Genomic DNA, 56,070 nt, shown 5'->3' with positions numbered 1-56,070 from the left:
GGTGACCCGTAGGGGATTCGAACCCCTGTTACCTCCGTGAAAGGGAGGTGTCTTAACCCCTTGACCAACGGGCCATGTCGTTCATCTTCGTCCGTCACCTCATCGGCGACAAGTAAGAGTATATCAAACGAAAACGATGTTGACAAGCCCTTTTTTTAAACCTATTATTTCCACCTTTATAACTACATCATGTACCCATTTTCTCTATTTTATTTATATAAAATAGATACTAAAGACCGTACTACTTCAACTGCGACAACAACACGTTAGTTAGTATAACCCCATAAATACCATTCATTCCAGCCAGAAACCCTAATCCATAATATAACTAAGGAATAAAGTCGCTGTACCGAAATATACCGTCAATGAGAAGATATCATTAAGGGTTGTTATCAACGGACCAGATGCTACCGCCGGATCGGCATTACATTTAAACAACAGGATCGGGATAATCGTGCCCGCCATCGTTCCAATAATAATCGTCAAAAACAACGAGCTCCCCACAACAAACCCTAACGCTATACTGGACTGCCAAAATCCGGCGACAAGCGCAACGCTTATTCCGCATACTGTCCCAATCAGCAGCCCAACCATCAATTCCCTCCACAAAAGACGGGTGATGATCCCTCTGTCCAAATTTTCCTCGGATGCCAGACCGCGTATGACAACAGCCAAGGACTGTGTACCTGTATTCCCTGTCATGCCGGCTATCATCGGCATAAAGAAAGTAAGGGCGACAGCTTTGCTGAGCGTATCTTCAAAACCGCTAATAATACTGCCGGACACAAGTCCAAGAAAGAGCAGCATAATCAGCCAAGGCAGACGACGACGTGCAGCTGTGAGCGGATTGGTACGAAAATCAATCGTCTTGTCTGTCGCAGATAATTTATTAATATCCTCGTGCGCTTCTTCGCGCAGAACGTCGATTACATCATCAATGGTGACCACGCCGAGCAGCTTACTGCTGTCATCTACAACAGGCATTGATAAGTAGTCGTACTGTTCAAATAAACGGGCTACGTCTTCCTGATCCGTATCAGCTGTTACCGAGATGACGTCTTCCTGCATCAGATCTTCAATACGATCCTCTTCTTGAGCAAGCACCAGTTCCCGGTAAGTTAAACGCCCCAGAAGTTCTTTAGCCTCGCTGACCACATAAAAATAATGCACATGCTTTGTCAGCTCTGCAAAGGACTTCACTTTCTCGACCGCTTCCCTAACGGTATACCGGTTATAGAACCATACGTAACGATTCGTCATCAGACCACCAGCCGTCTCCTGTCCGTATGTCATCAATTCACGTACGGTATCGCTCTCGGATTGCTCCATCAGCGACAGCATGTACTCCTTGGCTTCATATGGCACCTCTGCCATCATATCCGCCAAGTCGTCATTATCCATCCGGTTAAGCGCCTCAGCTGCACGTGCACGGCCAACGAGCTGCAAAACCTCCATTTGCAGCCTCGGCTCGAGTTCACGCATCATGTCAACGAGGGGTTCAAGCTCAATGATATCAATTAAGAGCGATCTATGCCTTAACTCCAGTTCACGATAAGCAACTGACAGATCATACGGCTGCCATTTCTTGAACTGCTCCTGCATATTGGCACGGTTGCTCACATGGTCACTATGTAGTATTTGTTCCGCTGTTTCTGCTAAATCTCTGCCTGCCACATACAACGATGCCCGCTTTTCTACCTTTGGTCCCTGTTTCATCTATCCATCCCCTTAGAGACATCTATCTGTATATCATGTCCCATCCTTTCCATTAACACCATTCTGAGCATGGTAAACAAAAATTACATGTATTTAAAGATCTGTTCAAGGATTTATCCAAGGATATAACCCTCTTACAATCGTTCAACACAAGTACATTAGGATACCATGTTGGTTACCATGCTTTTCATTTAAGTTTTATTATGAATGTATCGAGAATGGCAGTGAAGATGCGAGAACATCCTAAACCATGAAATAACGAGGATAAAAGGAAGGGACACGTGCAGTACAGAAAGAAGTAAATCAATAAAGTCAAAACAAAAAAATCCCTCTCGGGATTCTCTTCATAAGCATTAAATTAACTGGCGGAGAAAGGGGGATTCGAACCCCCGCGGCTGTTACACCCTAACGCTTTAGCAAAGCGCCCCCTTCGGCCTCTTGGGTATCTCTCCATGTGGCTCCCCGAACAGGACTCGAACCTGTGACAACTCGATTAACAGTCGAGTGCTCTACCAACTGAGCTATCAGGGAATAACAATTTTAAATTTATCATAAAGAACGATAGGTGTCAATACTACTTCTCTGCATTTAAACCGGCAATATCCGATTCAACAAATTCTGTGCAGCAGGAGAGCCTGTCTTTATACGTCATCTTGACCCTCCTGTCACACCCTATAGCATCAAGCTAACTTGGCATCGTACCATTGTGACAACTTAACAATCAAGACTCCCATCCGTTCCTCGTCAGGCACAAGTACACGTGACACACCCTCATCCTGCAGTGCAGCAGCAGTGACTTTGCCTACTGCCGCCGCTAAGGTGCGCTCGGCGAATATCCGGCGCAGTTCAGCTGCAAGTCCGTGTTTATTCGCATATTGAAACAGAAAACGCGCTTGCGGCGCACTAGTCATCGCAACGGCATCAATCTTGCCGTCAAGCAATTCCTGCAACAATAACTCCAACTCTTGCTCCGCAGGAGGCGTATGGCGATATGGCATCAATTCCGTCCAACTTGCACCAGCTTCCTTCAGAAAGCTGACCAGCGTTGGAGCAGGATCGCCATGAAGCTGCAGCGAAACATGCATCCCACTCCAAGCGTCAATGCCTTGACTCTGCATACCACGCACAAGCCCAAGTGTGGAGCCGTCGTCATCACGCACATCTGGTGTGATCCCTAACTTGCGCAGCGCATTAATTGTTTTGTAGCCACGTGCTGCATGCTTCATACCTGCAAACCGCTGCAGCAACAACTCTCGCTTACCTACATCTGCAGCTGCTTCTATTAACATGTTAAGCCCCATACCAGTCGTCCAGACAGCCCAATCCAATGGTTGATTCTGATCCAAGAGCTTGTCTACCTCATTGTCGAGATGATCGAACCCTGCAAGCAGTGTTCCTTGTGTGGCACGAATAAGCGGTGTTCCGCCCTGCTTCCGCACAAGTGTGGACATTTCTTCTGCCTTGCGCGGACCTGTCAGCGCTACTACTTTGCCTTCCAACTTCGCCATCGATAATCCCTCCTGTAATATAGATGCGAGCTTGTTATTCAGCTATAGCTTTAAGCGTAAGCTTGCCCCGGCATTTGCCGCATACGTACTTCTTTACATCCACCTTGCGTTTGCGCATATAACGCTGGCCACATGCCTGACACAACAGGAAGTATCGATAAGGTTCCGTACGCTTCTTCCGAATGTCTGGCAAAGCCTTGCAGTACCTAGATCCGCCTACTTCAGCAAGCAAACGTTTAAAATCAGCGTCTCTATGCTGATAGCCTCTTCCCTCCAAATGCAGATGATAATGGCACAATTCATGCTTGATGATACGTTCCACTTCTTCTGCACCATTAGTCTCCCATTGCTTCGGATTAATTTCAATATCATGAGACTTTAAAAGATAGCGGCCTCCTGTCGAAGATAAGCGTGTATTCCACCGTGCGTGATGGCGGAACGGTCTTCCGAAGTCACGTGCAGATATTTGCTCGATCCAGCGCTGCAGCCCGTCATTGGACCAGTTGTTCGTCATTGTGTCCGCCTTTCATCCATTTAACTGCCAACCTGTGCTAAAAGATGATCCTACTTGAATTTGTACTTGAACTCCTTTACACTGTCAAGAGTATCCCATATGAACTTTGCAAATTATACCGATAGAAGTGACATGAAGGAGAGGACTACCCGATGTCGAAGATGCGTTATATCATCTTTCAACAGGACACACAACTGGAGTTCGTCGCAATGCCAGCGGATTACGCCTATCAACTAAGCGCGTTGAATCTCCGCTTAAATAAAGAGATTGGCAAGCTGACCGCGAGCAACGTGCCCAGCCTTCCCTTTGCAGTAGCGGAATGTGATCAACTTGAGCTGCTCCGTGAGCAGGACACGCTGACAAGCGGGATCGAATATATGACACGTCTGGAACAAGCCTTTGCTGCCATCCAGGAAACGGAGTATCCATTGATCTCGCTCCTAACCGAGATTCGCGCACTACTTGCGCAGTTGGAACAATGGTATGAGGAAGAAGAAGAGTTGTCATAATTACGAATGATATGAATAGACCGGAAGACCTCTGTATCTAATGCAGTTGGTCTCCGGTCTTTATTTCTTTCCTGCGGACCTGCACTTAATTCCACCCCTGCCCATAAGATAGCGGTACAACGAGAATCCGCATCTCCCCAAAGGAGGTATACTAATGCCGCAATGGTTGAGCAACCAATTGATGCGCGCCTTCCAGAAGAAGGACCGCCGACAAATCAAGCTGCTGAATGAGTGCTGGTTTTTTTACCGTACGAATCCGCAAGCTCGCTATTAAATGGAAGCAGCGACGTCTGCAGCGAGCAAATCATGCCTCTTCCACCCAACCGCCCGAGCCTCCAGATGGTAGCAACGACTCACATCAGCAACCTTAATCTGCGGGCTAGCGCCCATAAGTCCCGCGCATCACATACGATGGCGGGATTTTTCAAATAGTCACAATCTTTAATGATACTCACACCCTCTTCAAAACACGAATTAATTCATGTCCAAGCTAGAATTAAGTATCTTATTCAACCTTCCGGATGCTTTGTAATAAGCTTTCACTGCTTGCTTCCAGCCTCATCGGATAATTAACCGTTAGGTCCGGAGCTGCCGCTTGAACCTTACTGTATACAGCTTGCGAAGCATATAGCCTGCAGTTTTCGGAACTGGATTGAGCTATAAACTGCCTCAGCGAATCAGGATGATCAATCCCTAATGGGATCGTAACAATATGATCAATGCCTGCCTCTTCTGCTTTTGCAGCCATCCACTGCCCACCTTTTAAGCCAAGACATACAAAGCCGACTTTCGTACCTGCCTGAAGCTTGGATAGATCAAGCAGCGCGTTAAATTCGACTGCCGCACCCAGCACGATTAATTCGTGCTTGTCTCCAATGAGTGCTTGTACTTCCTGCTCATGGTTTAAAGTGGTCACAACATATTGCGCGCGGCTTAAGCTTTCTTCTAGCAATGAGGGGGAGTACTTTATATCCTCCAAATAGAGCGTTGATGTACGGGCTCCTGTAATACGGACAATTTCTTGTTCATAAAAGTCATAATCATGCTCTTTACATTCGATAAATAACACTTCAGGCACTTGGCGAACAGGAAGCTGAAACAGCTGCGTATAAGCAAGTCCCGCTACGGCTAACTCCCGTATATCCAACTGGCGTTCGCACGCTTCATTAGACATGCTGTTCAACAGCTCATACATAACGACTCGGTTTTGCTTAAGCTTTCTTACCTGCTCATTATGCTGTACTTCAGTGCCCTTACCTTTCTGGATCGAAACAATGCCTTCATCCTTAAGCTGTATATACACCGCATTAATCGTGTTCCGATTAAGTCCAAGCTGCTCAGCCAATTGAACCGCAGGCGGCAAGAGCTCGCCAGACTGAATTTGCCCAATTCCGATCAGCCACTTCAGCTGTTCTTTCACTTGCGTGTTAATACTATAGGTTAACGTTGGGTCCACCTGTATAAATAATTGATGCTCGTCCAAAGACAACTCCCCCCGCTATTATTAATCTGTTCATCATCAACTCACAAATACATAGATAAGTAGGATTTTATGATTTTAGCATATCGGAAATGCACATATCACGCAAGCAACCATTCCCCGCTCCTTTCCGTACTCCTATAAGGACATGGAAGCGTTACACTAAGTTTAACTATACTATATTGATGATAGACTTTTAGTTTCATAACACCCTTGACTTTCCCCTGCACGGGAAACTGTATACTCCCATTATGTTATAGATTGGAGGCAATATTTTGTTTAAAATCAGTGAGTTTTCCAGACTAAGCAAGGTCTCTTTAAAAACACTGCGTTATTATGACCAGATTGGCATCCTAAAACCGAGAAAGGTGGATCACGATACGGGCTACCGTTACTATTCCGCAGATCAGCTTCTTGAGCTCAACCGTATCTTAATCTATAAAGAATTGGGTTTCACATTGCCACAAATTACACAGTTGCTCCACGAGGATATTACATTGGAGAATATTCAAGGGATGTTTAAGCTGAAAAGAAGCGAGATCCAGCAAATCATCGATGCGGAACAAGCCAAACTCCTCAGGATTGAGGAGCGTATGCAGCTTATAGAAAAAGAGGGACAGGTTGAAACAGGGCAAGAAATTAGAGTCAAAACAGAAGATGCCAAACAGTTTCTTTTTCAGAAAGCACGCGGGAGAGAAGAGGACATTCCAGACCTATTTCGTACATTTAATCAGTTATTAACAAAGGAAATTCGCCAATTGACTCAAGGTCCGCAGGTTGTTTTGTGGAAAGAAATAGACGGAAATGAGGAAGAGTTTGAGTTTGAAGTCGGTTATTTTTTAACCTGTGAGCTGCTATTAATTCCAGACCTATTTCAGCTGCGGACTCTTCCACCTGAGCCGATGATGGCCACTATGGCTTTTCGTTCAAATTCTAGCTTTGCTTGTACAGCCTGTGTTCATTTAGCTAAATGGATTGAGAAAAATAACTATCAGATCAAGGAAAACGAATCTGGAAGGGAAATATATTTACCATTATCTCCAGAACAAGATGCACAATTCATAGAAATACAAATTCCAATTATAAATAGATAACTAGAGAAGGAGTGGAGTGAAGTGAAAAATAAAGGGATCATCTATGTCCTGGCACTGGCTGTTTTTCTAATCGGAACTATTGAATACATTATTACAGGAATCATTGAAATGATCGCTTTGGACTTGGGAGTATCTACTTCCGAAGCCGGGTTACTGGTAACTGTGTTTGCTCTTGCAGCGGCCATAATCGCTCCGATTTTGATTGCATTAACGATAAATGCAGATCGCAAGAAGCTACTGATGGCCACCCTTATTGTGTTTATTGCCAGCAACGGACTTATGTTTGTAGATCTTGCTTACGAAACAGTACTATGGGTACGAATTATTCAAGGGGCTAGTGGAGGAATCACAACCGTAGTAGCCATGGCAGTAGCGACACGACTCGTTGAAAAAGAAAAAAGGGGCAATGCCATCGGTATCATTTTGATGGGGCTTAGCAGTTCGCTAGTGCTCGGTGTTCCCATCGGCACATTTTTTAGTGAGATGTTTGGATGGAGATTTCTATTTATTTTAATCGGTTTATTAAGTGTTCTTCCATTACTTATTATCTATAAAAAGGTTCCGGCAATCAAAGAAGAAGAAAAGGTTACCCTCAGAATGCAGCTCTCCATTTTAAGGAATCCAAAAATTCTGACTGCCTTGGTTATTACTTTATTTTATATCGGCGGCTATTCTACACTGTTCACTTATATAACGCCTTTCTTGCAAGCCACATCCTCTCTTTCCATAACCGAAATTAGCGGTGTTCTATTCCTGGCGGGAATTTGCAGCTTTGTCGGATCAAAAGTGGGCGGACAATTGGCAGATGCAAAGGGATCGAAATTTACAATTTGTCTCGGGCTCCTGTTACAAGGGACGACTCTTCTTTTATTCGCTCTAGCAGGTGTCCATTTCTTTGTATTAATTTTAGTGTTAATGATTTTTATGTTAGCAACGTGGAGTATTTCCCCTGCCCAGCAATTATATCTGGTTACGCTAGCGCCTCGAAATCCGGACATTGCCCTTAGCATAAATACTTCGTTCATCCAATTTGGTTTTGCACTGGGATCAGGATTAGGCGGGCTTGTCATCAGTCGTACATCTGTCCTGTATTTGAATTGGCTGGGTTTTGCTGCTGTAAGCATAGCTTTACTTCTTGCCATCTTGCTATTTAAAAAAATCAGCATTAGGACTGGAACCCCTATTGCTACTAAATAAATATGAAATGGACTGTACTAGGGTGAAACTAAATTTATATTCCGTCTTTTTTAAGTGGGGCAATCATATATTCCTCATCCCTTAGCGTGAGCTTAAAAAATAAGAAATCATTTGACATGAATAAAAATCACATTTATATTTTAATAAATAACTAGTAACCTATGTATTTATTATTTTATGTTTTTCAAAGGAGTGATTGTTCATGTCTCAGTCCCAAATTCAATCTCAACCCGCTGCACCTCCGATTCCTGCGCCTCTTCCAGCTTCAACGGAAGCAGGCAGCTATTGGACTAAAATGTCTACTGCTGCACGGTCACCACTTAAAGTATCCCTGCGCTCGTCGGCTATTGGGTTTGCCGGCGGGCTCATCTCGATCTTGTTACTCGCTTCTCTAAGCAGTTGGACCTCAACACTGTGGATAATGGCTCCCTTCGGTGCCAGTGCTGTCCTGGCCTTTGGACTTTGGGATGCGCCTTTATCGCAGCCCCGCAACATTATCGGCGGGCATTTGATCTCCACTTGTATCGGCTTATGTGTGTATCATTTATTTGGGTCAAGTCCGATGACGCTTGCACTTGGTGTTGGCGTTGCTATCGGTGCCATGATGCTCACCAAGACGACTCATCCCCCAGCAGGTGCCGATCCGATTGTCGTTATCACAGCTGGCTGCAGTTGGTCATATCTAGTCAGCCCCGTGCTGATCGGCTCACTCCTTATCGTCCTGCTCGCCCTGCTAATCAATAATCTGGAACCCGGAAGACGCTACCCGACGTTCTGGTATTAACCTTTGAGCAAGAGGCTACAGCTTCTTTCGTTGCTTCAGCCTCTTGATGCTGGCTAGCACAACTTCGTCGATCTGTTCTGTATTAAGCGGTTCATCTTTCTGTTCATCTTTCTTTTGCTCTTCCTCCGCTTTCTCTTGATTAGCCTTGATAAGGGAAGCAAGTGCAATAATACTGCCAAAGGCTCCTAGGTAACCTGCAATTAAGGCAAGATCGTCGGATGTCAGCTCATATTTATTATTGGTGATGTTCTCCGCCATATCGGAGAGTTGGGATTGCGCCAGAAGTGGATTACTGACGGATATCCCTCTGTTACTCTTCCTGCAGCGTTTCGCCATAGTCCCATCCCTCCCCTTTATAGGAGTCCATATCTGCCTAACTGTAGCATATGAACATTTAGGTGGCAGTGTCAGGGCGAGCGCCTATCTCAATAGCAAAAAGCCTACCTGTCTTCAAGACAGGTAGGCTTAACTTTACACAAATTGTACTTTGTACAGCTTATTTTGAGTTCCTTTTATTGCTCCGGTGCCCGCATCGTTAATCCGACTCTACCCTTTTTAAGATCCACACTAAGTACCCATACCGTTACGTTATCTCCCACAGATACAACATCCAACGGATGTTTAACGAAGCGGCCACTTAGTTGTGAAATATGAACCAGTCCGTCATTTTTAATCCCAATGTCTACAAACGCACCAAAGTCGATCACATTACGAACCGTTCCTTGCAACTCCATGCCCGGTTTTAAGTCTTCGATCTGCAGCACATCCGTACGGAAGATTGGCGGCGCAAGTTCTTCGCGCGGATCACGCCCTGGACGGAGCAAGCTGTCCACAATGTCCTTTAATGTCGGAATGCCTACGCCAAGCTGATCAGCAAGAACCGCAGCATCTGCTTGAGCAAGCTTATCCGTCAATTCTTTTGTTCCGATTGCACTGTCCATTACGCCAAGCTGCTTAAAGAGTTGCGCAACTACCTTATACGATTCCGGATGAATCGGTGTGCTGTCGAGCGTATTCATCCCATCCGTAATCCGCATAAAACCGATACACTGCTCGTACGCTTTTGGCCCTAAGCGAGGGACTTTCTGCAAAAGTCGGCGTTCTGTAAACTTGCCGTTTTCCTCTCGATACTTGACAATATTTTTGGCCAAAGTTGTATTTATTCCTGAAACGTAAGATAGCAGCGATGGTGACGCGGTATTCACATCCACACCAACATGGTTTACGGCCGATTCCACAACCGCGCCCAAGCTTTCTTCAAGCCGCTTAGGTGCCACATCATGTTGGTATTGTCCTACGCCGATCGCTTTTGGATCAATCTTAACAAGCTCAGCCAGCGGATCTTGCATCCGGCGTGCGATCGAAGCCGCACTTCGCTCTGCAACATCCAGATCCGGGAATTCCTCTTGTGCTAGCTTGGAAGCCGAGTATACACTCGCTCCGGCCTCATTAACAATGACATACTGCAGCAGCTCGCCTTTCTCCGCTTTACGTTTGCTGATCCAATCGGCCACAAATTGCTCTGTCTCACGCGATGCGGTGCCATTCCCAATAACGACTAACTCCACATCGTAACGATCAGCCAGTTCTGTAAAGGTACGTTCCGCTTCCTTTACCTTGTGATGCGGCGCCGTCGGATAAGTGACCGCCACCTGCAGCAGCTTGCCCGTATCATCAACCACTGCCAGCTTACAGCCCGTACGAAAAGCCGGATCGACACCAAGCACTGTCTTCCCCTTAACCGGAGGCTGTAAAAGCAGGCTGCGCAAATTGCTCGCAAATACTTGAATCGCCTGTTCTTCTGCTTTCTCCGTCAGTTCATTGCGCACATCGCGTTCTATAGACGGCGCAATTAGGCGCTTGTAAGCATCCTCTGCCGTCGTGATTAGCAAATTACGAACGATAGATGCCCCACGAATCGTCTTGCGTTCCATATAAGCCGCTATTTTCTCAGTTGGCACATCGAGGCCGACTTTTAATATGTCCTCTCGTTCGCCGCGATTAATGGCCAGAATGCGGTGTGATGGCAAGCGTTTCACAGGCTCCTGATAGGCATAATACATTTCGTATACGGTCTCTTGCTCTTTATCCTTCGCTTCCGTACGCAAAATGCCTTGATCAAACGTATATTGGCGGACCCATTTACGTATATCAGGGTCGTCTCCGATCATTTCTGCAATAATATCAAGCGCTCCCTGAAGTGCTTGTTCATGACTTTCGACACCTTTGTCAGCATCAACATAGTTTGCTGCCTCTGCCTCTACACTACCAGTCTTCGGTTCAGTCAGTATCCAGCTCGCAAGCGGCTCCAGACCGCGCTCCTTAGCAACGCTTGCCCGTGTCTTCCGCTTCTGGCGATAAGGACGATACAAGTCCTCTACTTCTTGCAGCTTGATTGACTTCACGATAGATTGCTGCAGCTCATCCGTAAGCTTATCCTGCTCGTCGATCAGACGCAGCACTTCCCGCTTACGTTCCTCTAATCCACGCAAATACCCAAGTCGTTCTTCGATAGCACGAAGCTGGTTTTCGTCAAGCTCACCTGTCATTTCTTTGCGGTAACGAGCAATAAATGGAATTGTATTTCCTTCGTCCAACAGCTCGATGGTACGTTGAACTTGTCCCTTCCCAAGAGACAATTCAGCCATGAGCTGCTTAAGCAAACGTTCTGGTTCGCTTGCTTTCATCTGTTCAATCGACGCATCCAACGCCTTGTATTCTTTCGTTTCATCACGTACGGTCATGTATAAACTTCCTTTCCATACCTGTTCGTGTAACCCTTTACAAGCTTATCCCTTATTGTCGCAAAAATTAACTATAAAATCCACTCTTTATGTATTGTCAGCTTCTCCAGAACTTTAACACTTGCAAATGGCTCGATGTCCATACTGCAGCTACACATTTCTTCTACCTCTCTGCTTTGATTTAGGCAGTGAACAGGTACGGATATTAAAGAATAAAAAAAACCACGATAGGAAACACATCTGAAAACTTTATTAAGGGTTAGTCTTCTGTAGTATATTGGCACTCATTGTCTGTCCATCTCTGACCAGATCTCAAACCACATCAGTTATACTTTGTGTCGGATGCATATGCAGCGTCAACAATGCAGAGTAGAGCAATACTCCTATATGGATGATCACGTACGCACTTCTACCTATAGATACAAAGAGAAGGGATCGGCTCGACGCGCCAATCCCTTCTCTAACTAATGTACCTACTAGAAATCAATTAAGCCGATGCTAATCTGCAGCGCATCGTCCACCTTACGCATCGTCTCTTCGTCAAGATGCGTAATCTTGTCTGTCAGACGCTGCTTGTCAATCGTACGGATCTGTTCCAGCAAAATGACCGAATCCCGATCAAAGCCATGAGTAGCCGCATCAATCTCCACATGGGTCGGAAGCTTCGCCTTCTGTATCTGTGCAGTAATTGCGGCTACAATAACAGTCGGGCTGAAGCGGTTGCCAATATCATTCTGAATGACAAGGACGGGACGTACCCCTCCTTGCTCCGAACCAACGACGGGTGACAAATCGGCAAAAAAAACGTCGCCGCGCTTTACGATCAATGTCTACACCCCGCTAACTAAACGGCCAAGCGTGCCATCTGCATCTTCTTCCGCATAGAACGCCTCGGATGCCATCGTCAAATTAATCTTGGCCATTTCCATATAGCCTCGCTGCATTGATTCACGAATATGACGCTTCTTGCGTTCATTCAAATACAATTTCATCGCTTGTCGAATAAATTCACTACGATTAGAATTCTCCATAGCAACAATGCCGTCCACTTCCTGCAACAATTGGTCGGGCAAGCTGATCATAATCCTTTTGGTGTTCTGAATGTTGGCCACCTGTCCTCGCACCCCCAAAACCTTTCCTACCTAGTAACCATTATGTCAATCCATAGAAAATTTATACAAAAGCATATATATGCCTCATGCAGATCAAGTATGTTGATCTAGGAGCAAATTCCATGCAATACGAAATATTTCGCAACCCTACTCTGTATTCGAGCCCAACTGCCGAAATTCCTTCCCGTTAGCATGATCAATTTCATGTAAATTTAGGAACCTGCTAACATGATGAGCAGTCTGACGCATCCGATGATGAGTGCCATAGAGGGTTCACAACAAGATCTGGCGCATTTGCACTCACATACACACGTGGAATACGATGTGCTAACATACAGGCTACCTCATAATGAATCGTATTCAACTTATCAGCAACTTCATCTATTAAAATATGCTGACTTCCTTGCGCCCCGATCAGGACCACTTCTTCACCGGTCTGTATCTTCGCCGCATCTTCACCAAGTGCTGAAAGCGACAACATACATTGATCCATACAAATGGTGCCAACGACAGGTACTCTTTTGCCGCGTATGAGCACTTCCGCCTTGCCTGTCAATAAGCGAGAATAACCATCGGCATAGCCAACAGGAATAGTTGCAATCCATTCGCCTGCTTGCGCATGGTAGCGCGCCCCATAGCTTATAGCTTCACCTGCTTCAACCTTCTTGACATGTATAACCCGGGTCTTTAATGCAAGTACTGGCTGAAGATCGATAATCTGATGGTTGACCTCGGCAGAAGGGTACAAGCCATATAAACTAACCCCGATACGCACCATGTTATGTGCATATTGCGGTGTATCAATGGCTCCTGCACTATTGCTTGCATGTATGACAGGGGGCAGCAGTCCTGCTTGCGCCAACGCTTCTAAGACCGCTTGAAAACGTTGATGCTGCATCGTTGTGTATGATTTATCCGTTTCGTCGGCACAAGCAAAGTGGGTAAATACCCCCTCCACTTCTACGCCATCAATCGCCGACAAACGTGTCATAAACGCCACCGCATCTTCCGGTGTACGTAATCCGAGTCTACCCATGCCGGAGTCAATCTTAACATGGACTTTCAATCGCCGTCCACCAAATGACGCACTTAATGCAGGACTAACATTTTCCAGTTCTTCAAGAACCTCCTGCGAGAACACATTTAATGTTATGTTATGGCAAAACGCCGTCGGAATCCCTTCCGGCGGCGTGTAGCCTAGTATGAGGATCGGCATCACAACGCCAGAATGCCGCAGTTGAATGGCTTCATCAAAAAACGCTGTATTCAAATAATCTGCGCCAGCCTGCTCGGCCACTCGCGCAACTTCAATTGCACCGTGACCGTAGGCGTTGGCCTTCACACATAAGCTTAACTTCACCTCGTGCGGATGTGCCTCTCGAAACGCTTTAATGTTATGACGCAGTGCATCTACGCTAATTTCTGCCCGCGTCGGACGATAGTACGTTTCCATATCAGTCACCTTCTTCACTCTCATCTCACTCCGTATCAATCCGTTAACAAACTTATGTTAATGCCCAACAGGGTGACTGTCAACGAACAACACAGAAATAAGAAATGGAAGTTAAAGAGATGAATGCATTACATTTTTTATTTTCCAGGCTGATCTACCAAGGATTGCGCGACTTTTACCATCTCATTCTGTGGAAGGTCACTGGACGTCAAGCGGTACTTCACGCCCTCAAACATCCAGGTGAGCGACTTCTGCTCATCACCAGTCAACTGTCCTAGCGTAAAGCCAAGATCAATACCGTGACCCCATATGACACCTACTTCTACATCCTTGGGACGAGATTCCATCAAGGTATACGTATACGTGCCTGAATAACGGATCAGCACGGCATGGTTGTCACTATTTGGTACTTCCAGACTCTCTTTAATCGCAACCCCGTCAGGTGCATAGGAAGGTGTGATAATACCAAAAGGACCCATGGCTAAGTTCGGCTCTCCTTCCGGACCGGAGCCGGTTTCCTTCTTCGGTTCAACTGCTACCGACTTATCGCCGTCCTTCGTGCCTTCGCCTGCCGCTACCGGCTTATCGCCATCCTTCGTGCCTTCGCCTGCCGCTACCGGCTTATCGCCGTCCTTCGTGCCTTCGCCTGCCGCTACTGGCTTATCGCCGTCCTTCGTGCCCTCGCCTACTGCTACTGGCTTCTCGCCGTCCTTCGTGCCTTCGCCTGCTGCTACCGGCTTATCGCCGTCCTTCGTGCCCTCGCCTGCTGCTACCGGCTGCTGAGCACCTTCTTTAGCTGCATCTGTAATGACCGGCAGCGGATCAATATTAGCGCTGGCTGTCATGTTAGCCTGCATATCAAAAGCTTCCTTGTCAAATTTCTTGTCGAAGTTGAATTGATCAAATTGCATTTCAACAACAACACGCGCCTCAGCATCCGTAACCTGAACCTGTTTAGGCTTATAATCACCTTTGTTCAGCCATATCTTCTGCTTCACCAGCGAATCGGTCTGATAGTTGGCCGCCACCTCAAACACATAACTTTCACCTTCCGTAGCAAATTGACGTGTATTATCTGCCAAAATGCTATGGATCAACGTCTGATACAAGTAAACCTGTCCTTGGTTATCCGGCCAATCGCTTTGGAAACGGAAGCTCTTCTTCAAACTCGGTGTAAGAACAAATACGCCTTCATCATTACGAAGCACAATTTGCTTAATATCCTTCTTCGGGTTCGTCAGCTCAATTCGATAATAAGTAGGATCTTGATACTTCACCTCTACTTTGTACTGAAGCGGCTGTTGCCCGGAGTGGAGCGTCATTGTACCTATGCCTTCATAACTTTGCAACTTGCTCATCTTCTGGTCCAATTCTTTGACCACGGCGGACGCGTCCTTCTGACCGCATCCGGCCAATAGAAGCGTAACACTCATCACGATGGCCAATACCCATGTGATCCGACGCATGAGATCATCCCCTCTGACATGTAAATTCGACGCCTGCAGCGGCATAATTACCGGCTTGGCTTCATCACTGATAACATGTCTATGTGGGTACTTGGCCAATTATGCAGACTAGCCTGACAAGCGTGACAAGTTTAGCAAAGGGTTCCCTTTTTTAAAACGATAGAAGGAATACATACAACAATTTATAAACTCCCCCACTTCTTTAGCCATTTTAATATCAACCACTTAGCTCATCCCCCCTCTTATCGTATCGTCTTCACTGGGTATGCAGATGCGCTATTGGCAGCCTCCTCGTATTTCCAAGAGGTTTTGGCACCTCGTTCAATACCACTTAGCAACTTTGTACGAGTGTTGATACTTGTTGAAAGCTGACTGTAGGAACAATTATTTTTGGCGAGCATCTCGTCCGCACGAACACAGCGCAGACCTTTGGCGCGAATGTCCTCCAACAAATAGGGAAGCCCAGTCAGCATTTGGCCCGGAGCCCCTTCATCTGCTCCCAAAGTACTCCCGCAATCGTGCAGCAGTATAATAGAGCCTGGCTGTACTTGCTCAGCTATGTAACGTTTCCATCGTGTTACATCCGCTTGCAGCTTCCAATCTCGCCCCATTACGGACCAGAGTACAACCTGGTACGACTTGCGAAGCAAGAACAAATCACCTAGGTTAAGCAGTCCCCAAGGCGGGCGATAGAACGCAGGGCGCTCACCAGTGATCTGCTCCACGATGGCAGCAGAACGTTCAATATGCTGGCGCCTCACACAAAAAGGAGTCATGATCCAATTCGATTTGTGCGAGTAATTATGAATGCCAATCTGATGTCCTTCCATGTGCATACGCTTAATTAGCTCCGGGTACAATTCCGCTCGACTGCCCAATACAAAAAATGTTGCCTTAACTCCATGCTCCTTTAGCATATCAAGCAATCTAGGAGTGTAGTAAGGGTCGGGACCGTCGTCAAATGTCAACGCGACATTCCTCTGATGCTTGCCCTGAATAGCTGCGCCAATACCGCATATTCTCGTTATCACAAATGGAACCAGCATATAAATACACAGTAACGTTAAACACACGAGTAATATAAACGTCAGCATGGAACACCTACTTTACCATGCTTCTCCAATAAAGACTGCTTGGTCATCATTAGCATCATCGGCACAAGCTTTTCTGTATTTTGCGAGACACGCTGCTTTCCTTCTGGATGAAGCATTCTCAGCAGACAGCGAAGATAATAAGTAGAAATAAACGTAAACAGCTTGGAAGGCAGTGGGTGAAGTTCAAACCCTAATCCGCGAATAATTCCGCGATGCAGCAATGTAATTCCCGTTAGTGCCGATACATTCGCAAGCTCCGGTCTGTTTTCCATCGCATCGCTGATCTGTTGAATCGCTGTACGCAGCATTCTTGCTGTTCTTATGGCTGCTCGGTCAGAGCCAATAGAGCGTGACATTTCCAGTACTTGTTTGTTATCTAAATGAATTTCACCGACCCAATCTCCAGATCGTATCCATTCACCATTGCTGCACTGAATGTTAGTCCCATGATATTTTTTCACCACAAGCTTACATATGCCATATCTGGTAACAGATACACTCCTCATCCGAGTGATTTGGTCAAACATGGATTCCCACAACATCCATCCCCATTGTGATCCATTTCTGATAGCTCTCCTGATGACACTCAATACATTCACCGCTTTCTATATGTGCCTAACTTCCTAACGTTCAAATGAACGGTTTGAGAACATAAACTTGCTCCAGATCTCGTTCCTGCCCAGCCCACTGTAATTACGAGGATACAGACAAGAAGTAGTCTAACGATTCTTATCTAACGTCTATTTGACGATTGCATGCGCATAAACCCTTACAGGTACTTATTTTCTATTTGCAATCAAGCCCAACCCGCTCACTACACTGAGAACAATGGCAACTCCAAGCGCCACCAGCGTTCCCTTGGCACCCGAAATAGAATAAATTACTCCGTCAATCAACATAGCAGCAACACTTATAATAAATGTCCATCTCAGCACCTGTTTTGATTTAACCACTCGTACCATCTCTCTTTCGTTTAACTGTTTCTTCCTCTGTTCTACTTTAAGGAACAATCTTTTCTTTTTTGTTTCTTATTTCTTACAAAACCCTTACGTTTACAATTAAGGCCTGCTTCTTCTGATAAACAGGGTTCAAACCAAAATAAGCCGTCATCTCTTCCAATCAGAAGAGACAACGGCTTATTTCACTAAGAGGCTGGATCAGATTTCTGTCGATACAACAATCGTGACACGACGATCCCAGCAGCGCCAAGACCGATAAATAATACAGCCCTGACCGCCACGGATACGCCAGGCATATCCACAAATATAATTTTAACTAACGTTAAAAATAAAAATAGCAGACCTGCTAGCCTTACTCTGCGTTTGTTAAATGTTACACCTATAATAATGACTGTAATTGCATACACGATCCACACGCCAGATAAAACAAGGTGGCGCAAATCATAGGTATAAGTCATCATTACCGTTTCTGTTAGCTGTGTAATAAAATATAGAATCAAAAGCGCTTCCGCCCACATCAACCCTTGTACAAATGGCAGTAGACCACGCGGTTCCTGACGCTTCCTTATGAATTGATACAGTAAAGGTATAATCGTCAGCAATACGATCCAAGACAACGACTCTGGCGACAACACGGCCATAATCGGATCTTGCATCAATCCAACTGCACCAAACAGCAAGATCATAGCGCCCATGATCTGCTGGAACCTGCTGCGCACGTAAACACCCATTACAAATGCAATCGCACCTTCTGCTATTACGGCAGCTGCCGCATAGTCGGCCTGCACGATATGCAGCAGCCACAGCAGCCAGCCTAGTGTAGCAATCGCTATATAAGCAACTGCGGAGCGCTTAGGGCTGTGCACCCAGATGGCCGTAAACGTATACAAGATGGACCACGCAGCAAGTATAGCCGGGTACACCATACTCGAGTTATGCGCATAAATCACAAAGAGCCACATGGCCATAAGCACAAACCCGGCAAATAGCGTTCTGCTTTGCACAAATCGCTGGCGATAAGTCAGCCATAAAGAAACTAGGAAAAATACAGCGTGCTGCACCACGACAGCCAGCATAAACACATAACGGCTATCGTCAAAGTAGCCTGATACATAAGCGAAAAAAAGGGGTACATGCAGCATGCCAACCGCTAATGATGCAGCTATACGAAATTGGAAGGCAACTGATATAAGCAATAAAATTATGGATAATATAGTCTCGTACCCTGCGAATCCCCATGGATTTGGTGAAGCCGAAACCACAAGAAAAGGAACCAGATACCCTGACAGCATCATCGTAATGATCAAAGTCTGAGAGCGATAACGTGTGGCAGTCCATACCCCAATACCAATGGATAACACATACAAAAGGAAAGCAGCAGTCGATGGGATAAGGCCGTACAGCATATGTGCGGCAAATAGCGACAACACCAGAATCACGTTCGCACCACCCAACAGCACCTGCCCAAGTCCAACACGCCCACTCCGCATTTGTCCCAGACCCAAGATATACATCGCCACAGCTGCTACAATACCTAACGCGCAGCGAATCGGCTCTGTAATAATCCCGGCGGAAACTGCAGCCATGAACCCCCACAGCACACCTAGCAGCAACACCACAATAAATATTCTGGGCAGCCATACTCTGGCAAGCAGATGTTCCCAATCTGTGTCCCGCTTCGGCTTCTCTATTGGCTTATGTGGGAGCGATGTGGTTTGTCCTGCTGTTTTAGAATCTGACATCGTCAAAAGTAAGCCAACATTTTCAACGTGGTCAGGCTGTTTTGACTGCATATCTGGTACAGCACCACGAAGCAGCTCCAATTCTTGTTCCAGGTGCCTGACCTTGGATTCCAGACGCTCGATTCTTTTTTCTACATCCATATGAATCCCCCTTTATAAAGGAATTGCTTGACGTACAGCCCTTCGGCGATATGCTGCTGTGCTGTATGGGTGTATTATAACAAAATTTTTAAAATGAAAGAGCAGTCTGCTCCTACATATTAGGAACAAACTGCTCAGCACACGTTACATCTATCCATCTTTTTTCATCATTAGAGTATATGATGGCCCTATTACTTAGACGAATTCTCGTCTGCCGTTACAATAACAATTTCAGCATTTGTTATGCCCGGCAGCGATTTTGTCATTATTGGAGAATGATAAGCTACAATTTTCATGCCCGCTTTTAATTGAATGTCTCCGCCAAGTACAGGGATGACTGTCGTCTCTTTGGAGATGTTCAAGATAACATCGTTATCCGTCGATTGATCAGAACCAACATTTACATATACTTGTCCTTCACCAGCACGATCTGTAGCTATGATTGTACCTTCCACTTTCTTCGTTTCTGCCGTTTTAACCACGATGGACTCTGCATGTGTTTGCGCCGGATAGATGGCAGCAAGCACCTCGCCATAACGGGCTTCCACACGAACGTCAGCCTTCAATGCTTCTTTAGTTAATGGCTTTCCGTCTTCGCTCACAATACGAGTATTCTCATCTATGCTTAGGATGACATAGTTCACGCCGCCCTTTTCCAGAGGCTTGCCGATTACGGTCAGCTTGCCATCCGTAACATTCGTAATGATACCGGCTGTTCCCGGAGCATCTGCCTGAACATCTGTTGTATCAACCATGACGTAATTTGTTGTCGATTGAGGCGGCAAACTCATTGCAACCGCTGGACCGTAAAAGGCCTTAACGGTCATGCCCGGTTGAATATCACCAGCCTTGATCGCTTTACCATCCTGATCCAAGAGCTGCGCTTTATCTGCAAAGTGTAGAACGATCGTTTCCATATTCATATTGTAGAGATCTGCCCCTTTAACGACGATCCCATTCTCGCGCACTTCTGTTACTTTGCCCAAGATAGCCGCAAAGCTATGATCTTGAACGACCAGTGTCAAAGCGGTTCCACGTGTACTGTCCGTACCGTTTGCTGTATAAAATGCCTTTACGACCTTTTTCTCATCGATAATCGTTTTTAGAGGTACTGTTTTTCCTTTGGAATCGATAATCTTCGTATTTTTGGTGAGGGATAATACCATTTCACTTTGATCTGTGGCAGCAAGGCCACGACCTGTTACTGTAATAAATTTACCTGTATGATCATTCACAAAATCGGTGATGAATCCCATTGTACCTGGAACTGCTTTCTGTTGTTGGACTGTGGAATCACTCTTAACAGGTACTCCGTTCTGCGCACTTGCCGCTAACGGCATGGCTGCTATCGCCAGTATAGTTGCGGTTGTCAACACTTTGTACATTTTGTTCATTTGTCATTCCTCCATTGGTGTGTCTAAGGTTAGAGCTTTCGCAATTTAATGTTGTTGATCTTGCTGAGCATCCTGTTGTTCAAATCCCTAGACGGTACGTTTCTGAAAAATGTTTCACAAGTAAATCATGAAGTATTTCCCAAACAACCACGCAAGATGGAATAATCACATGCCAGCTCAAGAAAAATGTAGATTCTATTCCGATCTTGAATATGTTCACTTCTACCATTTTGACCGTGCCATTAAGGATGGATATGCCATGCCTGCATAACCCCTTAAGAAATCCCACCTAACATCCTAATTTTCACGCATTGTTCCTGTATGTCTGTGCACGGATAATAAAGATATATTTGAACTAAGGGGGAACTACACAATGGCAAAGCCACTTCAGTTTCTGCTCCTCACGCTTGCCTTAATCTTAACGCTAGGCTTGACGGCTTGCGGCGGTAGTACTACGAATTCATCTCCGACAGACAGCAAAGGAACAACTTCGGGTGGAGCAACCACTGATCAGCCCAAGCAGAGCACACAAGAACAAGTGACGATTACGTTCCAGAACATCTATCCTGATCCGAACACGCCCTCCTACAAAATGATGATGAAAATTGTAAGCGATTTCGAAACAGCAAACCCAAACATCAAAATTGAACTTGATTCTTTAAATACGGATCAGCAGAAACTGAAATTAAAAACACAAGCTGCATCCAAAGAAGTTCCTGACATTACGATCGTAAACCCCAACGAACAAATGAAGCCCTTCGTGGATGCCGGACTGCTGGCTCCACTTAATGACATACTGGATCAGAACGGCCTTAAGGATACGTTTCTAACTGGTATTCTGGACTATTACACCTTTGATCAAAACGTATATGCGCTGCCGGACGGAAACAATACCGCAGTCGTGTATTACAACAAGGACATGTTCGCTCAAGCAGGTGTTGAGGTGCCAACAACGTTTGAAGCTATGATTGACGTCGTAAAAAAATTAAAAGCGGCAGGCATTCAACCGATGGTTATCGGGGAAAAAGATTCGTGGACCGGCTCCTTTTTGTTCATGAACATCCTGCTGCGCACGAATGGAGGCCCCGGCTTCCTACAAGATGTTCTGGACAAAAAACGTACGTTTAACGATCCGGCCTTTGAAGAAGCTGTTAATAAGTTTCAGGATCTTGTACAGGCAGGCGCTTTTCAAGATGGCGCGACTTCTTTTGATTACAATGCAGGCGAGAACTTGTTTAAATCCGGGAAGGCCGCCATGTACTTTATGGGTACTTGGGCAACTGGTGGGATCGATGATTCGTCTGTTGCGGGCAAGATTGGCGCCTTTAAGTTCCCTACTGTTGGTGGGAAAGGGAACGTCGATGAATACATGCTCGCCCCTGGAAGCGCCTTTGCCATTTCTGCAAATAGCAAACATTTAAAAGAATCAAAAGCATTTTTGAATTATTTCATGGTGAACTATCCCAAAGTTAATTTTGATCTGAAAAATGCAGTTGGCCTTGCCCAAAAAGTTGATGGCGACTTTAAAGCAGCTGGTTATTCGGATCTGGCAATGGATTTGCTTAAGCTGACGGAAAATGTGAAAGGCGGTGACCTCGCCTTTGATAATATGATTAATCCAGGCACAGCCCAGGTCCACTTGACGAGTATCCAGAACTTATTTGTACAGAAGAAGGATGCAAAGGAAGTCGCTGCCGAGCATCAAGCAGCTTTTGCAGCGAACAGCCAATAAGGACGAAGGACCACACAATGTGAGAGGGAGCATACCGTTCCCTTTCACATTTTTTATCGCTGTTCCTGTTTTTCAATCAGCCTTTTTAACACTTAACCACCTATTCAATTTTACTAGACACTTATGTTCAAGGAGGCTTCAACTATGAATGTGTTAAAAGTTCCGGCCAGGACCATCGCTGTCTTCGTACTCCCTTGTCTCCTGCTCTACACAGCGCTTGTGTTTGTCCCGATTCTTGTCTCTGTTTATACCGGAACACTTGACTGGAATGGCATTAACGAGGCTGCATTTGTGGGCCTCGATAACTTTAAGGCGCTGTTTACTAGCGATACGGTCTTCTGGCCGTCCGTCAAGCGCACATTGCTGTTTGCCGTCTTCTCTATGGCTGAGATCCCCGTTGCATTATGTATTGCCATCTTGTTATGCCGTTACTTAAAGCGCCCTAACTTTCTCGTCTCCAGCTACTTCCTGCCTGTTATTTTATCTGTCGTTATTATCGGTCAACTGTGGAAAACGATATATGATCCCGCTTCAATGGGCGGGATGCTGAATCAGATTCTAATCACGTTTGGTCTGGAGACGTGGACCAAGTCCTGGCTCACCGATCCTGAGGTTGCGATGATTGCACTGTACTTTGTTGCACTGTGGCAGTATCTAGGCTACCATGTGCTGATCCAATTTACGGGTGTCACCAGTATCCCGAGCGAAATCTATGAAGCGGCACAAATTGATGGTGCCGAAGGATTGACAGCTGATCGCCATATTACGTTTCCATTAATGATTCCAGTATTTAAAATCTCCATCATATTGGCCTTTATTGGCTCCCTGCAGGCATTTGACATGATTATGGTCATGACCGGGGGAGGACCTGCACACGCGACAGATGTCATCTCTACGCATATGTACAACATGTCTTTCTTATCGATGAAATATGGATATGGCAGCGCGATCGCCGTATTCCTCGTGCTGTTGTGCCTCATCTCAACTATGCTCATTAATGCGTTGTTCCGCACATTGGAAAAACGACATTCTTAACTCGTCAGGAGAGAGATGTATGAACAATCAATTGCGAATGGAAGCGGTCAAACCGCTTACGATCAAGAACAAGTCACGCTGGTCCTGGAAAAAGGGACTTGTCATGACGCTGCTGTCCGTCTTGTTTGTCACGCAAGTATATCCACTGCTCTGGCTGCTCCTTTATTCGTTAAAGACCAACGAAGAAATTTTGTCGGGCAGCTTCTTCTCGCTGCCCGCTGTTGTCCAATGGCATAACTATGCGGATGCCATGCAGGGCGGGAAATACTTTAAATACTTGTGGAACAGCGTCATGGTTACTTCCGTCACGATGGCTGCTGTCATCGTACTAAGTGCCATGGTCGCATATGCCATCTCACGCTTCCGCTGGCGTTACGGGCAGGCCGTGATGACTGTGTTCCTTGTCGGTATGATGATCCCGCTCCAGTCTACCCTGCTGCCGCTGATGGTCATTTTCAAACATATCGGCATTCTGAATACACATCTATCGCTCATTCTGCCTTACATTGCTTTCTCTACGCCAATTGCTGTCTTTATATTAAGCGGCTTTATGAAATCGATCCCGCATGAATTGGAGGAATCCGCAGTCATGGATGGAGCTAGCGTCTATCGCACTTTCCGTACTATTATTCTTCCGATCTCACTGCCGCCAGTTATGACCGTATGTATATTAACGTTTATTTCAATCTGGAATGAATACATTTTGGCGGCCACCTTTATCTCATCCGAGCGGTTAAAGACGCTGCCGTTTGGCATTTACAGCTTCGTTAGTCAATACTCCGTCAACTATGGCGCGATCGGTGCTTTTCTAGTATTGGGTGCACTGCCCGTGATCCTCATTTACTTTTTATTGTCGGAGCGAATTACAAAAGGAATGGTAGCAGGAGCCGTTAAAGGATGAGACGCCGCGTACGTCGAATACAAGTGTGGAAAGGTGTCCATTTGTTATCCTGAAAGGGGTTCATCGTTATGGCACGCGGCTTCCGCACCATTCACGGCCGATTGTTTATCTTATTATTTATTAGCATGATGAGTCTGCTGCTCATCGTGTCGGTGCTCTATTACAAGCGTGCAACCGACTTGTTCCATACAAAGATCAGCAGTATCGCAGAGAAAAGTGTATCCCAGACCGTCAACTATTATGACCTGCTTCTGAAAGGCTACGACAGCTTAACCAAATCGATTACCGGAAACCTGGATATTCAGCGTCTCATAGCCGATACCCGTGTCACGGATTCGGCGCTGCGCATGATTAATACCCGTACCATTACCAATCTACTCGGAGCAATCTACTATTCCCGCAAAGACATCATCGGCATTCATGTAATGTCGTATACCGGCTCTTTCTACAGCTATGAAAATTACATTAATGCAATTGATCAAAGTTATGCGTCAAGCCCATGGTACCGCCAGCTCAAGCAGTCTAACGGAGAATTGATCTGGTTGGGCGTATACGACCAATCTATTATTGACCGGATGGAGACCAGATCGGTATTTGCTTTTGGACGTCAAATGTACGACCTAACCCAACATAAGCCAATAGGCATTGTATTAATCGAGATGGACTCGGCCCCCATTATGTCCGCGCTGGATAATTTAAGACTAAGCGCGAATAGCGACGTCACGATTTTAGCTAGAGACGGTGTCGTTGTAGCCTCCACCAAAGGCAGCTCTACATCCAAATCAGATCCAACTGCAATGGATCGGGGGCTGGCTCCGTCTAATTCTTATGCCAAGCTGGCCAACTTGCTGCTTTCACGTGATGTACTTGTGAATCAACAAATGGACTACATGCTCGTCGCCGCCAAGCCTACAATGGCCGATTGGATCGTGTATAGCGAAACACCTGAGAAGGATCTGAATGTTGAGCTGGATCAGACGAAAAATTATTTATTGCTTGTTATTTCAATTTTGATCGTGGTGGCAATGGCTCTGGCTATTTTTGTTTCGCGCACGATATCCTCCCCCTTAAAACGCCTCATCCATGAGATGCGTCGTGTAGAAAGAGGACATTTCAAAGGTGAACTGCAAGTACAGTCCTATGAAGAAATTAATATTTTAGTATCTTCCTTTAATCAAATGGTCAATCAGATGGATGAGCTGATTGAGCGGGTGAAAGTCTCTTCTATCAGCGAGAAGAACGCGCAGCTTCAAGCGCTCCAGTCCCAAGTGAACCCACATTTTCTATATAACACACTGGATATGATCTACTGGATGCTGGACGAGAAAGAAAATGATAGGTTGGGCAGTGTCGTGCTATCCCTTTCCCATCTGTTCCGTTACAGCAGCAACTGGGAGGATTCTTCCCAAGTTACCTTGCGCGAGGAACTGGAGCAAATGCGTCATTATTTAACGATAATCGCATCTCGCTTAGAGGGAAGGCTGAGTCTGCGCATCCATATAGATGAGCAGTATTTAGATGCTCCACTGCCTAAGATGACGCTCCAGCCCATTATTGAAAATGCGGTCAAATATGGGCTGGAGCCTTTACCAGTGGAAGGCAAATTGAACGTGTACTGTCAAGCTTCAGACCAGGCGCTGTATATTATCATTCAAGATAACGGAATTGGTATCGTGGCAAATCGTCTAACCGAGCTGCAAGAAGCTCTTCGTCAAGTCACGCTCCAAGCGGTGAAGCCTGACACGGAGCCGGCAGCAGCAATTGCAATGGAACGCAAAGGCCGAAAAGGGGTTGGACTGCTTAACGTTCATCGCAGACTCGTCCTTATGTATGGGGAGAACTTCGGTATCCAACTAGATAGCACGGAAGAGAAAGGCACCACAATCAGGCTCTCGATGCCGCTTCCATCCGGTTCCGCGGAACACGTATTACCTTCGACAAAAAGGCCTTGATTCATGCTTGGGAGACATCATCTTGTAAGGAGAGCCGCCTATGAACATTTTGATTGTGGACGATGAAAAGGTCATTCGAGAGGGAATGGTTCGGACCATCCAACAGCACGCTCCCTCCTTTCGCTTATTCATCGCAGCTTCACCTGAAGAAGCTGTTCAGGTGCTTCGCTCGCACTCGATTGACTTGGTGATGACGGATATCTTGATGCCGGGTATGACTGGCTTGGAGCTCATGAAGCTGTTTTTTGAACGGACTCCCCGTATGAAGTGGGTAGTGATTTCTGCCCACTCAGAATTCGCATACGCGCAGGAGGCCATTCGGCTAGGGGCCAAAGATTACTTGCTCAAGCCGATTGGCAAAGAGCGAATAATCGCGGTTATAGACAGACTCCATGGCGAATGGCAAAATGAAACAGCTTTGTCTTTAGATGCTGCCGAGTTAAAATCGAGCTTAAAGTATTTACGCGAGGCCATCTTTCAACGTTGGGCCTCAGGTCTTGATATCGGCTGCTTTGATATGCGCCCCCTTATACAGCGCCATGCTGCATTCCATCTTCTGATGGTGAACCTAAATAGTGATCGTAGTACACATGTAGAACATTTTATGGTTGAGAACGTTTTATCGGAATTAATCGATCAGCATGGACACGGCTTTGTTGTCAGCTTTGATAAACAGAACTTGCTGGGACTTGTTACGTTACACTCAGCATGTGATATGCTGAATCTGACGGAATCCATCAAGGCTCAGCTGAAACGGATCGTAAAGGTCCCGTATCAAGTGCTACCTTCTGCTCAGATGTCTGACTTTGGATTAATACCTGAGCAATTAAGGAAGCTAAGATTGACTGCTTCCGCGCAAGTCTATGAGCCAAAGGAATGGGGCGGTGAACGTGCAATCGAGCTTGCGGTACAGTACATGAAAGCTCATTTTCACGAAGACTTATCCTTGGAACGGATGGCTGCCTACGTTTACCTGAACCCAGTCTATTTCAGTCAGCTATTCAAACAGAAGGCTGGGCAAGGCTTTAAAGACTACTTGATCAGTCTTCGTATGGATCAAGCCAAGCTGCTGTTGTCCAGCACAGGACTAAGACTCGCAGATATCGCAGCTCGCATCGGGTATCAGGATATACGGCATTTCGCTCAGCTTTTCCGCAGAAAGTTCGAGATGACACCGACGGAATACCGACAGCAGCGTGAGCAGCCACAAATCAATATTCATAATACAATAACGGATCAATAGGTGAATTTGTATTTTCAAACGCACTAAACGCACTAAACGCACTAAACCCACTAAACCTTAATAAGATAAGATACTAGACAAACCAAGTAACAACCCTTCTGCAAGATTAAGAACTTAAGATATGAGGCATAACAACTATGAAAATTGATCGCTTGCTATCGATTGTAATTGTCCTATTAAATCGTCGTTCCGTACAAGCTAAAGACTTGGCTGAACTATTTGAGGTATCGGTACGCACGATATACCGCGATATTGATTCACTGAACATGGCTGGCATCCCGATTGTGACACAGCAGGGGTCAAACGGCGGTATTCGTATTGCAGAAGGCTACAGGCTTGATCGCAGCCTTCTAAGTAACGATGAGCTAGCTTCCATCGTTACTGCCTTACAAAGCTTGGCTTCCGCCCATCAGACAGACAGCACTCATCTGCTGGTCGAGAAGATTCATAGCATCATCCCGCCTGCGCAGGCAGAGACGTTTCAGTTCAAGACCAGTCAATATCGAATTGATCTTACGCCATGGGGCAACCAACATAAATTCGAGGAGAAACTCGCGCTGCTTAAGCAGTCAATCGAGACGTTAACACAGGTAACGTTTACGTATTGTGATGCGGCAGGAACTGTCACGGAGCGAACCGTCGAGCCTCATACCCTAGTCATGAAAGGTCAGAAGTGGTATTTGTATGCATACTGCACACAAAGGCAAGCATTCCGCTTCTTTAAACTATACCGTATCAAAGAGTTGAATACGGCAAGGCAATCGTTTAAGCGCCGTCCCGTCGATCTAGAAGCACAGCCTTGGGATGAAGAATGGCACAAAGCTGACAACCTCATTCGACTTGAACTTGCTTTTACACCGCAAGCCAGGTATATGGCTGAAGAACGGTTCGGTGTCGACGAACTGTATACAGCTGATGATGGTTCTTTGCGAGTGGAACTACATTACCCTGAAGACGAGTGGTTGTATGGCTTCCTGCTGTCCTTTGGCACAAACGTAACCGTCATTAAACCGATTCATGTAAGGGAACGCATACGTGCTATGGCTCAACATATTCAGCAATTATATGATGGAGACAAATAAAAATACGGCTGTAAGTAACCTGACAACCAGTTGTCAGGTTACTTACGTTATACTCGCTTTATGAAACACAGCTGCTTCTTGTTTGCTGGCTCATTATTTGATAAATAACATTCGATAAACCAAAGGAGACAAGGACGATGACCCTTTATTGCCAAAGCTGCGGAATGCCTATGGAAGATGAAAAATTGTACGGTACGACTTCACAAAGGGAACCTGATCCTCAATATTGCCATTATTGCTATCAGGATGGCGCGTTTACACAACCCGATTTCAAGATTGCGGATATGATTAACTTCTGCCTGCCGATCTTAGTTGGCGAAGGAATGCCAGAACAGGAAGCAAAGAAATTACTGGAACACTCGCTGCCGTCACTCAAACGCTGGCAGGCGCAAGAAGGCGGGCGTCCAATCCCAGAATTAACTCCTGATAGATTCGAAACACTGGATCGCTTCTTTATTAGCGGCACTAGCGCACGCACAACTAACCTCAAAGAAATGTCAGGTACTGGCGTCATTGCGGGGTTATGGTCGGACTTTTGGGCGCAGCAGCAAAGCCCGCCAACTCAACCAATCTACTCTTTATATACTCATTACGAAAGTGATGCATCAGGTGAGTATGATTATGTACTCGGTATGGAATGTGTAGATGAGGAGAAGCAGACCAACAGTGCTATGGCAGAAGCGGATCAAGCAAATGTATTTGAGGTGCCAGCAGCACGTTATGCTGTATTTGTAACTCGGACCGGGCCGCTTGTTGAAGTTGTTGTCGAAGCTTGGCAAGCGATATGGAACTGGTCGCAGCAGCCAGGCAATGTTCGTACCTATACAGGCGACTTCGAATTGTATAACGAACGCAGCATGAACCCAGAAGCAGCGCAAGTAGAAATCTTTATTGCCGTGAAGTAAACGGACCGGATTGGGGCTTTTTTGCCGGATATATCCTTGGTATTGTACCAGCAAAGTATTAGCAAAGAGGCCCTTAGTCTTGGCTGCGCCTCGTTCATTCCGCTGCTCAGTTTGGAGTATCGATCGCAAAAAAATAGCCTCTAATCTGCTCCAGATTAGAGACTCAAACGCGTTGCATATATATCGTAATAGAACAGAACAGAAATCCGTAACCGATAGGAGATTGGAACCTAATTAGGTTCGGTTGGGGTATGAGCTTCGTGAATAGTCTGATGAAATTGTTTAATCATCGATTTGAACAAAAACTGCTCTTGATTGCTCAAACCCACTTGATTTTCCTGCACCACATATTGTTGAATGCTGCGCTTCATGATTTCATGACGACGTTCCGCTTCTGCTAATAACACCGAATCACTCCTTCTTAGTAAAGATTTCCTAATAGGACTATTCAAGTATATCGAACATCGCCGCTTTAAGAAAATGCAGTGTAAAAGCATAACAGGGGATCTCCTGCGCTGAGCTTAGTTGAGAGCAGCAGAGCTATCCTCATTTAAAATAATGCTCCCATATCCTCCGCCATCCACCCTAATATAATTGGTAAAACGTTTCCATAATCCTCTTTAACCAATTGGCTTTGTTCCATTGCTTGACCTTTAGTGTATTCATAATCTGCTAGAAGTCCTGCTATCTTACGAGGAGCTCATTGCTTTATATCTGCTGCGCAGCATCCATGCTCGTTCCTTACGGCGCATATACTTCGGTAAGGCGCGATAGATGCTAATCGCCTCGTTCCAAGACCTCTTGGCCTCATCCTTGCGGCCCATCTCTTCATACAGCAGTCCCATGCGATAATAGGCTTCGCACGAAGAAGAATGCAGTATATGCAGCTCTTGAAGAGCCTCAAGCGCCTTGTCCTTATCGGTACGGGCATACAAAGCAGCAAGCCGCAGATAAGGCTGTCCGTATTTTACACGCGGATTTATATCCAACGCTTGCAAAATTGCTTGAATTCCTTTCTCTTCGTCATCGGTATGGACATAACTTGTTCCTAAGTCGTCCCAATATTCCGCCGAATGCTCCATTCGATCTTGGATCGGCTCCAATACTTCCCGCGCTTCTCGGTAACGCTTACGCTCAAGCAGCAGCCTCCCCAACTCGTGCTTTAAGGATACATTGTGTGGGTTTGCACTCAGCTCCTGCTTCAATTTCCCGATTCGTTGCATACGCTTTATTGGCCGGATGAAACTTGGGGATAAACCTACATACCTGCGCTCTAGCATGTACGCAATAATAAGTAAGGCAATAATCGCGATAAAAGGATTGCCAAATAGCCAATACAATAATCCAAAGCCTAGTAATTTACTCATCTATTTTATCCACACCCTCTATTAAACTACGAATATTATACCATATCTTGGATATAATTATAGGTGATTTTATTCTGATTTAACGAGAATGCTGCTGATAAAAAGCCTCCACTATTGCTGCTGATGACGTTTAGGCAATGCCAATCCAACTGCTAACTGTCGGTAGATATCCACAATTTCTTCCAGCTTCATTCTGACGAGTCCACTTGAAGATGGCGCAACAAATGCCGCAGTCCCCTCTACTATCGGCTCAGACTGATAACCCCAGACAGCATCCTTACCGCTGAACGCATGATATACTCCTTTGCCTACAAAACAGACCACCTGCGGTCGATACAAGGTTATTTTCCGCAAGAGATTGATCCGACCCGCGGCATATTCCTCAGTCGAGATCTCGGCAGCCGTACGTGTAGGCCGAGATACAATATTGGTAAATCCGTAGCCAAGTGCTATCAGATCCTGATCCTCGTCTGCATGGTAAAGGCGGTCCGTCAATCCGGAACGGTATAAAATAGTCCAGAAGCGATTGCGCGGATTTGCGTAATGATGACCTGTCTCACCAGAGCGAAGACTAGGATTAAAGCCAACGAACAATACCTTAAGACCTTGCTGAATATGATCCGGAATTGCAGCAAGCACATCTGTTCACTCCTTTCCCTTACAAGCACATTTTCTTAAATATAGCTTCCATAATATAAATCAGTTATGAATCAGTTTCTGCATATGAACAAGACCTGATCCTTATGGAAGTAAATTGGCCTGTCACGCGTCTAACGGTCCTTCTACGACAAAGCACCCTGCTAATGGCAAGGTGCTTTATTACGCTTAAGCCCATCTTATTTACTAGGAATAAACTGCTGCACCCATTGACCAAAGCCTCGTGGATTACGTGTCTGGATAAGCACCGATCCTTCTCCACGGAAACGACAGACTAGTACCTCACCGCTCGTGACAGATGATACCCATCCCTTCGATGACTTCTCCAGCTTATAATCAATATAACTTGGCCACGCAACCAGATGACCATTATCTACAACAACCTCTTCTCCAGGTCCGAGCTGAATCGGGTGAATGGCGCCATACGAGGATAGAAACACAGTACCGCGACCACTAATTTCAATGATAAAAAAACCTTCGCCTGACAACAAGCCTTTACCAAGGCGCTGCATTTTGGTAGAGACTTCAATACCGCTCGTTGCAGCAAGAAATCCATCTTTCTGCACAAAAAGCGAATAGCTTCCATCCAACTCAACCGCCGTAATTCCGCCAACAGAAGCTGGCGCAAGCGTGGCCTGACCATGCCCTTGCTGAGATGTCAACTCTTGAAAGAAAAACTTCTCCCCGCTCAGCATCCGGCCGAGCCCTTTCATAATACCGCCCTCCATCGACCCGCGCAGCTGAATATTCGGGCTCATAGACACCATTGCACCTGATTCAGCCTTAATTGACTCGCCATGCTCTAATTCAATCTGCAAGAGGGGGAATGCTCCTTCGTACAATATTTCATAACGCAAATGAATCACCCTTTCATTATGAGAAGTGGAAGTATGAAATGGCATATTGGATCTGCATCCGCATGCACATCTCGCATCTATAACTTGTAATACGCGTTAAAACGACAGACGTTGTATGTATATACCTAATTGCACCCGTTTCATACAAGCTGATAAAATGAATGCAGTCGATAGGCGCATACGCTTTATCATACTCGTCAGATTAACATTTCAACTTCAAAGGAGCGATATGAAATGTACCAATATATAGACCAACAATATACAGAAGTGGATTTTAGCAATAAAGACCTGCGGGATGGCGAATTACGGGGCTGTACCTTTACCAATTGCCGATTCCGCGGGGCTCATATGGAAGAAGTATGGACTACAAGCTGTCAATTTATGAACTGCGACTTTACGGGTGCCGTTTTAAACGCCTCTATACATACACGCTCCGCCTTTACGAATTGTATATTTAGCGGCACGAACCTATTTGTAGCCAAGTTTGAGGAATGTAAAATGACAGGATCAGACTTTGCCAACGCCCAGTTAGACGGTATTACTATTCAAGGCGGCGATTGGTCTTACACCAATTTGCGGCATGCTAATCTGGTCAAGCAGCAGCTACGACACGTGAAGTTGGCTGAGGCAGACTTGTATGAATGCAATTTGGAAAAAGCAGATCTAAGAGATGCCGACCTGACTCGCGTACGGCTTGGCAAAACTAAGCTTAAAGGCGCGGACCTAAGGGGAGCGATCGTAGACGGTATCGACTTTAAGTCAATAGACATAAAGGACGTACGCCTTGATGTCACACAAGCTGTAGTAATGGCTCGATCATACGGTGCCAAAATAGATTAATTGATGATCATATCAAATAAAAGCCGCCTCTCCTCGCCTTACAGATAACCGAAAAACGTGTTATCGTATGACGAGTAAGAAGCGGCTTTCTTACATGAAGTCATTATTTGATTCGTTAACAAACGGTCTGCTTACTTTACGAGAACCCATACGTCTGAAGCGCCAGGTGTTTCGCCTTTTGTCCACCATTTAGCTTGATAGACCTTGCCTTGGTAGGCTACCTTAGCCTGTCCATCATATGCAGTCGTTTTGTTCCATTCTAATGTCACATTGCTAACCACTTTCCATACATCTGAAGCCCCTGGCTCATCCCCTTGCGTCCACCATTTCGCTTCGTATTCCAAACCGTTATGGGTGACACGGTCGCGGCCAAGATATACTTTACTGCGATCCCAAGTGGTGAATTGCCCTTTTGCTTTTGTGCTTGCTTCAATGGCTGCACTTGCCGCTGAACGGTTTGCTGCTGCATCTACAGCTACTACTGTGTAAGTGTACTTCGTATCCGGCGTTAAACCGTTATCTACAAAGGAAGGCTGTACCGTGGAACCAACCAACTGGCCGTTACGGTACACTTCATATTTTGCAACACCGACATTATCGGAGGATGCATTCCAAGCTAATGTAATACTTGTCTCTGTCTGAGCAGTAGACTTGACATTGCCCGGAACTGTAGGTGCTTCTTTATCAACTACAGCTGCTTTTGTGCTTACAACAAATGGTGTACTTGCTCCAGAACGATTACCCGCTTCGTCTGCAGCCACAACTGTGTACGTATACGATGTTGCTGGTGTCAGTCCGCTATCCATAAAGGATGGTTCTGCAACTGTGCCGACCAGCTTGCCGTCACGGTATACCTCATACTTGGCCACACCTACGTTATCAGTGGATGCCGTCCAAACAAGATGAATCCCTGTCTCCATCTGATGAGGAGCCTTTACGTTTGTTGGAACAGATGGCGCTTCTTTATCAACCACTGGTGATTTTGTGCTAACAGACAACGGTTTGCTGGCTGCCGAGCGATTGTTTGCTCCATCCACAGCAATTACCGTGTATGCATAAGCTGTAGTTGGCGTTAAACCTTTATCGCTATAGGATGGTGCTGTTGTGGTGCCAAGCAGCTTCCCGTCACGGTACAATTCGTACCATTTGATACCTGCGGAAGCCGATGATACATTCCATTTAATCTCTATGCTAGTTGTCGTCTGCGACGGAGAAACAACGTTACTTGGAACTGTAGGAAGTTGAACTTCGGAACCATCGTTCACAAGGTTAACGTCCATTACTTGATAGAATGCATTGGGTGTATCTGCAATCTCCCATACGCCAAGAATTAAATGATAACCGCTGCGATCCTTTGGAACATTAACTTCATGGGAAACTTTTGTTTGCGGTTTTTTGCCGCCATCATCAAAGTATGCAATTTGTTCGAGATCCGCACGCTTCAATGGTTTGTTAGGGTCCCAATCTTTTTTCGTAATGTAATATTTCCATTCTTTTGTGCTGTGCGGAGCTGTCAGGTGCCAAGAGATGGTGTTCTTACCACCATTCATTGTCACTTTTGACCAGCGGTTAGCTGATTGTTCATACAGTTCCGTGAAGATACCGCCGCCAGTTATTTGGCCATCTTTAGGTCCGCCTTCTGGAAAGTTCCCTAATGCTTCTACACTTTGCGGTTCATATTGGACCGCTCCGCAAGATTTATTTTCACCCTGCTTGCACAACAATGCGCGGCTAGCAGGGCCCTCGATATACCCATGTGCTGATGCAGTATCTGCAAAAGCAAAAGTTGTTGCTGTACCAACTGCCACCAACCCCATCGTTACTAAAAGCGTTGAAACATTTGTTTTCCACAATCTTTTTGTCAACATCAGATCAATCTCCTTATTCATTCGTAGTATATCGCCCGTTGAAACTTACTTTTGGATAAGCTGACTGTACTTGATGAGAGTGCTAAGAGTTGAATAATTGCATATGTCTCCCCTCATATGCGTAATTATTCATATTACACTCTTGTCCATATCTTACTAAATGCCGACATTCCTCGAAAGGTTCATCATACCTAGTAGAAATCTTATCGTTTCACATGAATGTATATACGAATGTATCCGTTTTCCAATAGATCACTCATGACTGTAGTCTTAATTTAATCGGGACAATGTTCTACTTTCTTTTCATACATTCGACTACTTTAAACAAGAAATGGATAATATGAGGCAGCAAGACTATAACAAAAAGTGGTAGTTATATTCTATAAAATTAAAGCGGTATAATTCTTACAGACTATAAAACGTGAGGCCACTATACCTAAAGCACTACTAAATTTCCATGCAAAAAAATGAATTTTTGTACAAAATAGCTCTCCAAACACCTTGAATTTCTTCCCCAAGAGCTTTACAGTGTTCATGCAAGCCAAAAATTTGGCTAAATTTTAAATAACGAAGGAGGAATTAATAATGATCGAATTTTTAAGGAGGAACCTGTGGGCTTCAGCTTTTCTGTTTGTTATCCGGTTATACTTAGGCTATACCTGGATTTCGGCTGGGCTCGGCAAAGTATCAGGCGGATCATTTGATGCAAGTGGATTTCTGAACGGCGCCTTGGCCAAAGCAACCGGTGAACGACCGATTGTCCAAGACTGGTGGGCATCTTTTCTGAAGCATGTTGCGTTACCGAATGTAGAATTATTCAGCATCATGGTACAATGGGGGGAAATACTTGTTGGCGCAGGTCTCCTGCTAGGCGTCTTAACAAAGACTGCGGCTTTCTTCGGAATTGTCATGAATATGTCGTTCCTCTTAAGCGGAACAATTAGCGGCAGTCCGATTATGATTATATTGTCCATGTTTGTTCTTGTTGCATATACCAACGCAGGACGGATAGGTTTAGATTATTATGTATTCAGCAAGCTTAGATCTAGATCTAACACTAACAGCGACAGATCCCCTCACAGCAGCGCGGCTCCCTCTGCATGACTTAACTTCACAGCCTGTCCCAGCAAGAAAGGTCCCCAGACGCAAGCCGAAGACCTTCCAACATGATATTGTATAAGGCAGTCTGATAAACGGTACTACTTTATTAAAGCGCATGTATGGCCCGTTCGATTCGTTCCAGCGCTTCCTTTACGACACTGCGTGACGATGCCATATTTAATCGCTTGAATCCGCTTCCTTCCACTCCAAAAGTATAACCTTCACTTAACCACACCTTGGCCTGTGCAAGTGACCAAGATTCAAGAACGTCGTTATTCATACCGAGCGCCCGAAAATCGAGCCATTTTAAGTACGTGCCTTCTAGCGCAACAGTCTTCACAACTGGCATTCTTGCAGCTATAAAAGAATCAATCAGAGCATTGTTCTGCTCCAAGTAATGTATAACTGCTTGCAGCCACTGCTCACCATGTGTGTAACCGGCGATTGTTGCCTTGATAGCGCCTACATCCAGACTCGTGCAGCCTACACGGTTAATTGCGACGTTATACGCCTTGCGAAGCTCTTCATTCTGGATGATGATATTTCCCATCTTAAAGCTCGCAAGGCTAAACGTCTTGCTTGGCGCAGTTGCCGTAATCGTGATCTCGGATACGCCCGCAGATAGAGAAGCGATCGGGATATACTGAGCCGTGCCGTAGACAAAGTCGTGGTGGATATCATCCGAGAAAATGATCACATCGTTCTCCAGACAAATATCCGCGAGCCGCTGAAGTTCATCTCGCGACCATACTCTGCCTACCGGATTATGTGGATTGCAAAGAAAGAATAATTTAAGAGCAGGATCTTGAGCTTTCAAGGCAAAGTCTTCGAAGTCAATCTCATATCGCCCATTGATCAGCTTTAACGGGTTGGTAACCAGTTCAGCACCGTTTAGTTGGATCATTCTCGCGAATTGTGGGTAAACCGGAGGCTGAATCATGACCTTTTCACCAGGCTTAACAACGGATTGAACCGCAAAAGCCATTGCTGGGATCACCCCAGGGGTGGTCAGAATCCAGTCACGCTTCACTTCCCAAGCATGACGGCGCTGCATCCAGCTTATAACCGCCTCATAATATGATTCCGAACATAACGTGTAGCCATAATTCGGAATGTTCATGCGCTGCATCAGTGCATCCTGTATTTCCTTGGCAGCAGGGAAATCCATATCAGCAATCCATAGTGGAATACAGTCTTGCTGCAATGAATGCTGCGGCGTGGCTTTAATTGCATCCATACTCATTCTGTCCATGATTCCATCAAAGTTGTACATATCATTCTCCTTGTCTGACTTCCAGCTGTATTGAGCTCCTAGTCTTTATATTAACGTAAACGGAATCATATTAAAAATAATGAAAGCGCCGCATTTCATCCGGTCAAGACAAATGAACAAGCAGCTATTCAGAGGAGTGCGTATCCTATAGTACTTTCTGAAAAGGAGATGTGAGCAAATGAAACGTAATTCTTGCGGTTGTGGTCCTAGCAAACCAAATATGGGTGGCGTCTCTCCGTATGGCATGAGCCCTAACATGATTAGTCCTGCAAGTGCAGGTCCAGGAATGGGCCCTAATATGAATCCTGGTATGGTCAGCCCCGCTTCCACAGGCCCTCTCAATCCGATCGTAGCCCCAGAACAAACGATATTCAAAAACTTCTACCATACAGCAACTCAACCTATCGTTCACCCCGTTAATATTGTCAATCAACATCATACTATTCCAGTACCTCAGCACTTCTGCTCCTACAATGTAAAAGACGTGAACTGTGGCGTGCGCAACAAACGCAGAGGACGTCGTTAATCCCCATTTGTTCATTAGAGCCCAATTGTAGATGAGAAGCGCCTGCTCAACATGAGCAGGCGCTTTCTAAACATTAATTACATAATTCCAACGTGACGCTAACTCTCTTCAGCAATCCCAATCATTGTGCGAATAAAGAAGTGCATTCACGTCGATTCTATATTCACATCCGTGTCACAAGTTCGCCGCACCGTGCTTCACGGATCCGCTTTGCTGAACTCATTTTTATTTTTGAAGGGGGATTCATACATGTCCATTCCAAAAAACCGTCGAGAAAATGCGAATAAAATTCGCAAGCAAACTCCACATGCACATGGCAAAATCAAATCATTCCGTGAGCTGGCTGAGGAATAGACTGTTTATTCGACTGACGTGAGCTAAAGTTAAGTTTACGTCAGTCTCCCTTCATTGAATCTCCCCCTACAGGAGATTGTATAATAGATTCAGGAGGTGCTGCAGCATGACTATTTCCATGCCAAAAAAGGAACCAGCAATGTTGTTGTCCAAGGTTCCTGATTCTGAGTTGTATTATACAATCGGCGAAGCCGCAAAAATGATTGGATCAACTGTAAAAACGGTTCGCCATTATGATGAAGTCGGACTTCTAAAGCCCACCAAATATACCGAAGGCGGCCATCGACTTTACACAACAGCCGATATATGGCGCTTGGAACTCATTGTAATGCTGCGTTATTTGGATTTTGGAATTGAAGATATCCGGCATATGATGTCTGATGATACTCAAGTAGCAGAAGCTCTTGACTGGCAAATAGAAGCGCTAGCAATCAAAATGAGCACACTTCAAAATATGATTACGATCTTAAAAGAAGCAAAACAGCATCATTCTTCAAAGGATTCGCTTAATTATATTCATCAATTAATGGACACTATAACAACAAGCACTAAACAAAAAAATCAATACATAGCCGATAAAATAAAAGAGACGAAGTTATTTGCCGACACCCCACCTGAATGGGAAGATTCAGTGCTCTTTCTCTTTAACAAATACATTGTAAAAGACCACAAAAAAACAGCCCGACAAACTTTTGCGTGGAATGAACTTAAGAAATTAATAAACGATCTACAGTTTATAATGGAATTTAAAGAAAGCACTTTTCCTTTTATACAAAGCAACCCTAAATTTGATGTTGAAGTGTGGAAAAGCAATTTGGAAATGAGATTGTTACGACTTCAGGCTGCTATTGAACAGCACGCAGCTCCAAATAGTCCGGTCGTACAAGCAATTGTAATGGAAGCTGCGATGATGATGCAGTCATCCGAAGAGCAGCTTCTCGACAAGCGAGCCTATTTACGTCAATATGCCCAACTCGCTTTGAGACCACGACCAGAATTAATGAAACGATTTGATCGCCTTTGCATGATCATTAATCCCGAATGGCGCACATTGCTTCAAGCAGATAAATTATTACTGCAAGGCATCCAATGGATGGTTGATCATTTAGAGGACGACGATAAGTAGCAGAATTCTGGCACACCAGCGGCTAAATAATAAGCTGACACTGAAGTACCCCGTGTCAGCCTCTTTTATAATTCAAATGCACTCTTTATGCAGGACAGCTCATTGTTTTCATCAAGAAGATAAATACCGCAGCCTATCGTCCCGCCAGTCTTCCATAATCCTGCTGCAGCAACTGCTTCACAGGCTTTTCTCGGAGACGGTCCATCTGATATAGTCCCATCGTCTGCACCCACTGGCTGTGATTCACATACCAGTTGTATATCGACCAATAATCGATACCGGCAACAAAGCCTTCTGGCCGCGGCAATCCAGCAGCAGTTACGGTCGCTCGCTCTAATAGTGCACGCAGCGTCTCGTGGTACATCTGCACCTGTTTATGAGCATCACTATTGTCTTCTTGGCTCCAATACCCGTACTCTGTATTCAGGATCGGTTTGTCCGGCCATAACTTGTGGGCCTCCTCCAAAAACTGTTGTGTGCCCTCATATGCCGTCCCCCCGTGGAATATACCAAAATACATCGTCCATGCCGCCACATCAAGCGGTTCCATAGACTCGTCATGCGCTCCAGGCTGATCGGCTGCGGCGCTCTGCGTAATTAACCGATCATCCGCATAATTGGAGCGAACATCATGAACAAGCCGCTCGTTGTATATTTTACGCAGCTTTACTTCCTTGCTTTCATTTTGTGTGCTCCACAAGAGCACTGACGGACGATTAAACTGTGAATAAATCATTTCGCGCCACATTTGATCAGCGAGCCGTTTCTGCTCCTGCGCCTCGTAATGAATCGTCTCAAATTGCCAGAGCGGTATCTCGCTCATCGCAGCCAAGCCAAGCCGATCTGTCAGCAAATACGTATAAATATGATTCGGGTAATGAGCGGTCCGAACCATATTCGCATGTAATTGCTGTATCTGTTGCAGATCTGTCTTGATGCGTTCCCACGCAGCTGTCCTGCCATAGCGCGGCCACTCTTCATGACGTGCAATACCACGCAAAAACACAGCATGCCCATTCAGCTGAATCTGTGTACCAGATGTCCGAATCGTCCGAATACCAAATTGAGTGGCGAGTTGATCACGCTGCTCCAACTGCTCTCTGCACAAGCTGAGCTCAGCAACGTACAAATGTGGATGCTCCATATCCCACAGCTTAGGCTCGTGGACATGCAAATGCCAAGTTACGACAATACTTTGCCATGGCTCTAGTTTGACACTTCGTGGCTCCCAATCGTCCACTGCCACAACAGATGCTCGAATATCGTCTGCATAAGGAGAAGCCAGCAGCTTGTCTGTTTCAGTTGTTGCCTCGTAAAGTTTACCTTCAAGCGTGGCCTGCGCACCAACAGCGGAACGATTCTCAATGACTGCCTTCACGAACAAACGTCCTTGCTCATTCTGTGGCACAACATCCAAGCGTGCTATATGGATGGTTGGTGCCGCCTCCAAATACAAATCCTGAATGACACCTGTATAGTTAAAGAAGTCGGTATCTGCCCTCGCAGGAATCATATCTATGCGGCTTCCCCAAGGCGGGTTGTCTATTCGGATTGTGATCATGTTAGTGCCTTCACGCAGCATAGATGTCACATCTAACGCAAACGGCGTAAACCCGCCCTCATGATAGCCTGCCCACTGGCCATTGATCCAAATATCACATACATAGCTGATGCCTAAACTTTTTAGCGTAACCGCCATCTCCAACCAATGGATAGGAACATGGAATGTCCGGCGGTACCACACGCCATCCTCATACCGTTCCGCTCCAGCAGAACTCTCTTCGCCTGACATCCGGTTCTCAGGCCCAGGAAGCTCGATAGCAGTCCACTCGGAATCATCATATTGAAGTTCCGTACGCCCCTTCGCATCTGCTTCTACCTCGCTTATCCACTTCATACTGCGTGGTGTCAGCGATTGGTCATGATCGGCAGCAAAACGTTGTTTGCGCCATACACCATGTAAAGATAACGTTTGTCGTTTTTGCGGTTCAAAGGTGGGGACTGGTATGCCGCTTTGAAATGCAATAGCATGTTCCTTTACTTGCTCGATCTGAAAAGTTGGTAGCAAAAAACCATCTGTCATTTGCTGCGGTAATCTATTACACATACATCTCCCTCCATCATACGGCTTCAGCTTGTGGTTGGTTCTGAATATAGGAGGGGCACCGCTGATTTGCCGTGCCCCACGCTTATAATTATTTAATAGATACAGCCTTGTACCACTCGTTTACTTCCTTCGTCACTTGCTCGCCACCATTATGCTTCCACTTCTCCACGAATGTATCGAAGTCATCAATCGACAGTTTGCCATAAATAATTTTGTTAAATGTTTCGAACTCTGATTGACGCAGCAGATTCCATTTGCTCTGCATTGTAGGCGTTGGAGCACCGTTAAAATAATTTTTGCGTCGAATCTCTTTTTGATCCATAACAATCTTGGCGCCATACCAATTCTCCGGCTTGCGCTTCTGTGCGAGCAGCTTCTCGTATGGTGTCTCTGGCTTCTTGCCCTCGGCCAGCTTTACAAGCGTACTCATGTACAAGTTCGGAATGACCGCTTGATTGTTGTTAAAGCCCGTGATAAACATAAATTCGTTGTTGTAATCCGGAATACTCGCCGGATCACTCGTTGGCTTGCCATCTACTTCATCCCAGTCATACCCCTTGGCAAAACCAAATTCGAACTCCCCGCCAACTGGTGGATTCGCATAGTTCTCTAACAAGTAATTATAGTAAATAAAAATAGCTTCCGGGTGCTTTGCATGTTTGCTAATCAGCACATTGCCGTTTGCGCCTGTGCTGCTCTTCCACTTGGTGCCGATCTTGCCATCAGGCCCTGCCGGAATCGGATAAGCCTTGTATTGCGCATGGGGTACATTTTTGGTCAAATCCGGGGCTGGCCAATCGGGAATCCACTGTGCTCCGGGCAATATCCCTGCGTTGCCTTTCGTCCAAATCTCAGCAGATTTCCCTTCATCCCATAAGGCCGCATCAGGATGAATGTATCCTTTCTCCATCCACTCATGCAGCTTCTCTAAAGCCTGCTTAGTACCCGGATGGATCGAGCCGTACTGCAGCTGATTATTCTCGCCCATGTTCCACTGCTCGGGCACTTCGCCATAGGCAGCAAACACCCACTCCAAGGATCCCATCCAGCCATTGTACCCGCTCTTCATTGCACCGGTCAGCGGAAATACTTTATCAGGAGCAAGCCCATCCGGGTTATGGTTCTTGAACTGATCCATCATGTGTTCCAAATCGGCAATCGTATTAGGTGCAGACAGCTTTAACTTTTTCATCCAATCCTCACGCAGCCAAAGCACCGTGTTGTCATTATCCAGATTCTCCAGGATCGGCAGCGCGTACTTTTTACCGTCTTTGATGTACGGATACCAAATTTCAGGATGCTGTTTGGCATGCTCTTTCAGAATGGGCGAAGCATATTTCTCAAACAGATCATCAATCGCCATAAACTCTTCCGAATCGATCAACTGGCCTATGACGACAGGGTCATCATAATAAGGAACAAAGTCAGGAATTTCTTCTCCTGATGATAACGCTAATTGCAGTTTTTGTTTGTACTGGTCCGTATTGGCCGGCTCCCAGATGTTGTTGATCTTAATACCCAGACGCTGTTCAGCCCATCGGCTGTGTACATTGTTATCCTTGGTGTCACCCTTTGTATATTTACGCTGGCGTCCTACACTTGTAACCTCAACAGGAGTGACATACTTGCCATCTTTAATCGTAATGTCTGCCATCGCAGCTTGTTCTGCGCTTGGCGTGGCTGTATTGTTATTGGAGTCAGAACAGCCCGCGAGCATGCTTATGATCAGTATGCTGATTAGCACCATCTTAAGCCCTTGCCCCTTGTTGACCATGTGTGTATCTCCCCCTTGTGTTGTAGATAGGTTCATCTTATCAACCGAATGTAGGCGTTTCCATAAGGGTTTGTTGTGTTTGATAAGAGTTTGTTAGTGTTATTCGCAGCTATGCTGATGCCGCTCTCGATATTCTTGTGGTGTCATGCCATAATATTTTTTATACACTTTAATGAAGTAAGCAGGGTCTGAATAGCCGATCTCTTCGCAAATTTCATAGATGCGCTTTGTTGTCTCCATAAGCAGCCTGCTGGCCTTGTCCATACGAACATTCATCATATATTCACTTAGACTTTGGCCCGTTTCCAGCTTATATATTTTCGATAAATGAGTGGGGTGCATATGAACTTCATCTGCAATAGCCCGCAGGGAAGCGTCCTTATGTAGATTACGCTCAATAAACAGGTGTACTTTGCGAATCGTACTCTGTCGGCTGCTGTGTACCTCTTCTTTCTGTACCTGCTGAATGAGCCGTAACATGTCATATGACCATCGCTCCAGCGCCTGGATTGAACGGAAAGGTGCTCCGCTGCTAAAGGAGGCCATTAGCTCAGGACTCAAGTCTGTCAAGTATTGGCCGTTGCGATGAATAAGCTGCATATAGGCCGTGCTAATTTCCATTCCGGCAATAAGTACATGTTCATAGGATTGCTGCCACTGCTCGGATAACTCCGCAAATATTTGGCTTAAACGCTGCTCTGCCAGTTCCCATTGGGACATTTCCAGCAATTGCAGCAGCGTCGGCGCAGTATGGAGCGCGCGCATGGACTTAGCCGCAGGATGCAAAGCGGCGGATTCGAGCAGAATTAGCTCCTGTCGTTCGCCCACCTGTCGCCTGAAATCGATAAGCGCTTGCTCATAAGCAGGCCTTACTCCAGCTGGGAACGTATGCGCTCTAGTCAGCAGCAGCGATACTGGTTCCTTGGCGATCGACTTCAGCTTCTGCTGCAGTCCAAGCATCATGTGTTCCAGAAGTCGGGTGACCTCAGCAGACACTAGCACGCTGTCACTCGGCTGGAGCAGCAGCACAATATAACCATGCTCTTCGCGGCAGCCCCATACTTCAAAATCCGGTGACAACCATTCATCTGCTATATTAAGCACCGCAAATTCCGCCCAACTGCGATCCGTTGTCGTATTTTGCGACGCTGTCTGATATTCATTTTCAAGCCGAATCAGCATCATCCACACTTCTCTCTGCTCAACAAAGGGAATTTGGTAGCGGTCTGCTTGATCCTTCCAACGGCTCGTGTGTCCTTTACCGACAAGCCATTCCCGCAGCAAATGGCTTCGTATAAGCGGCAAGTTCTCTTGCAGGCTGTGCTGAAGTTTCTGATACACACCTTTGTCCGCATCCCTCCGCTCCAACTGCTGAACAGCCTTATTGACCACACGAAATAATTCCTCGTCCTTTACTGGCTTAAGCAAATAATCAAATGCCTCCAAGCGCATCGCCTGCTTCGCATATTCGAACTCTGAATAGCCGGACAAGAGCAAACACACGGTGTTAGGCTTACGCTTCTTGATCTCTTCTATTAATTCCAGCCCGGACAGTTCAGGCATTGATATATCCGTAATGACGAGATCGATCGGATAAGTATCCATAAGCTCCAACGCTTCGAACGGGGAATACGCTTTATGTACCACATCAATCTGGAGTTCATTCCAAGGCTTGTGATCAGCTAGATTGTCCACCCAATGAGCTTCATCGTCTACGATCAGTAAGTTTCTCATCGTTCACTCTCTCCTTCTTCCGCGCTGCCTCGGTTATGCGGATGCCTATATTGTTCGTTCTGGTCTAGGACCATCCATTCCAGACGAACGATAAGTCCTTGCAGTTCGGCTTGTCTGATCGTTATGTCGGCCCCTTCCGCATAACGGTACAAAAGTCGCTGTCTTACATTCCACAGTCCATAGCCTATCTGCGGATTGTCAGCGGCTGTGACTGCGTGCAGCAGGGCTGCAAGCTGCTCATGCGATAAGCCCTTGCCGTTGTCTTCAACCTCAACCCACACTAGTTGGCCGGACCGCCCTCCGCGGATAAGGATACGTGCTGGCCGGATTAAGCTGCTAATGCCGTGTACGATTGCATTTTCCACGACAGGCTGTATGATCAGCCGCGGTACAATCAAGCTGTGCAGCGATTCAGCGATATCGATCTCAACCTGTAAACGCGAGAAGCGCATTCGCTGAATGTCTAAATAGCTGCTGACTACGGCCACTTCATCTTTCAGCATCACTTCCGTAATATCTGTACGTGTCATGTAACGATAATAATCGCTTAAGTTGTGTGCCATCGTAATGGCAGCTTGATCCTGCTTCATCTCAATCATATTAATAATAAAGCCAAGGCAGTTGTATAAAAAATGAGGATTGATCTGAGCTTGAAGCTGCTTTAAATAAGCATCCTTCGCCCTCAACTGCTCCATCAAAATGTTCTCTATCAATTCTCTCATGTCTCTGCTCATCTCATTAAACCGATCAAACACAAAGTTAAACTCGTCGTTGCGATCGGTCTGAATCTGAACGGCGTATTGTCCGGATTGAATGCTTTTAAGCCCGCGCATCAGTGTCTTCAGCGGGGCAAGCACATGACGATACACGGTATAAGACATCGAGATGGTTAACAGAAATAGCACAACAAGCACCCCGTAAAACAGACCATTTACCACAGATAACGGCTTCATTGCATCATCAAGCAGCGTGCTGTCGACCATATACCAATTAAGACTGTCAGATTCAACTCCAGTGACCAAATACTGCTGTCCGTTAGCTTTGAATACATACTGAAAAGTATGCTCTAATTCCCTTCCCTGGAGATTGTTAACGATAAGTTCGTTAATGGAGCTGCCTTCACGACTTCCTTCAATCCACTCATCCCGACTGTGATACAAAATCGTATTACCACGATTGTGTTCCATCGCCCGATCCAACGTCTCGCGTATGTTAGATTCCGGGAAGGAGGCGCCTACAATGGTTGTCGCATGCAGGCTGGCTGCCCGCTCGCGGATAATACCATCCAACGTGAAGCGGTAGAAGCGTCGGTCTGCGGAGGGCTCATTCCGTCGCAATACCCACCGGGCAGTTAATTCATGATGGAATAAGCTTTCCTGAAATATTTTACTATCAAGTGCAATCATTTCTTGATTCAGCACAGAGTATATCCCGTAAGAGCTTTTCCACTGGGCAAATGTGTTCTCTTTGTATGCAAGCTTGTCTTGGATGGACCTTCGATTCTCAATCCGGTCATAATTTAAAGCTTCCATTGATATAGATGCAAATCGCTTCACAGTGGAATCGGTCAACAATGTTAACTGAAAGTCTGTCATTTGACGTACCTTACTGTCCAATTCCTCTGTCAGCAGCATCAGCTTCTGCAAGCTGGAGCGACGTATCTCGTCTTGTAATATCGTCGTTGTACGCTGGTGAGCGATTCCGTAGACAACTACAATAATGAAGAAGACAAGTGCCAGCCCCAAGTTCAGCTTCTTGAACAGGTTACCACGAAATTTCATCTGTCCCCTCTTTTCCGAGCAAGTGCCTAATGAATCCCTACCTGCCTAACAAAGCCATATAGGCACTCTCTATGCTGACTAGTAAGATGAAGTATATCTGAAACCGCATTCATTCGAAAAGGGGGCAATTTCTATGAACCAGACCGTTCCGAGCTCACAGCCTTCCGGGCCTGCCAATATCAAGCGAATCAAACCCTTCGTCAGTCCGCTCCGGAAACATACCTGGATGCTGCATCTTATGGTGCTTCCGGCGGTCATTTTCACCTTTATATTTGCTTATCTCCCGATGTCAGGCATCTTGATGGCGTTCCAACACTACAAGCCCAAGCGCGGCCTTTTTGGCTCTGAATGGGTGGGGCTGGAGCATTTTCGGTATATGCTGCAAAATGATTATTTCCTCCAGATCGTAGGCAACACATTATTTTTTGCCGTTATTAAAATTGTGTTGAACCTGATCGTTCCTTTTGTATTTGCGCTGCTGTTGAATGAGGTTCGAAAATCGATCATCAAACGATCTATCCAGACGTTAGTCTACTTGCCTCATTTTCTATCCTGGGTTGTTCTGGCTGGCATACTCATGGATATGCTTTCACAGACCGGGATCGTAAATCAGTTTTTGACCTGGCTGCTTGGCATAAAGCCGATCTTCTTCCTTGGAGAGGGCAATTGGTTCCGGGGGGTAGTCATCGTCAGCGATGTGTGGAAGGAATTCGGCTTTAGCACGATCGTATTTTCGGCCGCTTTGGCAGGCGTCAATCCATCCCTGTATGAAGCGGCTGAGGTGGACGGCGCCAACCGTTGGCAGCAAACAATTCACATTACGATTCCGGCGTTGATGCCAATCTTGATCGTAGTTGGCACCTTGGCGCTCGGCGGCGTGCTGAACGCCAATTTCGACCAAATTTTTAATATGTATAATTCGCTCGTATACGACAAGGCGGATATTATTGATACGTTTGTGTATCGTGAGGGCTTGCTAAGCGGCCAGTATAGCTTTGCAACAGCAGTCGGCCTATTAAAATCATTAATCAGTCTTGTCCTGATTGTCATCTCGTACCTGCTCGCCTATCGATTCGCGAACTATCGAATATTTTAATAAAGGGAGGAGATCACCATTATGTATCATAAGACAACCGGCTATCGAGTCTTCTCAGCATGTAATTATATCTTTCTCATTACGTTATCCGTCCTGTGCATATTACCGCTTATTCACCTTATGGCGGTGTCCTTTAGCGGACCTGCCCCGGCGAATGCGGGATTGATTACCTTTTGGCCAAAAGACTTTACGATTGAGGCGTATCAGAAGACATTTGACAACCCAAACTTCTTAAACTCCATGTGGATCTCCGTCCAACGAACCGTTCTGGGCACGATTCTGAGCATGACGGTCACCACTTGTGCCGCCTATGCCCTCTCCAAGGAGAAGGTACTAGGAGGACGCAATGCCTATATGTGGTATTTCATATTTACGATGCTGTTTAGTGGTGGAATTATTCCGGGATACATTCTCATTACGAAGCTTGGCTTGATCAACACCTTGTGGGCGTTAATCTTACCGGGTCTAGTTGGTGTCTACAATATTATTCTTATGCTGAACTTTTTTCGCAACATTCCAAGAGAACTCGAAGAAGCTGCTGTCATTGACGGGGCCAATCACTTTCAGACCTTCCTGCGTGTGTATTTGCCTATATCGATGCCCTCTATTGCGACCATTACGTTGTTTATTATCGTCGGTCATTGGAATTCCTATTTTGACGGCCTGATTTACATGCGCGAAGTAGAGAAGCTGCCCCTTGCCACGCTGCTGCAAACGATTGTGGTGCAAACCGACTTTACTAACATGGACCCGGAAACGGTTAAAAAGCTGTCCCAACGGACCGTAAAGTCGGCACAAATCTTTATTAGCCTTATTCCGATCTTGGCCATATATCCATTTTTGCAAAAATATTTTGTTCATGGGATCGTATTAGGTGCGGTGAAGGAGTAGATTATGCTTTAAATTGGGTTCCTAATTTTTTAAGACTCGTGACTTGTATCCAAGCTTAAATATATAAACCTCCATACAGTATTAGGAGCATAAGAAGGAGGTATGTTGAATGGCTAGATTAGTGGACGAGGAAGTTTCCTTGAACTCCAGTGTTCTTGGAGAACTCGACATTCCAATTACGAAGACCCCCCAATTGTTTGGGACCCTTGGTCTGGATACTTCGAATACAGGCCCTACTCTAAGAATTGAATTCGACTACACGTTAGAGTTCAGTTATGTTAAAAACAGCAGTGTTCTCATTAGTATTTATCGCGGTGAAGGTGCTGATGCCGTGCTGGTATTTCAGACCCAGCACAGCGGCGTGGCAGAGGATGACCATAAGTGTGCCATAAGAAGCGTTGCTTCAGCTAGCGGCGTGGATTACTTGCCCCCTAACCCTGGTTTTCTCATTTATCAAGCATTTGTTTCCACGACGAATACAAAGTCCTCCAAGTTAAAACGTATCGGCCCTGAGAGCTTTGCTGCTAGAGCATACTCAGACTAGTCACAGCGTCAACCAAGGCTCCCCTAGTTCTTTAAACTTGTGGGAGCCTCATTGCTGTGGTTCACAGCTGTGCATGAACAGCAACCGTCAGTACTTATAAGAAAAGGGACAGCCGCAGAGCCAAATCGGCTTTACGGCTGTCCCTTTACGTTATAATAGGTGCGTTCGGCGTGTAATAAGCTAGCTTAATCGGACCAAGCTGTAATTTTTCTTTCCTTTGCGAATAATAATAAATCGTCCATCAAAGGCAAGATCCTCACTCACATCCATGCCAACATCCTGAACCCGCTCTCCATTCATGGAGATGGCGCCTTTCGTAATATCTTCACGTGCCTGACGTTTGGACGGTTCGATTCCTAACTCCACCAGCCAATCCACAATGTTCATCGTTTCTTTGGAAGCATGGAACGTCGGCATATCTTTAAAGCCCTGCTCAATCTCATCTGCTGTCAATGATTTGATATCCCCGCTAAACAATGCTTCCGTAATTTTCTTCGCTTGGATCAACAGTGCTTCCCCGTGGACAAACTTCGTCATTTCTTCTGCTAACACTTTCTGTGCTTCACGCTTATGAGGCTCTGTCTGCACTTTTTCTTCTAATTGGTCAATCGCTGTCTTATCGAGGAACGTAAAGAACTTCAAATATTTGATGACGTCTCGATCATCCGTATTCGCCCAGAATTGGTAGAATTCAAACGGTGTTGTTTTGTTGGCGTCGAGCCACACCGCTCCACCGGCAGTCTTGCCGAACTTCGTACCATCTGCTTTAAGCATCAATGGAATCGTTAAACCAAATACTTTAGCCTCTGATCCTTCTTTTCTACGAATCAAGTCCAGGCCGCTGGTGATGTTCCCCCATTGGTCAGAGCCACCAATCTGCAGCTGAACATCCTCATGCTTGTAAAGATGATGGAAGTCCATCGACTGCAAGATCTGGTAAGAGAACTCCGTAAAGGAGATACCACTATCCAAACGGCTCGCGACGATATCTTTTGCCAACATCGTATTCACGCTGAAGTTTTTGCCGTAGTCGCGCAAGAAATCAATTACGTTAAGCTGATGTGTCCAGTCGTAGTTGTTGACCATTTTTAATTGATTGCTGCCGTCGATATCAAACAGTTTCTTCATCTGTGCTGTTAACGCGTCTACATTCGCCTGCACTTGTTCCATCGTCTGCAGCTGGCGTTCAGTCTGACGTCCGCTTGGGTCACCAATCGTTCCCGTCGCTCCGCCAATCAAGATTACCGGACAATGTCCTGCCAACTGGAAGCGTTTCATCATCATAAATGGGATTAAATGTCCAATATGCATGCTATCACCCGTTGGATCTACACCGCAGTACAAGGAGATCTGCTTCTCCTGAACTAATTCGCGCAATCCTTCCGCGTCTGTTTGCTGGTTAATCGCTCCGCGCCATTCTAATTCCTCAATAATGTTCATGACTTTCCACTCCTTAAATAAATAGATATCATTGCATTGATTCATGTCATTCGTGTCGTTCCAAAGACCTGATAGGAACCGGTATAAACACAAAAAAACGTCCCTTGTCTATTGTAGACATAGGGACGATTGATTAACCGTGTTACCACCCAGATTGCACCAACGACGCTTCTGACGCCATTCATGCCACTCTCGGCAAAATATCGATTGCCATTCCGCTTAGCATTACCCAAGATACTCCAGAGTGTAATTCGCAGGCTTGTGTGTGCTAGGTTCCATCAACCCCCAGCTTTCTGGCAACAGGGACAAATCTGCTACTAATCTCCTTCAACGTACATCGTTTATTAGATTACAGACAGTATATTGAATTAAAATTTTTTTGTCAATCGAGATGGATTGGAGCACATTGATAATGCCTAAACTTCTTCCTAATCGTAATGGAGCCTCAACACCTCATGCACACAGATCAATGCGCTTTCATCAGTCGATTGACCTGCTCAGATCCAATAAACATAAGCACAATGTAAGTTATCACAAAATAAGGAAGAACTCCTGTTGTCGAATAACCAATGACCCAACCGAGCAGCGGCGGTAAAAAAGTGCTGCCGGTATACGCAACGGCCATTTGATAACCCATGATACCTGTGGATTGCTCTTTGCCGAATCGGGTCGGTGTCTCATGGAGCAGGCAAGGGTAAATAGGTGCGCATCCGAGGCCAATCATAATGAAACCAACCAGGGAAAATGAAGTCGGCAGCGGTAATACTAGAAGAACGGTTCCGGCCAGTGCAATCATTTGTCCTGCACGGATTAGCACACGATTGCTGACTTTAAAGGTAACAAATCCGGTTATCAGTCTGCCAACTGTGATACCCGCATAATACAAAGATACCCATTGTGCGGCTGTGGCGGCTGTGAGCTGTTTGGTGTTGACTAGAAAGCTGCCTCCCCACAAGCCAACAGTAGATTCAACGCCGCAATAGAGCAGGAAGGATGTGAGCGTTAACTTTACCCCCTTGATCTTTAACGGGTTTGTACGTGCCTTTTGCTCGTTAGCTCCCTCAGGATCTGTGTCTCCCCCGTCATCGGTTCTTTCATCACGACTTTCAGGTGATACACGTTTCCAGAGCGGCAGTGTACAAAACAACAGCACGACCAGTGCGAGCTGAATGATAAAAATAGTCGTATAGCCGTCTCTCCACGATTGCCCTCTTGAAATATAAAAAGACATAATCATCGGGCCAATGGTAGCTCCAACGCCCCAGAAGCAGTGCAACCAGCTCATATGATGCGCCTTATAATGTGTCGCTACATAATTATTTAATCCTGCATCCACTGCCCCTGCTCCCAAGCCAAGAGGGATCGCGCATAGAAATAGCCAGATCAGCGAAGGCGCAATCGAGAACCCGAATAATGCCCCTGCTGTCAGCACACAACTTACAAAGGTTACTTTCCCTGTCCCAAAACGTTTAAGTACAGTTCCGCTTGCTAAGCTGGATACGATTGTTCCGCCAGCTATAATCATATAGAGCATGCCAGCCGTCTCGATCGGTGCTCCGTAATCCATTCGCATGACCGGCCACGCCGCTCCTAACAATGAATCTGGTAAGCCTAAGCTAATAAAAGCCAAATAAATAATAACTAAGAATAGAGTTGCCATGATGAAATTAACCGCCTTTATCGTTTCTGTTGCAACACAAGACCAGATTCCAATGTATCTAGCGTCTGCACAATCATGCCGCTAAGATAGTCGGCTGCAAAATCCTCTGAGAGGAACATATGAGGCACCGCACTTTGAGGAAGCTGTGTGCTGCATTGTTCTATAACTGCCTTGACATGCACCTGTTCAATTCTGTGCCCACACAGTACCACTAGGTCCGGATTAAGAACACTGGATACCGCAACCGTAAGCTTCGCAATTGCACTGCACCATGTGTCAAAAGTATTTGCCAGTGTCCAGTCTCCCCATGGGATGCCAAGCGGTATATTCGCGACTTCGCCAGCAAAATTGCCTTTCCCCTTATACAGCCTGCCATTCATAAAAATACCCGCTCCCGGTGCATACCGCTGTGGAAAATAGAAATAAACTACTGTCTGTTCCGGGGTTACGCGCATTCGATTGCTAAAGCCTATAACTGCTGCATTCACGTCATTTTCAATGATAATGGGGCGATTATAACGGACGCGCAAATGTTCAGCGAGCGAGACGCCAAGTAAGGATTGATAATCAGACACAATCATCTTCCCCTCGTACTCTGCACCTGGCAAACCAAGGCCAATCGCCTGAATAGAAGGATAGGCAGCAAGTAGACGATCAATTATAGATTCTAATTGAGCCACATCCAGCTGATCGACGTCCACATCTGTCTCGTAGACAGGATCACCAGACAAATTAACCACCGTGCCATGTATTTGGATGCATCCGTCCCTTTCAAGGGGATACAAGATGAGAGCCAATGCATAGTCCGAATGGTAGGCAAACAGCATAGCAGGCCTTCCGCCCGAGGAAGAGGAGAGGCCCGACTTCATTACTTCTCCTTGCTTGACAAGGGACTGCAGTACGGTATTAACCGTCACGACGCTTAAACCGGTTGCCAACGCAATTTCTTGCTTGGTGGCGGTTCCCTTGGCTTTTAACATTTGACGAACGAGATTCATATTAATCTCTTTGATCACAAGTGCGTTTCCGCTAATTGGTTTCATCCTACACCTCAATGATAAAACACTTTTTAAAAGTATTTTAATAAGTTCAGAACTAAAGTTACCACGTCTACACATACCTGTCAATCTCAACTTCGACTCCCCTAGGCCGCCATCATCAGACAAAAAATAAAAGCCGCTTTATACTTAGCAGCTCTTATCCATTCAAGTCGACTCCCAATTATAATGTTTATCTGTACATTTGAACATTACCTAAGCCATTTATCCTCCTATCCGCTCCTACGTCTATAAAATATTAGCGTTATTACTTTTATTATTTGGATCACTTATCCTTCAAATCAACCCGTCGTGTACGAGACTTGGGAAAATAAAGGGCTACACTCGTCCCTACGCCAAATTGACTTTCCACCTTTAATTGCCCATCATGTTTCGTCATCACCTGCTGACAGTAACTAAGGCCAAGCCCAAAATGAGTAGACTTCTTTTTTGTTGTATAGAAGGGTTCTTGAATACGTGCAAGATCTGCTGGCAAGATGCCTGTTCCATTATCACGAAATTCGATCAGTGCTCCCTTCTTATACGTAGCAATACGGACTTGGAGCAGCCCCATATCAGGTTTCATAGCTTCAATTGCGTTAAAGCATAGGTTGACCATACAATCTTTCACATAAATAGAATCACAATGGACGATCAGCTTTTGCTGCTGTAAATCCGAGCACTTAACCATACTTACACGATGCTGCTCCGCATAAGGCTGGATTAACAATAACGCTTCGTCAACCAGCATATCCATCTCAACGGCTTCCTCATGCAATATGAGGTCGGAACTGAATTGACGTATTTTATTCACCATTTCTTGTACATGATTTGTAATCCGATACAGCTCGTCAACGGACTGTGATGCCGTATCATATGGGAGACCGCCTAGCGCTTTCTTCAATTGATCAGCCAAGTATTGAATTTTGTTCATCTCGTTCTTGATAGAATGATTAACGATGGACGTAACCGATAAAGCGGCAGAAGCTTCCTCTGGGCCTATGGTCATACAGCCCTTCAGGTTTACCTCCTTCACCCCTCTTTCCATCCACTGCCGACCAAAAATGACAAGCACGCTAAAGATCAGTCCAGCAGTTCCCCAATGAGATATCAGTACTCCCTGTCGGATAATTTGTACAAGAACCAACGTATCATGCATGCTTCCTATGAACATAATAAAGAGCCCTGCAACAAACCATTTCCCATCCTTTGTCAAGCGTGCATATTCAACCAAGCTGCAGCTTAAAACATAACTAAGACCTACCAGCACCATTATGACAAATATAAATATGACAATAGGCAGTCCAATGAGACCAAGAACATACAGGAACAGCAGCACTGTGCCACAGACCGCGTACACCCGCCAGAGCCATCCTTTATACCGCAGCACCGAGCGGTCGAACATTTGATCCACGAATAAAAAAAAGACGACGGGTATCCCCATCATATTGAGTAGAATCGGAAACGGTTTCAAGCTGAACCATACGATAAAAATACTGCTTAACGACCATTTAATACCTGTCATTGCGATCATGTAATTAGCAAGCGCACATAACAATAACATAAAATATAAATACACATATTGCTTTCTCGTTTGCTTAAATACAAATAAAAAAAAACAGCCAGGCTTACGTAAATGACAGCCAAGCCAAACTTGCTCAGATCTTGCCGAAGCAGGGCCTGCGCGGTAATTACAGAATGATCAGCGCTCATCCAATGAAAGTTCTCATAAGGGGGAGCACCCCGTAATAATAGAATCGGCAGAAGGAAAAGAAAGATAACTGTCAACAGAACTGCTCGTTTTGCGGCGATTTTGACCAATTTCTAATCACTCAATGTCTTTGTTCTTTTTCTGCCGATACTTTTGATCTGGCTTTTCACCGTATCCAACGACTTATGGAGCATGGAGGCGATCTGATGGCTTTTGAATCCTTGCTCTTTCAAATCATAGACTTCTCGCTCCGACCGCGACAAAAATCGTAATCTCCATTCAATCAACAGTACATCTGCACAGCAGCCATGTATCGACGAATGGCCAGCATGCGCAGCGCGAATCGCATCCACGATATCTGAATAATGCTCCTTGGTCACGTAATTAACAGCACCCATATCAAACGCGTCCAAAATGATATTGCGCTCATGATAAGAGGTCATCATAATGACCTTGCAGTCCGTCCGGCTCGTAATTTCCTGTGTGGCATAAAGACCGTCACGTTGATTCGGGTTCAGTTCCACATCCATCAGAACCACATCGATATCAGCATGAAGTGCTGCGTCAAC

At 45.6% G+C, this 56,070-nt stretch carries 50 protein-coding genes, 3 tRNA genes, 1 pseudogene and 1 other annotated feature (1 of these 55 cut by a window edge); of the genes and pseudogenes, 20 read left to right on the top strand and 34 right to left on the bottom strand.

All coding sequences use genetic code 11. The annotated features are described in order from the left end of the window. Positions 1–2: 2 nt before the first annotated feature. The 6 genes from QP775_RS15285 to QP775_RS15260 form a co-directional block, all read right to left on the bottom strand. Positions 3–74, bottom strand: a tRNA-Glu gene (locus QP775_RS15285). A 238-nt stretch (positions 75–312) separates the two neighbouring features. Next, the gene (gene mgtE, locus QP775_RS15280) at positions 313–1,716 is read right to left on the bottom strand and encodes a magnesium transporter (RefSeq protein WP_239329907.1); all 1,404 of its coding nucleotides are present in this window, start codon (positions 1,714–1,716) and stop codon (positions 313–315) included. 363 nt (positions 1,717–2,079) lie between these two features. After that, positions 2,080–2,168, bottom strand: a tRNA-Ser gene (locus QP775_RS15275). Positions 2,169–2,171: 3 nt separating this feature from the next. Next, positions 2,172–2,247 (bottom strand) — tRNA-Asn (locus QP775_RS15270). 149 nt (positions 2,248–2,396) lie between these two features. Further along, positions 2,397–3,224, bottom strand: a complete 828-nt coding sequence (locus QP775_RS15265; RefSeq protein WP_285107248.1) for a uroporphyrinogen-III synthase — start codon at positions 3,222–3,224, stop codon at positions 2,397–2,399. 34 nt (positions 3,225–3,258) lie between these two features. Further along, positions 3,259–3,738 carry a SprT family protein gene (locus QP775_RS15260; protein WP_239329912.1) on the bottom strand — a complete coding sequence of 160 codons (480 nt, stop codon included), beginning with the start codon at positions 3,736–3,738 and terminating at the stop codon, positions 3,259–3,261. Positions 3,739–3,890: 152 nt separating this feature from the next. On the opposite strand from QP775_RS15260, the gene QP775_RS15255 reads away from it, so the two are divergent. Further along, on the top strand, positions 3,891–4,247 hold the full coding sequence (locus tag QP775_RS15255) for a hydrolase/acyltransferase (protein WP_239329914.1): 357 nt from the start codon (positions 3,891–3,893) through the stop codon (positions 4,245–4,247). Between the two features lie 154 nt (positions 4,248–4,401). Further along, positions 4,402–4,521, top strand: coding sequence for a cortex morphogenetic protein CmpA (gene cmpA / locus QP775_RS15250; protein WP_157277755.1), 120 nt, complete (start codon positions 4,402–4,404; stop codon positions 4,519–4,521). 231 nt (positions 4,522–4,752) lie between these two features. Here the strand turns inward: cmpA and QP775_RS15245 are convergent, their stop codons facing one another. Beyond that, entirely contained in the window at positions 4,753–5,730 is a 978-nt protein-coding gene (locus tag QP775_RS15245; protein WP_285107244.1) for a GntR family transcriptional regulator, read from the bottom strand. A 272-nt stretch (positions 5,731–6,002) separates the two neighbouring features. On the opposite strand from QP775_RS15245, the gene QP775_RS15240 reads away from it, so the two are divergent. The 3 genes from QP775_RS15240 to QP775_RS15230 all read left to right on the top strand — a co-directional run bounded on the left by QP775_RS15240 (position 6,003) and on the right by QP775_RS15230 (position 8,802). Further along, positions 6,003–6,821 carry a MerR family transcriptional regulator gene (locus tag QP775_RS15240; RefSeq protein WP_285107242.1) on the top strand — a complete coding sequence of 273 codons (819 nt, stop codon included), beginning with the start codon at positions 6,003–6,005 and terminating at the stop codon, positions 6,819–6,821. 21 nt (positions 6,822–6,842) lie between these two features. Further along, on the top strand, positions 6,843–8,018 hold the full coding sequence (locus QP775_RS15235; RefSeq protein WP_285107240.1) for an MFS transporter: 1,176 nt from the start codon (positions 6,843–6,845) through the stop codon (positions 8,016–8,018). Between the two features lie 295 nt (positions 8,019–8,313). After that, positions 8,314–8,802: an HPP family protein gene (locus QP775_RS15230; RefSeq protein WP_239330675.1), complete on the top strand. Its 489-nt coding sequence runs from the start codon at positions 8,314–8,316 to the stop codon at positions 8,800–8,802. A 15-nt stretch (positions 8,803–8,817) separates the two neighbouring features. Here the strand turns inward: QP775_RS15230 and QP775_RS15225 are convergent, their stop codons facing one another. The 11 genes from QP775_RS15225 to QP775_RS15175 all read right to left on the bottom strand — a co-directional run bounded on the left by QP775_RS15225 (position 8,818) and on the right by QP775_RS15175 (position 20,907). After that, positions 8,818–9,138: a hypothetical protein gene (locus QP775_RS15225; protein ID WP_239329922.1), complete on the bottom strand. Its 321-nt coding sequence runs from the start codon at positions 9,136–9,138 to the stop codon at positions 8,818–8,820. A 176-nt stretch (positions 9,139–9,314) separates the two neighbouring features. Beyond that, positions 9,315–11,546, bottom strand: coding sequence for a Tex family protein (locus QP775_RS15220; protein ID WP_239329924.1), 2,232 nt, complete (start codon positions 11,544–11,546; stop codon positions 9,315–9,317). A 476-nt stretch (positions 11,547–12,022) separates the two neighbouring features. Beyond that, complete coding sequence (locus QP775_RS15215; RefSeq protein ID WP_028545886.1) at positions 12,023–12,373, bottom strand: type II toxin-antitoxin system PemK/MazF family toxin; 351 nt, start codon at positions 12,371–12,373, stop codon at positions 12,023–12,025. Positions 12,374–12,376: 3 nt separating this feature from the next. Beyond that, a complete protein-coding gene (locus QP775_RS15210) occupies positions 12,377–12,658 on the bottom strand; it encodes a CopG family ribbon-helix-helix protein (RefSeq protein ID WP_028545885.1) in 282 nt (93 codons plus the stop codon). Positions 12,659–12,881: 223 nt separating this feature from the next. Further along, entirely contained in the window at positions 12,882–14,111 is a 1,230-nt protein-coding gene (gene alr, locus QP775_RS15205; RefSeq protein ID WP_239330677.1) for an alanine racemase, read from the bottom strand. 137 nt (positions 14,112–14,248) lie between these two features. After that, entirely contained in the window at positions 14,249–15,577 is a 1,329-nt protein-coding gene (locus QP775_RS15200) for a DUF4367 domain-containing protein (protein WP_285107232.1), read from the bottom strand. A 242-nt stretch (positions 15,578–15,819) separates the two neighbouring features. Further along, positions 15,820–16,608, bottom strand: a complete 789-nt coding sequence (locus tag QP775_RS15195) for a polysaccharide deacetylase family protein (protein ID WP_350338974.1) — start codon at positions 16,606–16,608, stop codon at positions 15,820–15,822. Between the two features lie 56 nt (positions 16,609–16,664). Continuing rightward, positions 16,665–17,270 (bottom strand): YkoP family protein, encoded by a 606-nt coding sequence (locus tag QP775_RS15190; RefSeq protein ID WP_481857273.1) that lies wholly within the window; start codon positions 17,268–17,270, stop codon positions 16,665–16,667. 180 nt (positions 17,271–17,450) lie between these two features. After that, complete coding sequence (locus tag QP775_RS15185) at positions 17,451–17,633, bottom strand: hypothetical protein (protein ID WP_285107226.1); 183 nt, start codon at positions 17,631–17,633, stop codon at positions 17,451–17,453. Positions 17,634–17,815: 182 nt separating this feature from the next. Next, positions 17,816–19,513 (bottom strand): DUF2339 domain-containing protein, encoded by a 1,698-nt coding sequence (locus QP775_RS15180; protein ID WP_285107224.1) that lies wholly within the window; start codon positions 19,511–19,513, stop codon positions 17,816–17,818. Between the two features lie 191 nt (positions 19,514–19,704). After that, entirely contained in the window at positions 19,705–20,907 is a 1,203-nt protein-coding gene (locus QP775_RS15175) for a peptidase (protein WP_285107222.1), read from the bottom strand. A gap of 373 nt (positions 20,908–21,280) precedes the next feature. Here QP775_RS15175 and QP775_RS15170 point away from each other — a divergent pair, with 373 nt between their 5' ends. The 7 genes from QP775_RS15170 (at position 21,281) to QP775_RS15140 (ending at position 29,757) form a co-directional block, all read left to right on the top strand. Next, the gene (locus QP775_RS15170; RefSeq protein ID WP_285107220.1) at positions 21,281–22,639 is read left to right on the top strand and encodes an extracellular solute-binding protein; all 1,359 of its coding nucleotides are present in this window, start codon (positions 21,281–21,283) and stop codon (positions 22,637–22,639) included. A gap of 144 nt (positions 22,640–22,783) precedes the next feature. Next, positions 22,784–23,674 (top strand): carbohydrate ABC transporter permease, encoded by an 891-nt coding sequence (locus QP775_RS15165; protein WP_239329941.1) that lies wholly within the window; start codon positions 22,784–22,786, stop codon positions 23,672–23,674. Positions 23,675–23,777: 103 nt separating this feature from the next. Continuing rightward, entirely contained in the window at positions 23,778–24,575 is a 798-nt protein-coding gene (locus QP775_RS15160; RefSeq protein ID WP_285107300.1) for a carbohydrate ABC transporter permease, read from the top strand. 68 nt (positions 24,576–24,643) lie between these two features. After that, complete coding sequence (locus tag QP775_RS15155) at positions 24,644–26,527, top strand: cache domain-containing sensor histidine kinase (protein WP_285107218.1); 1,884 nt, start codon at positions 24,644–24,646, stop codon at positions 26,525–26,527. 40 nt (positions 26,528–26,567) lie between these two features. Continuing rightward, complete coding sequence (locus QP775_RS15150; protein ID WP_285107216.1) at positions 26,568–27,770, top strand: response regulator; 1,203 nt, start codon at positions 26,568–26,570, stop codon at positions 27,768–27,770. Between the two features lie 137 nt (positions 27,771–27,907). Beyond that, positions 27,908–28,852, top strand: coding sequence for a helix-turn-helix transcriptional regulator (locus QP775_RS15145; protein ID WP_239329948.1), 945 nt, complete (start codon positions 27,908–27,910; stop codon positions 28,850–28,852). 137 nt (positions 28,853–28,989) lie between these two features. After that, positions 28,990–29,757 (top strand): zinc ribbon domain-containing protein, encoded by a 768-nt coding sequence (locus QP775_RS15140; protein WP_285107213.1) that lies wholly within the window; start codon positions 28,990–28,992, stop codon positions 29,755–29,757. 230 nt (positions 29,758–29,987) lie between these two features. On the opposite strand, the gene QP775_RS15135 is transcribed toward QP775_RS15140, so the two are convergent. The 4 genes from QP775_RS15135 to QP775_RS15120 all read right to left on the bottom strand — a co-directional run bounded on the left by QP775_RS15135 (position 29,988) and on the right by QP775_RS15120 (position 32,638). Beyond that, positions 29,988–30,164 carry a hypothetical protein gene (locus tag QP775_RS15135; protein ID WP_239329950.1) on the bottom strand — a complete coding sequence of 59 codons (177 nt, stop codon included), beginning with the start codon at positions 30,162–30,164 and terminating at the stop codon, positions 29,988–29,990. A gap of 282 nt (positions 30,165–30,446) precedes the next feature. Continuing rightward, on the bottom strand, positions 30,447–31,124 hold the full coding sequence (locus QP775_RS15130; RefSeq protein ID WP_285107209.1) for a tetratricopeptide repeat protein: 678 nt from the start codon (positions 31,122–31,124) through the stop codon (positions 30,447–30,449). Positions 31,125–31,235: 111 nt separating this feature from the next. Beyond that, positions 31,236–31,763, bottom strand: a complete 528-nt coding sequence (locus QP775_RS15125) for a mismatch-specific DNA-glycosylase (protein WP_285107207.1) — start codon at positions 31,761–31,763, stop codon at positions 31,236–31,238. A gap of 197 nt (positions 31,764–31,960) precedes the next feature. Beyond that, entirely contained in the window at positions 31,961–32,638 is a 678-nt protein-coding gene (locus QP775_RS15120) for a TIGR00266 family protein (RefSeq protein WP_350338977.1), read from the bottom strand. A 234-nt stretch (positions 32,639–32,872) separates the two neighbouring features. On the opposite strand from QP775_RS15120, the gene QP775_RS15115 reads away from it, so the two are divergent. Continuing rightward, positions 32,873–33,478: a pentapeptide repeat-containing protein gene (locus QP775_RS15115; RefSeq protein WP_285107203.1), complete on the top strand. Its 606-nt coding sequence runs from the start codon at positions 32,873–32,875 to the stop codon at positions 33,476–33,478. 131 nt (positions 33,479–33,609) lie between these two features. On the opposite strand, the gene QP775_RS15110 is transcribed toward QP775_RS15115, so the two are convergent. After that, positions 33,610–35,346 carry a lytic polysaccharide monooxygenase gene (locus QP775_RS15110; RefSeq protein ID WP_285107201.1) on the bottom strand — a complete coding sequence of 579 codons (1,737 nt, stop codon included), beginning with the start codon at positions 35,344–35,346 and terminating at the stop codon, positions 33,610–33,612. A gap of 582 nt (positions 35,347–35,928) precedes the next feature. On the opposite strand from QP775_RS15110, the gene QP775_RS15105 reads away from it, so the two are divergent. Then, positions 35,929–36,450, top strand: a complete 522-nt coding sequence (locus QP775_RS15105) for a TQO small subunit DoxD (RefSeq protein ID WP_239330683.1) — start codon at positions 35,929–35,931, stop codon at positions 36,448–36,450. Between the two features lie 103 nt (positions 36,451–36,553). Here QP775_RS15105 and QP775_RS15100 read toward each other — a convergent pair whose 3' ends face one another. After that, positions 36,554–37,720 carry a MalY/PatB family protein gene (locus QP775_RS15100; protein ID WP_285107199.1) on the bottom strand — a complete coding sequence of 389 codons (1,167 nt, stop codon included), beginning with the start codon at positions 37,718–37,720 and terminating at the stop codon, positions 36,554–36,556. 178 nt (positions 37,721–37,898) lie between these two features. On the opposite strand from QP775_RS15100, the gene QP775_RS15095 reads away from it, so the two are divergent. From QP775_RS15095 to QP775_RS15085, 3 genes are all read left to right on the top strand, one after another. After that, a complete protein-coding gene (locus QP775_RS15095; protein WP_239329957.1) occupies positions 37,899–38,246 on the top strand; it encodes a hypothetical protein in 348 nt (115 codons plus the stop codon). Positions 38,247–38,495: 249 nt separating this feature from the next. Further along, positions 38,496–38,600: a DUF6254 family protein gene (locus tag QP775_RS15090; protein ID WP_239329958.1), complete on the top strand. Its 105-nt coding sequence runs from the start codon at positions 38,496–38,498 to the stop codon at positions 38,598–38,600. Between the two features lie 106 nt (positions 38,601–38,706). Then, entirely contained in the window at positions 38,707–39,726 is a 1,020-nt protein-coding gene (locus tag QP775_RS15085) for a MerR family transcriptional regulator (protein ID WP_285107196.1), read from the top strand. A 133-nt stretch (positions 39,727–39,859) separates the two neighbouring features. Here the strand turns inward: QP775_RS15085 and QP775_RS15080 are convergent, their stop codons facing one another. The 4 genes from QP775_RS15080 to QP775_RS15065 all read right to left on the bottom strand — a co-directional run bounded on the left by QP775_RS15080 (position 39,860) and on the right by QP775_RS15065 (position 47,122). Then, positions 39,860–41,833 (bottom strand): glycoside hydrolase family 2 protein, encoded by a 1,974-nt coding sequence (locus QP775_RS15080; protein ID WP_285107194.1) that lies wholly within the window; start codon positions 41,831–41,833, stop codon positions 39,860–39,862. A gap of 88 nt (positions 41,834–41,921) precedes the next feature. After that, complete coding sequence (locus QP775_RS15075) at positions 41,922–43,607, bottom strand: type 2 periplasmic-binding domain-containing protein (protein WP_239329962.1); 1,686 nt, start codon at positions 43,605–43,607, stop codon at positions 41,922–41,924. Positions 43,608–43,706: 99 nt separating this feature from the next. Then, a complete protein-coding gene (locus QP775_RS15070; RefSeq protein ID WP_285107191.1) occupies positions 43,707–45,341 on the bottom strand; it encodes a response regulator in 1,635 nt (544 codons plus the stop codon). Then, a complete protein-coding gene (locus tag QP775_RS15065) occupies positions 45,338–47,122 on the bottom strand; it encodes a sensor histidine kinase (RefSeq protein ID WP_285107189.1) in 1,785 nt (594 codons plus the stop codon). Before QP775_RS15065 ends, QP775_RS15070 begins: the two co-directional genes overlap by 4 nt. Positions 47,123–47,348: 226 nt before the next feature. Between QP775_RS15065 and QP775_RS15060 the strand changes: the two genes are divergently transcribed. From QP775_RS15060 to QP775_RS15050, 3 genes are all read left to right on the top strand, one after another. Continuing rightward, positions 47,349–48,218 carry an ABC transporter permease gene (locus tag QP775_RS15060; protein WP_285107296.1) on the top strand — a complete coding sequence of 290 codons (870 nt, stop codon included), beginning with the start codon at positions 47,349–47,351 and terminating at the stop codon, positions 48,216–48,218. Between the two features lie 21 nt (positions 48,219–48,239). After that, a complete protein-coding gene (locus QP775_RS15055; protein ID WP_239329967.1) occupies positions 48,240–49,109 on the top strand; it encodes a carbohydrate ABC transporter permease in 870 nt (289 codons plus the stop codon). A 109-nt stretch (positions 49,110–49,218) separates the two neighbouring features. Next, the gene (locus QP775_RS15050) at positions 49,219–49,653 is read left to right on the top strand and encodes a hypothetical protein (protein ID WP_239329969.1); all 435 of its coding nucleotides are present in this window, start codon (positions 49,219–49,221) and stop codon (positions 49,651–49,653) included. 180 nt (positions 49,654–49,833) lie between these two features. On the opposite strand, the gene tyrS is transcribed toward QP775_RS15050, so the two are convergent. The 6 genes and pseudogenes from tyrS to QP775_RS15020 form a co-directional block, all read right to left on the bottom strand. Then, positions 49,834–51,093, bottom strand: coding sequence for a tyrosine--tRNA ligase (gene tyrS, locus QP775_RS15045; RefSeq protein ID WP_239329971.1), 1,260 nt, complete (start codon positions 51,091–51,093; stop codon positions 49,834–49,836). A gap of 118 nt (positions 51,094–51,211) precedes the next feature. Further along, positions 51,212–51,433: a binding site (T-box leader), on the bottom strand. A gap of 126 nt (positions 51,434–51,559) precedes the next feature. Beyond that, complete coding sequence (locus tag QP775_RS15040) at positions 51,560–52,753, bottom strand: MFS transporter (RefSeq protein WP_285107185.1); 1,194 nt, start codon at positions 52,751–52,753, stop codon at positions 51,560–51,562. Between the two features lie 17 nt (positions 52,754–52,770). Beyond that, a complete protein-coding gene (locus QP775_RS15035) occupies positions 52,771–53,796 on the bottom strand; it encodes an ROK family transcriptional regulator (protein WP_285107183.1) in 1,026 nt (341 codons plus the stop codon). A gap of 280 nt (positions 53,797–54,076) precedes the next feature. Next, entirely contained in the window at positions 54,077–54,481 is a 405-nt protein-coding gene (locus QP775_RS15030; RefSeq protein ID WP_275444699.1) for a sensor histidine kinase, read from the bottom strand. 387 nt (positions 54,482–54,868) lie between these two features. Continuing rightward, positions 54,869–55,402 (bottom strand): annotated as a pseudogene (locus QP775_RS15025) (7TM diverse intracellular signaling domain-containing protein); the annotation flags it as partial. Between the two features lie 212 nt (positions 55,403–55,614). Continuing rightward, a protein-coding gene (locus QP775_RS15020; protein WP_239329980.1) for a response regulator transcription factor crosses the window boundary here: on the bottom strand, positions 55,615–56,070 show its 3' portion. Its footprint extends 123 nt past the window's final position; 456 of the gene's 579 nt are visible here — the last part of the coding sequence; its start codon lies off the right edge, out of view; the stop codon is at positions 55,615–55,617.

It is taken from the genome of Paenibacillus sp. UMB4589-SE434 (assembly GCF_030226685.1).
Lineage (GTDB): Bacteria > Bacillota > Bacilli > Paenibacillales > Paenibacillaceae > Paenibacillus_B.
This window is presented reverse-complemented; position numbering and strand designations above follow the sequence as displayed.

Coding starts and splice junctions, on each gene's coding strand:
- mgtE (WP_239329907.1), bottom strand. CDS start 1,716: ATGAAACAGGGACCAAAGGTAGAAAAGCGGGCATCGTTGTATGTGGCA.
- QP775_RS15265 (WP_285107248.1), bottom strand. CDS start 3,224: ATGGCGAAGTTGGAAGGCAAAGTAGTAGCGCTGACAGGTCCGCGCAAG.
- QP775_RS15260 (WP_239329912.1), bottom strand. CDS start 3,738: ATGACGAACAACTGGTCCAATGACGGGCTGCAGCGCTGGATCGAGCAA.
- QP775_RS15255 (WP_239329914.1), top strand. CDS start 3,891: ATGTCGAAGATGCGTTATATCATCTTTCAACAGGACACACAACTGGAG.
- cmpA (WP_157277755.1), top strand. CDS start 4,402: ATGCCGCAATGGTTGAGCAACCAATTGATGCGCGCCTTCCAGAAGAAG.
- QP775_RS15230 (WP_239330675.1), top strand. CDS start 8,314: ATGTCTACTGCTGCACGGTCACCACTTAAAGTATCCCTGCGCTCGTCG.
- QP775_RS15225 (WP_239329922.1), bottom strand. CDS start 9,138: ATGGCGAAACGCTGCAGGAAGAGTAACAGAGGGATATCCGTCAGTAAT.
- QP775_RS15220 (WP_239329924.1), bottom strand. CDS start 11,546: ATGACCGTACGTGATGAAACGAAAGAATACAAGGCGTTGGATGCGTCG.
- alr (WP_239330677.1), bottom strand. CDS start 14,111: ATGGAAACGTACTATCGTCCGACGCGGGCAGAAATTAGCGTAGATGCA.
- QP775_RS15200 (WP_285107232.1), bottom strand. CDS start 15,577: ATGCGTCGGATCACATGGGTATTGGCCATCGTGATGAGTGTTACGCTT.
- QP775_RS15185 (WP_285107226.1), bottom strand. CDS start 17,633: ATGGTACGAGTGGTTAAATCAAAACAGGTGCTGAGATGGACATTTATT.
- QP775_RS15180 (WP_285107224.1), bottom strand. CDS start 19,513: ATGGATGTAGAAAAAAGAATCGAGCGTCTGGAATCCAAGGTCAGGCAC.
- QP775_RS15175 (WP_285107222.1), bottom strand. CDS start 20,907: ATGAACAAAATGTACAAAGTGTTGACAACCGCAACTATACTGGCGATA.
- QP775_RS15170 (WP_285107220.1), top strand. CDS start 21,281: ATGGCAAAGCCACTTCAGTTTCTGCTCCTCACGCTTGCCTTAATCTTA.
- QP775_RS15165 (WP_239329941.1), top strand. CDS start 22,784: ATGAATGTGTTAAAAGTTCCGGCCAGGACCATCGCTGTCTTCGTACTC.
- QP775_RS15160 (WP_285107300.1), top strand. CDS start 23,778: ATGACGCTGCTGTCCGTCTTGTTTGTCACGCAAGTATATCCACTGCTC.
- QP775_RS15155 (WP_285107218.1), top strand. CDS start 24,644: ATGGCACGCGGCTTCCGCACCATTCACGGCCGATTGTTTATCTTATTA.
- QP775_RS15150 (WP_285107216.1), top strand. CDS start 26,568: ATGAACATTTTGATTGTGGACGATGAAAAGGTCATTCGAGAGGGAATG.
- QP775_RS15145 (WP_239329948.1), top strand. CDS start 27,908: ATGAAAATTGATCGCTTGCTATCGATTGTAATTGTCCTATTAAATCGT.
- QP775_RS15140 (WP_285107213.1), top strand. CDS start 28,990: ATGACCCTTTATTGCCAAAGCTGCGGAATGCCTATGGAAGATGAAAAA.
- QP775_RS15130 (WP_285107209.1), bottom strand. CDS start 31,124: ATGAGTAAATTACTAGGCTTTGGATTATTGTATTGGCTATTTGGCAAT.
- QP775_RS15115 (WP_285107203.1), top strand. CDS start 32,873: ATGTACCAATATATAGACCAACAATATACAGAAGTGGATTTTAGCAAT.
- QP775_RS15110 (WP_285107201.1), bottom strand. CDS start 35,346: ATGTTGACAAAAAGATTGTGGAAAACAAATGTTTCAACGCTTTTAGTA.
- QP775_RS15100 (WP_285107199.1), bottom strand. CDS start 37,720: ATGTACAACTTTGATGGAATCATGGACAGAATGAGTATGGATGCAATT.
- QP775_RS15095 (WP_239329957.1), top strand. CDS start 37,899: ATGAAACGTAATTCTTGCGGTTGTGGTCCTAGCAAACCAAATATGGGT.
- QP775_RS15090 (WP_239329958.1), top strand. CDS start 38,496: ATGTCCATTCCAAAAAACCGTCGAGAAAATGCGAATAAAATTCGCAAG.
- QP775_RS15085 (WP_285107196.1), top strand. CDS start 38,707: ATGACTATTTCCATGCCAAAAAAGGAACCAGCAATGTTGTTGTCCAAG.
- QP775_RS15080 (WP_285107194.1), bottom strand. CDS start 41,833: ATGTGTAATAGATTACCGCAGCAAATGACAGATGGTTTTTTGCTACCA.
- QP775_RS15075 (WP_239329962.1), bottom strand. CDS start 43,607: ATGGTCAACAAGGGGCAAGGGCTTAAGATGGTGCTAATCAGCATACTG.
- QP775_RS15070 (WP_285107191.1), bottom strand. CDS start 45,341: ATGAGAAACTTACTGATCGTAGACGATGAAGCTCATTGGGTGGACAAT.
- QP775_RS15065 (WP_285107189.1), bottom strand. CDS start 47,122: ATGAAATTTCGTGGTAACCTGTTCAAGAAGCTGAACTTGGGGCTGGCA.
- QP775_RS15060 (WP_285107296.1), top strand. CDS start 47,349: ATGCTGCATCTTATGGTGCTTCCGGCGGTCATTTTCACCTTTATATTT.
- QP775_RS15055 (WP_239329967.1), top strand. CDS start 48,240: ATGTATCATAAGACAACCGGCTATCGAGTCTTCTCAGCATGTAATTAT.
- QP775_RS15050 (WP_239329969.1), top strand. CDS start 49,219: ATGGCTAGATTAGTGGACGAGGAAGTTTCCTTGAACTCCAGTGTTCTT.
- tyrS (WP_239329971.1), bottom strand. CDS start 51,093: ATGAACATTATTGAGGAATTAGAATGGCGCGGAGCGATTAACCAGCAA.
- QP775_RS15040 (WP_285107185.1), bottom strand. CDS start 52,753: ATGGCAACTCTATTCTTAGTTATTATTTATTTGGCTTTTATTAGCTTA.
- QP775_RS15035 (WP_285107183.1), bottom strand. CDS start 53,796: ATGAAACCAATTAGCGGAAACGCACTTGTGATCAAAGAGATTAATATG.
- QP775_RS15030 (WP_275444699.1), bottom strand. CDS start 54,481: ATGGTTAAGTGCTCGGATTTACAGCAGCAAAAGCTGATCGTCCATTGT.